Consider the following 55602-nt stretch of genomic DNA (forward strand, 5'->3'; position numbering starts at 1 on the left):
GCGCTGAGAAATGGCGGCCGCAATCCCTATGCCTCCCGCCCGCTCGACGGCTCGCAGACGGCCTCCATCCAGTCACAGGATCCGCAAGCGTCGGACGCCGACGAACAGCGCGAGGCAGACCGCCGGCTCTCCGACGATCCGCAGCCGCAGCGGCAACAAGCGGCTGAAGACCCGCAGGACGATCAGCAGCAGGCTGAACAGCAACAACCGGAACAGCGGCAAGCTTCCCTTCCTCCTGCCGCCGCAACGGATAGAAACAGTGTCCGCTTCCTGCCGATCATCGGTGCGCCGGTTCAGGCCGTGACGCCGCTGTCGCGTCAGCTCGGAGCAGAGGCCCGCGCACTCGGCCTGACGATCAAAAGCTCGAGCGATTCCAGCGCCGGCTATATTCTGAAAGGTTATCTCTCGGCCTTCGAGGATGGTCCGCAGATTTCCGTCACCTATGTCTGGGATGTTCTCGACAATAGCGGTGCCCGCCTGCACCGCATCCAGGGATCGGAAAGTGCGCCGCTGAAGCGGGGCGACCCGTGGGCCGCCATCCCGCCCTCCGTCATGCAGAAAATCGCCACTGAAACCATGTCGGAATTCAATTCCTGGCGCGACTCTCGCCGTGGATAGCCACAAGCTTTTCAGAAATATGAAAGCTATCGCACTCTAGCCCCTTGCATTCGAGAGCAAGGCGGTTAAAAGCGCGGCTATCAGGTTGGTAACAGGCGGGCCAAAATGAAGGTTTTCGCAGGGAATTCGAACAGGCATCTCGCCGAAGCGATCTGCAATTATCTCAACGTTCCCTTGGGAAAGGCCAGTGTCCGGCGTTTCGCGGACCAGGAAATCTTCGTTGAAATCCAGGAAAACGTGCGTGGCGAGGACGTATTCGTCGTCCAGCCGACCTCGTTTCCAACCAACGATCATCTGATGGAACTGCTGATCATGATCGATGCGATGCGCCGCTCATCGGCGCGGCGCATAACCGCAGTCATCCCGTATTTCGGCTATGCTCGCCAGGATCGCCGCGCTTCGGGGCGCACGCCGATCTCGGCCAAGCTGGTGGCCAATCTGATCACCGAGGCTGGCGCCGACCGTGTTCTCACGCTCGACCTGCACGCAGGCCAGATCCAGGGCTTCTTCGATATCCCGACCGACAATCTCTATGCGATTCCGGTGCTGACCCGTGACATCAAGGCCAATTACGACATCAGCAATGTCATGGTTGTCTCGCCTGACGTCGGCGGTGTCGTGCGCGCCCGTGCGCTCGCCAAACGCCTCGACTGTCTGCTGGCGATCGTGGACAAGCGCCGCGACCGCCCGGGCGAATCCGAAGTGATGAACATCATCGGCGAAGTGGCCGGCAAGGATTGCATCCTGATCGACGATATCGTCGATTCCGGCGGCACGCTCTGCAACGCAGCCGATGCCCTGCTCGCACAAGGCGCGGCAAGCGTCACCGCCTATATCACCCACGGTGTGCTCTCGGGTGGCGCCGTGACCCGCGTGGCAAACTCGAAACTGAAGGAACTGGTGATCACTGATTCCATTCAGCCGACGACCGCCGTGCAATCGGCGCCCAATATCCGCGTCATCACCACTGCAAGCCTCATTGGCGAAGCCATCAACCGCACCAGCCAGGAAGAGTCGGTTTCGAGCCTGTTCGACTAAAGGCTACCGGATTTTCTCATGCGGGCTTCGGATGGCTCTGCCTCCAGACGAGCAGTCCTATGCCAACAAGCCCGGCGACAAAGACCGCCGCACCGGCACCCATGATCGATGGGCCGATGCCGAACCAGGCGAATAGGCTGGGCGACATCAGATAGGCCAGGAAAAGGCCGAGGAAGATCGCACACATCAGCAAACGGTACATCTGCGCCAGCCGATGGGGTTCGCTGCGCGTCTGCATCAGGTGCAGCATGGCGAGGTTCTCGAACGGGCCGTTGATGGCGGCGAAAGATGCGACGATCATCAGCCATATCCGGTCATGCATCAGCGGCAGCAGAAAGACGCCGGCGCCGAAAATAAGTTTCGCGGCGATGATCCAAACGACCGGCCGGCGCGGTTTGACGCTGCTGAGGACCAAATTGGTCGTCAGATTGCCAACGCCGTAAGCCGTCATCATTAGGCTGTAATCCGTCAAGGGATCGGCACTGGTCTCGCGCAGGTGCAGCAGCATTCCGAGCAGAATACCCATCGCCCAGGCGATATTTCCCATCAGGTTCGTAAACAGGCCATAGAGTATGGCCGCATGGCCGCGCGCCATCCGCCAGCCGCCCAACACGCCGTCGATGACAGCCGCCGTCCCCGAGAATTCGCGGCGCCGCGGCGCGGACGGCAATTTGGCGACGGCCATCCACACGGCGAGAGCAGAGAGCAGGAAAGTCGCCGCCGTCACCGTGAAGAACTGCGATTTAGGCAGAAAGCCGTTGACCAGCGCAATCATGCTCGGCCCCAGGATACGGGCCATGCGCCTGGTGGCATCGAACAATCCGTTGGTCGCATGACGAATATCGGGATCGATCGCGATGGTGGGTAGTGTTGCCTGTAATGACGGATCGAAAGCGGCCGTCAGCAACGCAATGCATCCGGCGAGCACCATCAACAACGGCAGGCTCATGAAATGCATGAGGCCGGCGATGGACAGCACCAACAATAAAACCGCGCGCAGGACGTCGGCCGAGATCATCGTCGTGCTGTGCCGCCAGCGATCCGTCAGAATACCGCCGAACAGGCTGCCGAAGAGAAGCGCGCCCGACTGCAAGGCGGAAACGTAACCCGCGTCACGGCCGATGAAATCCGCCGCAATCCAGACGACGGCGACCATATAGAATTCGGATCCGGTCGCCGCCAAAACCTGACCGGCCCACAAAAGCGAAATCGAGCGTTGGGCCAGCGGCTTTAAGACAAACATAGTGGCATTCTGAAATTTGGGCGGCTTATTTGATGGCTTGCCCGTTGATCGTCACGGACTCGTCGTCGGCGATGCTGACGTCCCAACGCGCGCGTCCGTCGGGATCGGTCTTTGCAAATCCCTTGGCCATCATCAGGCCGAAGGACAATTGGCTGAGGTCCGGCTCCGTCTTCGCCGCGTCCTGAACGGCAGCGATCGTCTTGTCGAGATCGCGTGCAAACACCGTCATCTTCATGGAGACACGATCCTTCTCGTTCAACCAGCCGCGCATGCTGCCGGAAGCCTCGATGTCGTAGAGGCCAGAGACGGCACTGATCTTCGGAAAGTTGATCGTCATCGTTCCGTCCGGGAACATGGCCTGCTGCAACTTGTCATCCATGGATGCCGTTCCCGCGGGATTATTGAAATCCGACTGCTGCAGAACATCCAACAGGGCGGAAAAGTTCAGGTTGGGAAATGCATCTGCAGTTCGGCGGCGTCGGGAATGAAGGCGACATAATCCTGAGGCACCAAGCCGGAGGCTAAAGTTAGCTTTTCAGCGCGCATACCGAAATCGGCATTCATCGCATTGGCCGGCCCGGCAATCTTGAACGAGTAACCAATCTGCTGCAGGCCGCCGTTGCCAAGCGGAGTCGTCACGGCAATATCCTTGGCGGAAACGGACTCTTCGAGCGAACCGACGAGCGGCATCGCATTTCGCAGCAACGCCTTCAGCGCCGCGCTTTCGCTGTCGGACAGGGTTTTCGTATCCTTATGGTCGGAGACGAAACGCAAAATCTCGTTCAGCGCCTTCAGCGGCAGCTTGGTCGCATTGGCTCTGAAATCGATCGCTCCGATTTTGAATTCGCCCAAGGTTGCGTCATCGGAAGAAACCTTATCGTTGAAGGATTGCAGTCCGCCGATCATCTGGAGGTCGAGCTTATCCGGCTCGCCGCTGCTGGATGAGGAAAGCGCGTAATTGATACTATCGATCGTGATATCGTTTTTCTGTACGCCGTTGTCGGTGGTCCTGGTGGCGAGCGTGATGCCGCTGCCCTTCACATCCATCGAGCGAACATAGTGGATGGCAGGGTCGAAGACGCCCGTGAAACTGGACGATGCCACCGCATAACGGAATTCGGCATCCGGACTGCTGCCAGGCTTCGAACGCGCCGTCACGTCGATCGCATTGTTCCCCTCGACGTTCCAAAGGCCGCTGTTCTGCGGCGTGGCAAGGGCCATCAGCGGCTTGAGTCCGGTAACGTCGAAACCGCTGACGTTCAGTTTGTCGAAGAGCTTCTGCAGGTCATAGGTGATTTCATAATGACCGCTCGCGGGCTTCACAACAACAAAGCCGGTTTTAACGAGACCGTCGGGCAGGAAATGCGTCAGGTTGCCGAGCAGGTCCTTGGCTCCCTGCTCATTGACGTCAGCCGCCTGCGAGGCGCCGGCCAAGCCGGCGGCAAAAGCCGCGGCGACGGCAACTGTTTTAAAGCGCATAATTCACCCCCGTGATGCTAGGAAAAACAATTTGAAAGCGGGAAAATCCTAAACGTGATTCTCAATTGAATGATGACGATGCATGCGCGCCGGCCTGCAAGTTGGACGAGGCCTCAAAGCCCCTTCATCACCTGTCCGTTGACCGTGACGGTCCGATTTTCGTCCATCGTGACATCCCAGCGCAGGCGGCCGTCCGGATCGGTCTTGGCAAAGCCCTTGGCGGCCATCAGGCTGAAGGAGACGCTGTTCAGTCGCTGGTCGGTCTTGGCAGCACCCTGAATGGCGGCAACCGTCCTATCGAAATTGCGGGCAAGGATCGTCGCCTGCAGCGAATAGCTTGGATGGTGCTTGGTGGAGCCCTTCAAAGCACCGGAAACCTCGACGTCATAAACACCGGAAGCCGCGCTGATCCTAGGGAATTCGAGGGTTCCGTAGCCGCTCGGGAACATGGTGCGCTTCAATGCTTCGCCGGAGACCGGCGTTGCGCGTGTCGACACTGCTTCCAGAACCGTGTCGATGATACCTTCGAAGTTGACGTCGGGAATTCCGAGCTGCACATCGACCGTCTCCGGCAGGAAAGCCGCATAGGCTGGCGGAATAAGGCCGGCGTCCGGCGTGAAGTGCTCCGCCCGCAGGCCGAAATTGATGCTGGAGGCCTTTGTCAGACCATCCATCTTGAAATTGTAGTCCAAGGTCTTGAGGCCGACCTTCCCTTTATCGGTCGATACCAGCGCGTTGTTCAGCGTTACCGACTCGTTCAGCGAACCGAAACCCGGCAAGGCGCGGCGCACCAGTTCCTCGAACTTTTCGCTGCCGCTCTCCGACAACTGTTTTGCTTTCACGTGCTGCACGAAGAAGCGGATGAGTTCACGCAGTTCCTTCGCCGGTAAGCTCGTCGCGGTCACTTTGACATCGACGCTGTCAGCGCTGAGGTCGACGGATGGAGTTCCGGGTGTCGCGATTTGTTCGCTGAGATGCTGCAGCGTGCCCTGCGATTGCAGGTCCACTTTGCCGGCTTCGCTGCTGTCGGTCACGGTATGGGTCAAGGATGCGCTGTCGATGGTGGCATCCACCTTGCGTCCGGTATTTCTGCCGTTGCCGATGCTGGAGAACTTGGCGCCGTTGCTCTTCACCTGCATTGAGCGCATCATCTCGATCGTCGGATCGAAAATACCTTCAAGGGCGCTGGATGCGACCGAATAGGTCATGTCCGACGCGGGCGAATGAACGGAAGCATCCAGGCTATTGTCGCCCTTTAGATGCCACCTGCCCTGATCAAGCGGCTGCGCGAATAGCGACAGCGGCTTCAAGCCGGTAACCGAAAACGCACTTGAGTTGATCTTGTCGAAGAATTTCGCAAGATCATAGGTAATCTCGTATTGATCGCCCGCCGGTTTGACGACGACAAAACCGCTGCGGGCAAGATCGCGCGAGAGCGAATGCGTCAGGATACCGCGGAGCTCCCTCGCGCCCTGCTCATTGACGTCCGCCGCCTGCGAAACGCCAACTAGACCGATGGAAAAAACTGCGGCGGCGGCGATAGTCTTGGGGCGCATACCCGACCTCTCCCTTTGACGCTGATGAACTGAAATCGACTGTTGAAGAGGCCGAGCGTATATGTCAAGCCATTGATAGAAATAGCATCGTCGGCTCTTTATCCTGAGTTGCAATGTCGTCACAGATGCGCTTTCTCCGGAGATGCTTGCACCGTCGGCCTCTTTGTATTATACGCCACGCGTCCGCGTAGACACCCTTGGAGGCAACGCGGATGAGGCAGGGCTTGCCCTCCTCCAGTTCGACCAGTTCCGATGAACGGCTGAACTCTCCAAATAACCTCGAAAGGAATAGCCATGAGCCACGAAAGCTACGAGCTCAAGGCCGAGGCGCGCGAACGGGTTGGTAAGGGGTCCGCCCGTGAACTTCGCCGCAACGGTTTCATTCCCGCTGTCATCTATGGTGACAAGCAGGCCCCCATTTCGATCGCTCTCAACACCAATGAGGTGACGAAGCGCATCCATGCCGGTGGTTTCCTCACCACGATCGCGACGATCGACGTCGACGGCAAGAAGATCAAGGTTCTGCCGAAGGACTACCAGCTCGATCCGGTCCGCGACTTCACGGTCCACGTCGATTTCCTGCGCGTCTCCGGCAATACCCAGGTGACCGTTGAAATCCCGGTTCACTTCGTCAACCACGAAAAGTCTCCGGGCCTCAAGGCTGGCGGCGTGCTGAACATCGTTCGCCACGAAGTCGAAGTCCACTGCCCGGCCGATGCGATCCCGGAATTCTTCACTGTTGATCTGTCCGGTCACAAGGGCGGCGCCAGCATCCACATCTCGGATATCGCCGTGCCGAAGGGCGTGTCCCCGGTCATCACCGACCGCGACTTCACGATTGCAACGATCGTCGCTCCGGCTGCCGGCCTTGCAGAGGAAGAAGAAGGCGGCGAAGAAGAAGCCAACGCTTAATCGGCATCTTCATCGCGACGCATTCAGACCCGCCTCCCCTCTGGGGACGGCGGGTTTTTCATGTATAGATGCTAATAAAAGCAACTGAAAATCTAATTCTTTGTGAAATTAATACTCGATTTAAATCCATTAACTCCTCTGTTTTCAGCAACATTTAACAAATTCGTGAAAGTTTACGCGAAAGAGTTGTAGAGAACGGCCCAACCCGAAAATCAGCCGGTCTACGACTGGGGAGCAAGCGGAACTATGAGCCATTCCGTCGAAAACAGGTTTTTCGCGATCGTCTGCGGCGCGTTGCTGGTTTTCGTCGCGCCGCTCTTCGTGTTGTTCCTCTTCCTTTCGTCCGAACGCGCCGAAAAAGAAATCAAAGATCATATCTCCGTCCTGCTCGTCGCCAACGCCCAGGCGCTCGCCAAACCGTTATGGGACCTTGACGAAGACAGCGTCACCCAAATCAGCGCGACGACGGTCGCCGAGGGTGCGATCGTCAAGGTCAACGTCCGCGACGTCTCCGGCCAGCTCGATGTCACGCAATCGACCATCCCGAGATCCTACAAGGGTCTCTTGGAGTCCATCGCCCGCCCGATCATCTATAACGGCGTGGACGGCGCGAAAAATCTTGGCACCATCACTGTCTACTATCCGGCCCTCGGCCTCTTCGCCGGCTTGAAGAACGAGGAGATCGTCTTCATCTCGATCTTCATCTTCGCCGTGCTCACCGTCTTCGGCGCCGCCCTCATCGGCAACCGCATCTTCATCATCCAGCCGCTGATGCGGCTGACCCACGCCGTCGAAGCAACCCGGCGGCTCGGCTCGCGCCATCATGTGGACTGGCAGTCGAACGACGAAATGGGCCGCCTCGCCAGCAGCTTCAACGACATGCAGAGCAAGCTAGAGCGCGAGGAAACCGAACTAAAGCTCGCCCACCGCCGCGCCACCGACACCTACAACCTGACGCCGGCCATGCTCTTTTCGCTCGACAGGGACGATTTCATCGCAGCCGTCAGCGACTATTGGCTGGCCGCTACCGGCTATGCCCGCTCTGAAGTGCTGGGACGTAAATTCGCAAGTCTGGTGCTGCCGGAATCGCGCGAGAAATACACCGATCGCAAGCGCAGCCGTTCGGACAGCGCCGCCCGTCTCGATGTTACGGTCAAATTCCTGTGTCGGGACGACCGGATCATGGACGTGCTGATCCTCGAGACGACGGCAATCCAGGATGGTGTTTCGCTCTCGGTCATGACCGATGTGACCGACCTCAAGCAGTCCGAGGACCGCAACCTCCGCCAGGCGATCACCGACCACCTGACCGGTCTTTTGAACCGCCAGGGTTTCGAAACGGCGCTCGACGCCAAGATCAACGAGGCGGATCTGCGCAAGCGCGAGCTCGCCTGCCTTTTCGTCGATCTCGACCGCTTCAAATGGATCAACGACAATATGGGGCATGCCGCCGGCGACGCGGCGCTGCGCGAGCTGGTTTCGCGCATGCAGGCACGATTGGTCCCCGGCGACATCGCCGCTCGCCTCGGCGGCGACGAATTCGCCATCCTGCTGCTTGCCGAAGATGCCGAGAAAAGAGCATTTGACATGGCGGCGCGCATCGCCGAAGTCTTCGAGATGCCGTTCGGCGGTGATGCCCGCCTCAGCGCCAGCATCGGCATCGCCATCTATCCGCGCCATGCCGCCAACGCCGCAGAACTGCTGCTGAAATCCGACATAGCGATGTATGCGAAAAAGCGCGATGGCAAGAACGGCGCGCAAATGTTCGACAACAGCATGCTGGACGATTCCCGCCGCCGTGCCGAGCTGGAGAATCATATCGAAAGCGGACTGAGTGACGACTGGTTCGAGGCGTATTTGCAGCCGATCGTCAATATCGATGATCGCTCCATCGCCGGCTTCGAGGCGCTGATGCGGCTGCATCACCCGCAGAAGGGCATCCTGCCGCCGGCACGGATCATCGACGTTGCCGAGGAGACCGGCTCGATCGTGCGGATCGGCAATCGCATTATGGAAAAGGCGATCTCCCATTTCGCCCGCCTCTCACGCCTCGACGGCATGGAGAATACCTACCTCGCCATCAATTTCTCGCCGCTGCAGTTCGAGTCCGGGCTGCCGATGCGCATCGCGGCCCTGCTCTCCCGCCATGATATCCGCCCGGAACGCGTCGTAGTCGAAATTACCGAAGCCGTGCTGATGGACGACAATCCGGAGACGCGCACGGTCATCAACGAGATCTGCCGCTTTGGCTGCCGCATCGCGCTCGACGACTTCGGCACCGGCTACTCGTCGCTGAGCTATATCAACCGCTTCCCGGTCGACATCATCAAGATCGACCAATCCTTCGTCCGCGCCATCAACGACATTGCCTCCGATGTCAGCGCCAAGAGCCGCATGCTGGTCGAAAGCATCACGACACTGTCGCACAAGATGAACTGCACCGTTATCGCGGAAGGCATCGAGACCGAGGAAGAATGCGCAACACTGCGGGCCATGGGGCTCGATTACGGCCAGGGCTATTTGTTCCACCGACCGCAGCATCCGAACGATCTGATGAAGGCGCTTGCGGGACCGCGCGCTGATTACCTCACCCCTGTGGCGCAAGCATCATAGCAAGACGAGGAACGACATGCGAAAACTGCTGCTCCTGGTATTTTTCAGCCTGTCCTCCCTCACGCTCCTCCACGGGGCGCAAGCCGCAACTGTGAACTTTACCACGGAAGAATATCCGCCCTTCAACTATCGCGACGGCAAGACTCCCGTCGGCGCGACTGTCGAGCAGGTGGAAAAGATAATGACGGACATCGGCGTCGACTATTCGATCGAGGTGCTGCCCTGGGCGCGAGCCTATAATGAGGCACTGACGGCACCGATGACCTGCGTCTTTGTGGCCGCTCACAACAGTGAGCGCGACAAGCTGTTCAAATGGGTCGAGCCGCTGCTAGTCGATCGCAACGTCCTGATCAAGCATACCGGATCCAACGTCACCGCCACCACGCTTGACGAAGCCCGGAAGTATCTCGTCGGCACATGGCGGGGCGATTATACCGAGACCACGTTACGGCAAGCCGATTTTGCACGGATCGATATCGGCGCCGACTTCAAGGCGACGCTCAAAAAGCTGATGAGCGACCGTATCGACCTGATGCCGATATCCGAATTCTATTTTGACAAGTTGAAACTGGACGGAGACGCCGTTGAAAAGGTCACCATTCTCTCCGAACAGCCGATGAGCATCGCCTGCCACAAGGATTTCCCGAACGATCTTCTGAAGAAGATGCAGGCCGCGCTCGACAAGCTGATCGCCGACGGCACGCAGAAGCAGATATTCCTGAAGTACGGCCTGCACCTCGGCAACTGACGCGGTTGCTGCCTTGACTTTGCCGCCAATTCGCTGTCGTGAAGGGCATCGGCATTTTCCAAGGGGTGAAGCGCAATGCTTCTTATCGCGGGTCTCGGCAATCCCGGCGCCAAATATCAGGGCAACCGTCACAATATCGGCTTCATGGCCGTCGACGCGATCCATCGCCGCCACAGCTTTTCGCCCTGGTCGAAAAAATTCCGGGCGGAGATTGCGGAAGGCGAACTTGGCGGCCAGAAGGTTCTGCTGATCAAGCCGCAGACCTTCATGAATCTTTCCGGCGAATCCGTTGGCGAGGCCATGCGCTTCTACAAGCTGGAGCCTTCCGATCTCGTCGTGATCTATGACGAACTCGATCTCCCAGCCGGCAAGGCAAGGCTGAAGACCGGCGGCGGCCATGGCGGCCATAACGGCATCAAATCGATCGATGCCCATTGCGGCAGGGAATATCGGCGGCTGCGTCTCGGCATCGGTCATCCCGGCGTCAAGGAGTTGGTGCACAATCACGTGCTCGGCGATTTCGCCAAGGCGGACCGGACCTGGCTGGAACCGCTGTTCGACGCGCTCGCCGACAATGCCGACATGCTGGTGCGCGGCGAAGATTCGCAGCTCATGAACAAGATCGCCCTTGCTCTCGGTGGCAAGGCGGAAGAAGAGACGCCAAAGCCGGAAAAGAAGGCCGTGGCCAAATCGCACATTCACCAGGCCCGCAGCCACAACCAGTCGCGGATACCCGAGAGCGGCCCGATGGCCGAGATGCTGAAGAGAATGTTCGGCAAAAAGGACGATTGAAATGGCGCAGGCAGCACGAGACAGGGCTGCGGATATTGTGATCCGCCCAGCCTCCGCCGGCGACCTGCCGACGCTGCTGGCTCTCTACCGCCATCTCAACCATGACGATCCCGACATGGATTCGGGGTTTGCGGAGGACCGCTTCGCAGCGATTTTGGCCCATCCAGGCATGACGATCTTCATCGCCTTCGAAGGCGACATCGCCGTTTCATCGGTCACCCTGGTCGTTATCCCTAACCTGACACGGCGTGGCGCTTCCTATGCGCTGATCGAAAACGTCGTCACGCACACCGATTACCGCCAGCGCGGCCTTGCACGAGCACTGATCAAAACAGCCATAGCAAGGGCCTGGGAGAAGAATTGCTATAAAGTGATGCTGCTGACTGGCTCCAAGGATCCGGCGACGTTGCGCTTCTATGCCAATTGCGGCTTCACGCAGCACAAGACCGGCTTTCAGATCCGGCGCCCTGCGGCAGGCTGAATCCCTTCCCGAGCTTATTCCTCCGGTTCCGTGGTGAACATCAGCGGAAAACCGGCGCTTTTCGCCAGATCGATCGCTTCCTGTGCCTTGGTTTCGGCAATATCCCTGGCACAGACCATCACCACGCAGGTGCCGAGCTTATGCGCGGTCATCATGACACGATAGCCCGTCTCCTCGCTCATCCGGAAGACGGTCTTCAGCACCATGATGACGAATTCACGTGGCGTGTAATCGTCATTGACGAGAATGATCTTGTAAAGCTTCGGCCGATCGAGCTTCGGCTTCACTTTAGTCTTTGGTTTTAGGACGACATCATTGTCACTCATCGGGCTCACCGTTGATGACAGGAAAAAGGATTTGGGGCTGATAACCAATTTATACGGCACTGCAACCGGTCATTCAAGGAAAACAACGTTTTCAGGGCAACCGCCAGATCAATCGATCGTGAGGAACAGCTCCAATTGCTGGCTCGTCCGCCTTTCCTTCTCTATAGAAAAACGGCGCATCCGCCTTGCAAGGCTTGACCCGCAACGGCCCTTCGCCCATACGCACAGCAAAGTTTTTCAAGATATGGACAAGGTGCCATGGGTTTCAAATGCGGTATCGTCGGATTGCCGAATGTCGGCAAGTCCACTCTGTTCAATGCGCTGACCAAGACGGCGGCGGCGCAGGCGGCGAATTATCCCTTCTGCACGATCGAGCCGAACACGGGTGAAGTCGCGGTTCCCGATCCGCGCATGCGCAAGCTTGCTGACATTGCCAAGTCGAAGGAGCTGATCCCGACGCGCATCTCCTTCGTCGACATCGCCGGTCTCGTACGCGGCGCGTCGAAGGGCGAAGGCTTGGGCAACCAGTTCCTCGCCAATATCCGCGAAGTCGACGCCATCGTTCATGTGCTGCGCTGCTTCGAAGACAGCGACATCACCCATGTCGAAGGTCGCATCAATCCGGTGGCCGATGCCGAGACGATCGAGACCGAGCTGATGCTCGCCGACCTTGAGAGCCTGGAGCGCCGCACCGAACAGACACGCAAGCGCGCCGCCGGCAAGGACAAGGAGTCCATGGCGATGCTGCCGCTCATGGAAGCCTCTCTGAAGCTCCTGAATGAAGGCAAGCCAGTTCGCACCCTACTCTCGAAGCTCGACGCCGAGGAAACCCGCATCCTCAAGGGTCTGAATCTGCTAACCTCGCACCCCGTCCTCTATGTCTGCAATGTCGCAGAGGCCGATGCCGCGACCGGTAACGAGCACACGGCCGCCGTGGCCACCATGGCGAAGGAACAGAATTCCGAAGTGGTGATCATTTCCGCCGCCATCGAAGCGGAAGTTGCGCAGCTTCCCGAAGACGAATCCACGGAATTCCTCTCCGCTCTCGGCCTCGACGAAGCCGGTCTCGACCGGCTGATCCGTGCCGGCTACAAGCTGCTGCACCTCATCACCTATTTCACCGTCGGCCCGAAGGAAACGCGTGCCTGGACGATCGAAACCGGCACCAAGGCCCCCCAGGCCGCCGGCGTCATTCATTCGGATTTCGAACGCGGCTTCATTCGCGCCAATACCATCGCCTATGACGATTACATCGCCTACAACGGCGAAACAGGCGCCAAGGAAGCGGGCAAGGCACGCGACGAAGGCAAGGAATATGTCGTCCAGGACGGCGACGTCATCCATTTCCGCTTCAATACGTAAGACATGATTGCCGGCCTCATCGGAGCGCCGGCAACCTTCCCTGGACGGATGCCGGCAGCAGTTGCAGGACAGCGCGGCGCAGATGCGGCCAGCCGACGCCGATCACCAGCACGATCAAGCCGACGATCATCAGGACGATGAAGCTGACCTTGTCGAGCCCGGCATTGTTCTGCCGCAAAATGACACCGATCGCGACACCGAGTGACATCAGCCCTGCAGTGACGAAAGCACGTCTGTCGATGATCAGGCCTACCAGCATCATGATCACCACAATGGCGACGATCGTCAGCGCCTGCGCATAGCCGCCATGCTCGACGGTGGCGGACAAAAACGTGCCGCTGTTGCCGACCTCGAACTGAAATGCCAGCAGGATCGCGGTGTAAAGCAGCGCCGGCGCCGTCACCAGATGCAGCCAGAAAGCCACGTCCGAGCGACGTGTGCTGCGATTGCGATCGCTGAGATCAAACCGCATCGCCACAGCAAACGCCCCCAGCGCCGCAGCAAACATGATGCCGAGCGACGGCAGCGGATAATTCAGCACGACATTCGATACGCCGGTAGCAACGCCGATCAGATAGAAGACCGCGGCGAGCGATAACGTGAACAGTGAGCAGAGAAGCATCGCCAGCGACAGCGGCACGCGATAGCGCCAATAATACAGAGCAAGCAGTGGCGGGAACGGCAAGGCGATCGTGATCCAAGAGGTCATGAGGCCCGGATCGCCGGCATTCTGCGTGCCGAAATGCATCACAGCGACCCAAAAGATCCAATGGACCAACGCGATCGTCAGCACGACGGCGGGAAGTGCCAGGCGTTGGCGACGGACCAGGATTTCGGCGAGAATGATAATGGCCGGCAGCGGCCCGTAATAGCCGGTGAGCCCCCACAAGCCGACAAGCAGGACGATGATGCCGATGGTGATCAGCACGTCATGAAAGCCGCGGATGAAACGCGGCGCTTCGCTGTCCTCCAGCGGGTTCGCGGCATCGTCTTCGCGGGGCTGTGAAAGATCGTTCCTGACGGGAGCCGCTTTAATGCCAATATTTCGCTCGGCCAAATAAGGCAAAAGCCGGGCCGCCTGATCCGAGGAGATGATCCCCTCGCCGGCGGCGCCTTCCAGCGCGGTCTTGAGATCGCTCATGTCTATTCCTGCCTGATGATATCGTTGCCAAGCCTCATCATATCGCCGGTGCACAATCAAGGGCTGCGAAGCGCTGGCACCATTCGCCGCGCCTGTTTTCCCATCGCGGCCATGAAAATGCTTGCGCCATTGCCGCCTGACATGCGATTGCGCACGGGAATGAAGAAGTCGGTGACGGGTATGGCAAAACTGACATATGAGGATTTTCAGGTCGGACAAGTGTTTCGCCTCGGCCCGAAACATGTGACGGCGGAAGAGATCGTCGAGTTTGCGCGGGAGTTCGATCCGCAACCGATGCATCTCGACGAAGCTGCCGGCCGCGCCAGCATCCTGGGCGGGCTCGCCGCCTCCGGCTGGCATACCTCGGCGATGTTCATGCGCATGATGACCGACAGCTATCTGCTCAACACCGAGGCCGAAGGCGCGCCGGGCATCGATTTCATGGACTGGAAAAAGCCGGTACTGGCGGGAGATACCCTTTCGGGACGGTCGATCGTGCTCGAATCCCGCGCCATGCGCTCCCGCCCTGGCATCGGCATCGTCAGGTTCCGCCACGAAGTGGAAAACCAGCGCGGTGAGCTCGTTTGCCTCGGCGAAAACGCAACGATGATCCGCATGCGCCTGCCCTTGGAGGCTTCCGCATGAAAATGACGGAGCTCTATCCGATCGGTGCGCGCGCCGAGATCGGCAACCATACGTTCACAGCCGAAAATATCGTCCGTTTCGCGTCGCGCTTCGATCCGCAAATTTTCCATATGGATGCGGAAGCAGCCAAAGACACATTATTCGGCGGCCTCTGCGCGTCCGGTTGGCACACCTGCGCCGTCTGGATGCGCACTTTCGTCGACTACTGGAAGGGCGAAGCCGCCCGTCTCCAGGCCGAAGGCAGAAAACCGCCAAATCTCGGCCCTTCCCCTGGGTTTCAGAAGCTGCAATGGCTGCGCCCGGTCTTTGCTGGCGACACGGTCACCTATGGAGTGACCTTGCTTGCCAGCCGCCCGCTGGCATCACGGCCGGGCTGGACGCTCAACACCATCCTCTGCGACGGAACCAACCAGCACGGCACGGCAGTATTGCGGTTCGAAAGCACCGTGCTGGAATTCGAGTAGACATCTTCGCCCCAGCGGGGGGACGGTCGCGCGGCCCCTTCGACAGGCTCAGGACGCGGGTTGAGGGGGCGTTGCGGGGAAATTGGCTTTCGCTTACCGCTCAGGCCCTCCTGACTTCGCTCCTCGTCCCCTCTCCTCCGCCCGTGCGCGATCTCGTTTCACTCAATCGTTTGCGTCCACCTTCTCTCCGTCGGAGAGAAGGCATGTTGTCCTTCAATGCCCAGCGAATTCCACCAGGGTGTGAACCGGCACATCGAGCGCTTCCAGCTTCTTGCGGCCACCGAGATCCGGCAGGTCGATGACGAAGCAGGCGGCGACGACCTGGGCGCCGATCTGGCGCAGCAATTGGGTAGCGCCCACGGCGGTGCCGCCGGTGGCGATGAGGTCGTCGACCAGGATCACCTTCTCGCCGGGATTCACCGCATCCCGATGCATCTCCATCTCGTCGACGCCATATTCGAGGCTATAGGCGATGCGCACGATGTCGTGCGGCAGCTTGCCCTTCTTGCGGATCGGCACGAAGCCGGCCGACAGCTGATGCGCCACCGCGCCGCCCAGAATGAAACCGCGCGCCTCCATGCCGGCAACCTTGTCGATCTTGGTACCGGCATAGGGCTGCACCAGAGCATCGACGGCGCGGCGGAATGCCTTGGCATTGCCAAGCATCGTCGTGATGTCGCGGAAGATGATGCCGGGTTTTGGATAATCCGGAATGGAGCGGATGCTGGCGGCAAGCTCCGAAGCGATAGGGTCCATGAAATATATACTCTCAGGCTATGATTGGCGCGGCGCACCCTATCAAGACGTCGTGCCCGACACCAACAAAAAAGGCGGCCTCTGATGACCGCCTTTCTTTAACTATATGTCAGAGCCGCCGCTCAGTGGGCGCCGGCGCCCGCCTTGGCGTAGACCGACCGCTTGGTGAGATAGATCAGCGCCGAGAAGATCAGCAGGAATACGATGACCATGAAGCCCAATTGCTTGCGGTCTTCGAGATGCGGCTCCGAAGCCCACATCAGGAAGGAAGCAACGTCGCGTGCATATTGGTCGACCGTCTGCGGCGAGCCGTCGTCATAGGTGACCTGGCCATCGGAGAGCGGCTTCGGCATGGCGAAGGTCGCGGCTGCATCGAAATACGGATTGTAGTGCGAGTTCTGCGGCACCTGGAAGCCGGCCGGCGGCTCTTCATAGCCGGTCAGCAGCGAGTAGATATAATCCGGGCCGCCTTCCTGATATTGCGTGAAGATATCGAAGATGAACTGCGGGAAACCGCGTTCGATCTCACGCGCCTTGGCAAGCAGCGACATGTCCGGCGGCACCGCGCCATTGTTCGACGCCGCAGCCGCTTCGTCATTCGGGAACGGCGACGGGAAGTGGTCGGATGGAAGCGCCTTGCGGGTAAACATCTCACCCTGGGCGTTCGGGCCGTCCTGCACTTCATAATTCGCTGCGAAGGTTTTGACCTGCGCTTCCGAATAGCCGAGTTCTTCCAGCGTGCGGAAAGGAACCAGCTTCATCGAATGACAGGCGGAGCAGACTTCCGTATAGACCTTCAGACCGCGCTGAAGCTGCGCCTTGTCGTAGTAGCCGAAGGGACCGGAGAAGGTCCAGTGCTGCTCTCTCGGCTCCTTGAGCGGATAATGCGGCGTCGCAGCTTCGGCGGCAGGTTTGGTCTCCGCGGCAACGGCGGCAACCGTCGCAAAGCCACCGATGAGGGCGATCGACAGAAGGCCGGCAACAAGCTTTTTCATTGTTCTCTTCCTCTATCGTCGCCGGTTATGCTTCAACCGGAGCGGCTGTCTTGCCGTTCTGCTTTTCAAGAACCGCTTCCGTGATCGAATTCGGAATGCGTCTTGGTGTTTCCACCAGGCCGAGAACCGGCATGGCGACGAGGAAGAACAGGAAGTAGAACAGCGTCGCAAACTGAGAGACCACGACGAAGTTACCTTCCGCCGGCTGTGAGCCGAGCCAGCCGAGCAGGATGGCGTCGGCGATGAACAGCCAGAAGAACAGCTTGTACCACGGACGGTAAACCGCGGAACGGATTTTGGAAGTGTCGAGCCAGGGCAGGAAGAACAGCACGATGATCGCGCCGAACATCGTCAGAACGCCGCCGAGCTTGGAGTCGATCGGGCCGATATTGAAGGTGATCGAGCGCAGCATCGCATAGAAAGGCAGGAAGTACCATTCCGGAACGATGTGAGCCGGCGTCTTCAGCGGGTTGGCGGGAATGTAGTTGTCGGCATGGCCGAGGAAGTTCGGCAGATAGAAGACGAAATAGGCGAACACCAGCAGGAAGATGGAAACGCCGAGCGCATCCTTCAGCGTCGCATAGGGCGTGAAGGCCACAGTATCGGTCTTCGACTTGACTTCGACGCCGGTCGGGTTCGTCTGGCCGGTCACATGCAGCGCCCAGATGTGCAGGACAACGACGCCCGCGATCATGAAGGGCAGCAGGTAATGCAGCGAGAAGAAGCGGTTGAGCGTCGGATCGTCGACGGCAAAGCCGCCGAGCAGGAAGGTTTGAATCCAATCGCCGACCCAGGGGAAGGCCGAGAAGAAGCCGGTGATGACGGTCGCGCCCCAGAAGGACATCTGGCCCCAGGGCAGAACGTAGCCCATGAAAGCCGTCGCCATCATCAGGAGATAGATGATCACACCGAGAATCCAGAGGATTTCGCGCGGCGCCTTGTATGAGCCATAATAAAGACCGCGGGCAATGTGGAGATAGACCGCCACGAAGAAGAAAGATGCGCCGTTGGCATGCATGTAGCGCAACAGCCAACCATGGTTGACATCGCGGACGATCTTTTCGACCGAGTTGAAGGCGATCGTCGTATCGGCTGCATAATGCATGGCGAGAACAACGCCGGTCAGGATCTGCAGAACGAGCATCACGGTCAGCATGGCGCCGAACGTATAGGCATAGTTCAGATTGCGCGGGACCGGATAGGCGACGAAACTGTCATAGACCATACGCGGCAGCGGCAGCCGCGCGTCGATCCATTTTTCGAGCCCCGTCGATGGCTCGTAAGACGAATGACCACTCATGATTCAGTTCCCCCTCAACCGACCTTGATCTTTTTTTCTGCGGTGAACGCATATACCGGAATGGCGAGGTTCTGCGGCGCCGGCCCATGGCGGATGCGGCCGGCGGTATCATAGACCGAACCGTGGCAGGGACAGAACCAACCGCCGTATTCCCCCGCCTGACCGAGCGGTATGCAACCGAGATGCGTGCAGACGCCGATCATGACAAGCCAGTTCTCTTTCCCATCACCGGCCGAACGCGCCACATCCGTGGCTTGCGCATCCGCCGGGAGATTGGCATTGCGGGCGACCGGGTCCTTCAGATCGGAGATCTGCGCACCCTTCGCATCGTCGATTTCCTTCTGCGTCCGGTTGCGGATGAAAACCGGTTTGCCACGCCATTTCACCGTCATCGACATGCCGGGTTCGAGGCTCGATACATCGACTTCGATGGAAGCAAGAGCGAGTGCCGAGGCATCCGGCCGCATCTGGTCGATAAACGGCCAGGCGACCGCGACGGCGCCTACTGCGCCAGCCATGCCCGTCGTCAGATAAAGGAAATCTCGGCGAGTTGGCTCGCCTATGGTTTCACCTGTCGTAGTATGCTCGCTCAAAGCCGGACCATCCTCTTCCGCAAAACCCGCAGCTAGGCGCTGCGGTACCCCCTCACTAACGGCGAATCAACGCGACCATAATTCCGCCATAGATTCCTCCGTAACCCGCCGCGTTCTAAGCTTGATCGCAAATTATGTCCAGCCTTGGCAAGGGGTGGGGGCACAATGTCGCGGGAAAACTGCACTATTTGGCCGAAAGCGCCGGGCCAATAATCGAGGCCGTCGATCAAGTAGGCGTAAGCACATGAAATATCGCAGGATTCGCATGATAGAATTTTGCATTGCAAAGCAAAATCAACAGCAATTTCAATGCCGCATAGCAGCATAACCGACCGCATGCCGACCGCCGATCGATACTAAGTATCCCTTCCTACTCCTAAAATCCGAGTGGATTTAAAGAGCGACTTATGCGCCTTTATACGCCGCCGCTCTCGGAGCCATGGAAATATGGCTGAGGACACGATCATGAGACACACGATTTACTGCGTTCTATGCGTCCTTGCCACATTGGCGCTGGCCATCCTTGCGGCGCGTTATGTCACCGATCTCTGGCTGCTCGCTTTCTTCGAAAGCCTGCAGACCCACATCAGCCTTGTCGGCGTCGCGCTTGCCCTGCTCGCCCTTCTCTTCAAGCGGCATTGGTATGCGGTTTTTCTGCTGGCGGTCGGTGTCGGGCTTGCCGTGCATTCGGTCGTAATGCTGCGCGAATATGCCGCCTCCCCGCCGCTGAACCCGCCGGCAGTGGCCAATGCGAGCAAGAGCTTCACCCTGCTCTCCTTCAACATCGAAGACAGTAATTTCGAAAACGGGCCGCGTATCGCCGATCTCATCGTGAATTCGAAGGCCGATGTCGTGGAAATCTTCGAAGCCGGCGCGATCCAATCGGAGCTGAAGCGAATAACCAAAGTCTATCCCAACTATATCGGCTGCGGCATCCTGACCACCGATTGCGATTCCCTGCTGCTGTCGAAACGGCCGTTCCAGACGCAGGTGATGCGTAGTCTAGGCAGCCTTTGGGACAATCGTTTCATTCTCGCGACCATAGACATGGATGGTCAGCCGGTTAACTTTGCCTCGGCTCACCTCAGCAAACCCTATTTCGACGAATTTCATACGGTAGAGTTGGATATACTCAGCCCGATCCTGAAGGATGTTCAGGGACCGCTGATCCTTGCCGGCGATTTCAACGCTTCGGTTATCGCCCCCGATATGCGCGACTTCCTCGGCGACACCGGACTGCACCACGCCTTTCCGGAGCCCGCCACCTGGCCGATCATGGCCGGCGCCTATGGCATCGCCATCGACCATGTCTTCGCACGCGCCCCGCTGCGGCTGCAATCGGTCCAGCAAATACCGGATGCCATGGGATCAAACCATTTCGGCCTGATAACGGAATTCAGCGTTTCAAATTAAATCACGGATTTTCAGCATGTTTTTCGGAAAATCCAAAACCTCCGCTGAAAAAGCTATTCGGTTTCGGCCGCTATGAAGCCACCGGACTGTCGCGCCCACAGCTCGGAATAGAGCCCGCCTCGGGCGATCAGCTCGTCATGGGTACCGTCTTCGATAATCCTGCCCTTGTCGACAACGATCAGCCGGTCGAGCTTGGCGATGGTCGACAGGCGATGGGCGATCGCGAGCACCGTCTTGCCTGCCATCAGGGTTTCCAGATTGGATTGCAGCGCCGCTTCGACTTCGGAATCCAGCGCCGAGGTCGCCTCGTCCAGCACCAGGATCGGCGCGTCCTTCAGCATGACGCGGGCAATCGCGATGCGCTGGCGCTGGCCGCCTGATAATTTGACACCACGCTCGCCGACATGGGCGGCATATCCTTTGCGCCCCTTCTGGTCCTCCAGCGTTGCGATGAACTTATCCGCCTCCGCCCGCCGCGTCGCCTGTGCCATTTGCTCTTCGCTCGCCTCCGGACGGCCAAAGAGAATATTGTCGCGGATGGAGCGATTGAGCAGCGCGGTATCCTGCGTCACCATACCGATCTCGCCGCGCAAGGACTCCTGCCGGACCGCGGCGATATCCTGTCCATCGATCAGGATGCGCCCGCCTTCAAGGTCGTAGAAGCGCAGCAGCAGATTGACGAGCGTCGTCTTGCCAGCACCGGAGCGACCGACGATGCCGACCTTTTCGCCGGCGCGGATGGTCAAGGAAAAATCATCTATGACGCCGCTGCCACGGCCATAATGGAAGGTGACGTGCTCGAAGCGGATTTCCGGACTGACGATCTGCAGGTCTCTGGCGCCGGGACGATCGACCAGGCCGATCGGCTCCGAGATCATCTCGGCGGAATTCTGGATCGTACCGAGATTGCGCATGATCGCATTGAACTGCGCCATCATCCGCCCGAAGAGCATGTTGAGCCGCAGCACCATACTGAGCGTAAAGGCGACGCCGCCGGTGGAAATCTCGCCGGAGAGCCAAAGATGAATGGCAAGCGCCGCAATCGTGGTAATCATCACGCCGGACAGGAGCGCCAGCGATGAGCGCACGCCGGTCAGAAGCCGCGTGAACGGCATGACGGCCGCCTGGAAGCGATCGAAACCATTGCGGATATAATCATCATTCTGCTCTTCGCGGCCGAAGAGCTTCAGCGTCTGAATATTGGCATAAGCGTCGACCATGCGGCCATTCAGCATCGACGACGCCTCGGCGGCATTGCGCGCGTTGCGCCGGATGCGCGGCACGAAATAGCGGGCGAGCAGCGAAAAGACACCGATCCAGACCGCGACCACCAGCGCAAGGCGCCAATCGAGCCCGCCGACCAGCGCTATGGTCGAGGCGGCGTAGATGATGATGAACCAGACCACCTGCAGCAGCGACACGACGAGATCGCCCGTCGACTGACCCGCCGACCAGACCTTGGTGACGATGCGGCCGGAAAAATCATTCTGGAAGAAGCTCGCCGACTGGCGCGCGACATGTACATAGGCCTGCCAGCGAACGAGGTTGAGAAAGCCAGGGACAACCACCTGCTCCTCGACCAGCGCGCCAAGGCTGACCACGATGAAACGCACGACCAGCACGACGAAAACCATGCCAAGCAGCGCACCACCATGGCCGGAAAGCAACCCTGCCCAGCCCGCCCCCGGCTGCACCTTGTCCAGGATGTCGACGAGATGCCCGACAAACCAAAACAGCGCCGCCTCCAGCACCGCCACCGCGCCACCGAGCGCGGCCATCGCCAGAAATGGCCCCTTCGCTTGGCCGACGTAATACCAGATGAAAGCCCAAAGCGACCGCGGCGGACGCAGATCGCCAGTGCGGTAATAAGGATCAATCCAGGTTTCGAACAGGCGATAGATGGAGCGGATCAGCATCCCTGCGATATAGGAGGTTTCGCCAGGGGTGCAAAGGAAAGCGAGAGGTTGTGGAGTCTTATATTTTTGTCATGTTTGACGTTGAAGAAGGCGCTCTGCACCTCACATTGCTCCATCATCCGAATCCAGAAGAGTGTGCAAGTCACGCCGCCCATGCAAGACGCGTATGACAACGACAGTTTCATCTCGAAGAAGATAGTAAACGCGTATCGTATCGAAGCCTGATACTGTGCGTGATCTCAGACCATCGAGAGCTGGGTTGTCGAAATGGCGCGGCGATCCGCTGAACGGCGATTGTGCGATAGCTGACAGGGATTGACGGACCGCTATCAAAAAGCGATCTCCGACATCATCGTCACTGGCATCAGCATAATATCGCACTTGCTCAAGAATATCGGAGCGGGCCGCCGGCTTGACGATCAATTTCACTGAGATTTTTTCCCAGCCTTCGCTTTGGCAAGAAGCTCAACAGCTTCAGCCTTGAGTTCATTCCAGAACTCCTCGGTTACTTCGTGACCTTCACCGGAGGCCAATCCTTCAAGCAGCAGCGACTGCAGGCGCGCTTCATTTTCCTTGGCTTGCGCCTCGCGAAGCAGGCTGCGAACATACTCGCTGACATTTCCAAAACCTTTGTTGGCAATTTGACCTTCCATGAAGGCCTTGAGGTTTTCCGGCAAAGATATCGTTACGGTGGCCATCAGATGGGCGATCCTATCTTCATTCGAAATGAGACTAGCACAACCTCTTAATTGTTCTCAATAGATAAGAAGATAGCGCTCACGGCGAGGTAGGTTGTTCAAAACAAAAAGGGCGAGCCCGAAGCCCGCCCCTCTCCTCATTCCGCCGCCGCCTCGGTCTCTTCGTGATCGGCCAGGAAACCGCCGGATTGGCGGTTCCAGAGGTCGGCGTAGATGCCGGCGTTGTGGACAAGATCGAGATGGGTGCCCGTCTCGATGATCCGGCCCTTGTCGAGGACGATGAGACGGTCCATCTCGGTCAAAGTCGACAACCGGTGGGCGATGGCGATCACTGTCTTGCCCTGCATCAGCGCGAATAGGTTTTCCTGGATCGCCGCTTCCACTTCGGAATCGAGCGCCGAAGTCGCCTCGTCCAGCACAAGGATCGGCGCGTCCTTCAGGAAGACGCGGGCAATCGCGATGCGCTGCCGCTGGCCGCCAGAGAGCTTGACGCCCCGCTCACCGACCTGAGCATCCAGCCCTTTGCGGCCTTGCATGTCGGAGAGCCCTTCGATGAACTCCCAGGCATTGGCGCGCTTGGCCGCCTGAATCACCTCCGCATCGGTCGCCTCCGGACGTCCATAGGCGATGTTGTCGCGGATCGAGCGATGCAGCAGCGACGTATCCTGCGTCACCACGCCGATCAGCGAACGCAGGCTGTCCTGCGTCACCTCAGCGATATCCTGGCCGTCGATGCTGATGCGCCCCTTTTCGAGATCGTAGAAGCGAAGCAGCAGGTTCATCAGCGTGGTCTTACCGGCGCCGGAGCGGCCGACGAGACCAACCTTCTCACCCGCATGGATATCGAAGGTCAGGTTGTCGATCACACCCTTTTCCTTGCCGTAGTGGAAACGGATCTGATCGAAGTGGATCGCGCCCTGCTTGGTCTTGATCGCCGGCGCTGCCGGCATGTCGACGATGTCATGCGGCTTCGTCAGCATCTCGATGCCGTCATAGATCGTGCCGATGTTCTCGAATAGCGCCGAGACTTCCCACATGATCCATTGCGACATGCCGTTGACGCGCATGGCGAGCCCGATGGCGATGGCGATGGCGCCGATCGAGATCGAGCCGCTCAGCCAAAACCAGATCGACAGTGCCGAGATGACGAACAGCGCCACGCAGTTGTTGACGTAGACCGCGATGTAGAACAGCGTCACCTTGCGCATTTGCCCGTAGACGGTCTGCAGGAACTCGCTCATGCCGGCCTTGGCATAGCCCTCTTCCCGGCCTGCATGCGAAAACAACTTCACCGTCGCGATGTTCGTATAGCTGTCCACTACCCGCCCCGTCATCGTCGAGCGTGCGTCGGCCTGAGCGGCTGCAATCTTGCGCAGCCGCGGCACGAAATAGCTGACGATACCGATATAGATCATGAGCCACGCCAGGATCGGCAGCATCAGCCGCCAGTCCGCAGCAGCGATGACCAGGATCATCGACAGGAAATAGGTGACGACATAGACGAAGACATCGAGGATCTTCATCACCGCTTCGCGCACGGCAAGCGAGGTCTGCATCACCTTCGTGGCGACGCGGCCGGCGAACTCGTTGGCAAAGAAGGTCATGCTGTGGCGCAGCAGGAAGCGATGCATCTGCCAGCGGGCAATCATCGGATAGTTGCCGAGCAGCACCTGGTGCATGATGATGGAATCGAGCACGGCCGCCAGCGGCAGGCCGACCAGCACCATCGCGCCCATCCAGAAGAGCTTCTTCCATTCCGTTTGCAGGAATGTCGCCTTGTCCGCATGCGACAGCCAGTCGACGATATCACCGAGGAACTGAAACAAAGCCACTTCGCCGACGGCGATCAGCATGGTGAGGACCGCCATGGCGATCAGCCAGGGCGCGGCCGGCTTGGTATAGTGCCAGCAGAAGGCAAAGAGACCCTTCGGCGGAACGTCCGGTACTTCACTCGGAAAAGGGTTTAGTCGCTGTTCGAACCAGCCAAACATGAAATGCTCCAAAGACTCGACCCTTCGGCCACGACTTCCGCGTCTAAGGTAATCGCGGACTGATATGGTGGCCGGGTGATGAAAGAACGAGGCCCAATCGGCCGCGCAATGAATCAAAAGGGGGAAACTTGCAAAACGCGCTTTAAAGCGCCTGAATCACAGCCATCGGATCACGGCCCGGAGGCGCATCATCACAAACAAATTAGTCATCTGAGCCTCCTCTGTCGCAAGTTGTAGAGCGGTTGTGTTGTACCGTGCATTGGTCGCGTTGAAAAGCGAAATGTGGCTAAAAACGCCTCGAAATCTTCAATTCTGCTGATGAAGACACCACAGAAACAAAGGCATTCGACAAAAAGCGAAGACAACTCCCGCCAATTTCGCTAGTTGCAGATTATGACTTCGCTTCGCATCGCCCTTTATCAGCCTGACATTCCCGGTAACACTGGCACGATCCTCCGTCTCGCCGCTTGCCTCGGTCTTGCCGTCGATATCATCGAGCCCGCGGGTTTCGACATATCGGATCGCAATCTCAGGCGCGCCGGCATGGATTACCTCGCTGCCGTCACACTGACTCGACATGTCAATTGGGAGCAATTCGAAATCTCGCGGGCGGAAAGCGGGCGGCGGCTGGTGCTTGCCTCCACCAAGGCGGCTCAGCGCTATACCGATTTCACCTTTCGGAAGGACGACATCCTGCTCTTTGGCCGCGAGAGCGCCGGCGTGCCTGATCATGTGCATGAAAAGGCCGGGGGCCGCATCCTGATCCCGATGGTTGATGGACAACGCTCCATCAATGTTGCCATGTCGGTCGCGATGATTTCGGGGGAGGCGCTGCGGCAGACGAACTGGTCGTAGATGTCGCGGCAAATCTGAACGCCTCATGGGCCAATTGCCGTTGGCACGTTGGGTAAAGTGTGAGAAGCTTTCCCTTGGAAAGGCTTTACCTGACGGCAGCTCTGGCGAGGTGACCCATGTTCCAGACGGCATTCACCCTCACTCTCACTCAATTCGCGCGCACTCTCAGCCTTCCAGAACGGCTGCAGCGCTCGCCGCTGCGCAATCTTACTTTGGAGGCACTTCGCCAGCGCAACACTGCGCTCGATGCCCTGTTTTACGATGTCAAGGTCATCACCCCGGAAGAGGCTTTCTACCTCAGCGGCTCGCTTGCGGCCGAAGGCTCGATCATGATCGTGCCGCCGAGCGGCGGCGGTGCCATCATTCTGTGTGAAACGCTGGAGGAGTTCGCGCTTCGCGGCGGCGGCGATGCCCAGGCACTGGCTGTCGCCGGCATCGGCGGCTCAGCCCTTGGTGCGGCCGCCTTCGCCCGCAATGTTGCCGATGCGATCGGCACGCCGGTAGCCGTCGTCGTCTCCGGATATGGTCTGGCTGACATTGTCACCGAGGCCGTTGGCGGCCATTTCTTCTTTGGCCATCTGAAAGGTCTGCGGCCCGTCTTCCAAATGCTGGACGATTTTGCCGGACGGCCCAAGTTTGGAGCCTCCGATAAGAATGACAGCGAAACGGCGTCGCGCACCAGCCTCGATACCAGGACTGTGCGCGCCCTTCTTGCCGATCCTCGCTTCTCCTTCCGCCTGCTGGCCGGGCACTCGAAAGGCAATTTGGTCATTTCGGCCGCGCTTCACGAGCTCTGCAAGCAGGATGAGATCCGGGCCGAGACATTGGCGAAGAGATTGAAAATCGTCACCATCGGCGCCCGCATTGCCATGCCGCCTGACTTTTCCGATATCGTCGATGTCATCGGGGAATGGGATTGGTTCGGCGAGATGAACTCCAGGCCGTTCATTTCAGCCGATCAGCGCATCCCGCATGCCTGGCACCACACCAATACCGATTTGGCCGGCCATCTGCCTGTCACCGCTGTGCTCAAAGAGATTTTGGCCAAGACCACGATTTCGGAGGAGACTGAAGCGGCGCCAGCCTTGCATGTCGTGGCCGAGCCGCAGGCATCGGATGCGCCGACAAAAGCCGCCGCCGCCTTAGCCTCTTCGAAGCGCCCGATGCGAGGGCCCGCAACGATCGATAAGGTGAAAGAAGCCTTCTCCGAGAAAACGTCGCGCGACCTCCCGCCGGTGCAGACCGACTGGTCCGGTGAAATGCAGCCGCCGAAGCCGCACTAAAATCAGGGACTCCGCAATTATTGTCCAGATATGTCGTTCGCGGTGTTGAAGCGCGGGCAATAAGAGGCATATAATCCTTAGCCGGCAAGCAATTGCTCGCCCGTTCGCTGAACAGGTTTAAGCACTGAAATCCATGCCTTTTCAGTGGCTTACGTTCGACTTCCAATAATCGCTGAAAACATGGCATGAGAAAGACATAAAAAGACGAAATGGAATCCACCATCGTAATGATCAATTTGTTCGGCGCCGTTGCTTTGCTGCTCTTCGGCCTCGCACAGGTGAAGGATGGTGTCTCGCGCGCCTTCGGTGCCAAACTCAGAACCGGCCTTGCCAGCGGCACCCGTGGCGGGCTGCGCTCCTTCACCTCCGGTTTCTTGGCAACGGTCGCGCTGCAGAGCTCGACCGCAACGGCGCTGATGATTGCCGCTTTCGTCGAGCGCGATCTCGTCTTTCCGAGCATGGCGCAGATCGTGCTGCTCGGCGCCAATGTCGGCACCGCAGTGACAGCCTGGATCGTCGCGACCGGCATTGAATGGCTGTCGCCGTTGATCATTCTCGTCGGCATCGTCCTCTATCGCCGCTCATCCACCACCAAACAGGGCGCAGGTGCAGCGCTGATCGGCATCGGCCTGATGCTGCTGTCCCTGCAATTGCTGAGCCTCGCCACCACGCCAATGCGGCAATCGCCGGCGCTTGCCGCATTCATTGGCCTCCTCGACGGCGCCCTGCCCGTGGCATTGATCTTTTCGGCCGTGCTCGCCTTCGTCTCCTCGTCCAGTCTTGCCGTGGTCGTGCTGATCCTCTCGCTCGCTTCCACCGGCATTCTCTCTCCGGCCCTGACGGTCGCGCTCGTTCTCGGCGCCAATCTCGGCGGCGCGATCCCGCCCGTTATGGCCACCCTCTCCGGCCCGGCCACTGCCCGGCGGGTGACGCTCGGCAATCTGATCATACGCACCATCGGCTGCCTCATCGTTCTGCCCTTTGCGGGCTATATCGGCGCCTGGATGCAATCCCTGCATTTTTCACCGGCCAAGCTGCCGGTCGACATCCACCTGCTCTTCAATATTATCCTCGCCATCTGCGCCTGGCCCTTCTCGTCCCTTTTGTCGAAAACGATGCAGCGGATCGTGGCCGACGATCCGCAGACCGACGACGGGCCGAAATATCTCGATCACAACGCCCTCAACACGCCGGTCGTCGCACTTGCCAGCGCAACGCGCGAGGTTCTGGGCGTCGGCGATCTCATCGAGCGCATGCTGATCCGCACGGAAAACGCCTTCAACAACAATGATCTGGCGCCGCTCAAAGAAATCCCCATCCTGGAAAAGCGCGTCGATCGGATCCAGCAGGAGGTGAAGATATATCTCTCCAAGCTCGGGCGCGAAGGCTTGGACGTCGAAAACGGCCGCCGTTCGATCGTCATCATCGACTATGCCATCAATCTCGAGCATATCGGCGACATCATCGAAAAAGGCCTGGCCGAACAGGTGGCAAAGAAGATCGGCAAAGGTCTGGCTTTCTCGGACGATGGCTATCAGGAGCTGGAGAGCCTGTTCAAGCTGACGATCGACAATCTGCGCGTCGCCCAGACCATCTTCGTCACCCGCGATTTCAACCTCGCCCGCCAGCTCATGGAGGTGAAAGTCAACGTTCGCCGCCTGGAAAAACAATCCTCGGAGCGCCACCTCGAACGCCTGCGCGACGGCCGCGTCGACAGCCTGCAGACCAGCTCGCTCCACCTCGACATGTTGCGCGACCTGAAGCGCATCAACGCTCACATCGTCTCAGTGGCGCATCCGATTCTGGATGAGAGCGGGCTGCTGATCGAGAGCCGGCTGCGAAACACGCAATAGCCGGCTCAATCCCCCTCGTCTCTTATGCTTTGATTTTATTCAGCAATACGGGAGATTTGCTCGCCATAACATTATCGCCACTTTAGAAGCCTATGTTGTGGGGCATTCTCAGATGACAGATGGAGGAAACGTCATGCGTCTGGACGCCTATCTGATCTTCGACGGCGATTGCAGGCAGGCCCTCGAATTCTACCAGCAATGCCTCGGCGGTGAACTCACGATCATGGACTACAGCCATCCGAATGTGGCGAGCCAAACGCCGGAGCACTGGCGCGAGAAAGTCATGCATGCGCGTCTGACGATCGGTGACGCTGTCTTGATGGCTTCGGACGGCAGGCCAGGTGAAACCGGCAAGAAATACGGCTTCTCGATCTCCGTTCAAATCGACAAAGCGGAAGAAGCAGAGAAACTGTTTGCGGCTTTGCAAGAGGGCGGCACGGTTACCATGCCGATCGATGAGACCTTCTGGGCAGAGCGTTTCGGCATGCTGGTCGACAAGTTCGGCGTGCCGTGGATGATCAATTGCCAGCGTTCGACTGCCTGAATTCAATCGGCCGACGGGAGGCGTCGCATGGTGAATTCGATACGGTCGCCTTCCACCTGCCGCCAACTTTCGACTTCGGTCCAATAGGCGGCTTTCGGAAATTCATCGAACCACTCGCGCGCCTTGGCGCGCGCTTCCGGGCGACTGAGACAAAAAGTCTCGCGGACAAAATCACTTTTTCCGCCGGCAGGTTTTTCCTGCCGGTACCGTGAAATTCTGCGTCTCAACCCGTCAAGGGGCGGCGGTCCGGGTATTTTCATCATGAAACCTCGCCTTTGAGAGGGAAGATAATACCGCATTTGCCAATTTGCGAGTCGATTCTCCGGTGGGCCCGGTGCGCTGGTGACGATGCGATGATGCTGATATTCAGACCGGGAATCGACATCACGTGAATCGCGGCCCTGGTGGCGCGCCTCGCCGGAGAGCAGCATGGAACGACCCGAACTTCCCAAGGGACTACCCGACGATATTGAAGAGAAGAAAGAAGCGGCCAAGGGCTGGTTTGAAAGCCTGCGGGACGCGATCTGCGCCCAGTTCGAACAGTTGGAGAACGAGCTTGCCGGCCCCCTCTCCGACCAGGAACCGGGGCGTTTCGTCGCCAAGGATTGGCTGAGGGAGAACGGTGAAGGCGGCGGCGGACGCATGTCGATCATGGAAGGCCGCGTCTTTGAAAAGGTCGGTGTTCATACGTCCACCGTTCATGGCGAATTCTCGCCGGATTTCCGCAGCCAGATTCCGGGCGCCGAGGAAGATCCGCGTTTCTGGGCTTCCGGCCTGTCGCTGATCGCTCACCCCGTCAATCCGAATGTACCGACAGTGCATATGAATACGCGCATGGTGGTGACGACCAGCCATTGGTTCGGCGGTGGCGCCGACCTGACGCCGGTGCTCAACCGGCGGCGCACGCAGGAAGATCCAGACAGCGTCCTCTTCCACCGCGCCATGCAGATTGTTTGCGACCGTCATACGGTTGCGGACTATCAGCGCTATAAAACATGGTGCGACGATTACTTTTATTTGAAGCATCGCAACGAACCGCGCGGTATCGGCGGCATTTTCTTCGACTGGCTGCATTCTGGGGAGGAGGCAGGCGGTTGGGACGCGGATTTCGCGTTTACCCGCGATGTGGGGCGTGCATTTTCCATGGTCTACCCCCGGATCGTGCGCTCGAACTTCAATGAAGTATGGTCCGAGGAGGATCGTGACGAACAATTAATTCGTCGCGGGCGCTATGTGGAGTTCAATTTGCTTTACGATAGGGGTACAATATTCGGGTTGAAGACAGGCGGCAACGTAGAGTCGATATTATCGTCCTTGCCACCCGTCGTGCGTTGGCCATAGAATGCCAATTGCTAATAAAGAGAAACCCTAAAATAAGTTCGGAGGAGTACCGAGGTTTACGTAATGCTCGTTTCAATCGGAGGAGGTTGTAATGGCAGTACAGAATCAAGTGGCAGAAGCTGCGAATGAACGAAAACTTTCGCGCACAGTCGATACGCCGGAATTCGTAGTCCGGCTGGCTGAAGACATGAGGATTAGAAGCGGGTCGGATCTGCCACTCTCCTGCTTCATCGAGCAGGTCAGAATGCAATTGGCCGGCAAGTCGCCAAGCGACGTCGCCCGCTTCGTATCCGACCGCCCGGCAAAACAAGCGCCCGTTCCGAAGTATCAGTCTTCGGATTGCTTCAAATCCTGGGCCATGCCGGATTGATATCCGGAAAGCATTGTCCGGCAGGGTGGAAGCCCTGCCGGACGTCCGAAACCTTTCCCCACCTTTCGCGTTTTGACCTTCAGGCCATTCGGCGTGAAGTTTTTCATGGCGTCAACATATCAGGAGGCAGATATGCGACTATTCGAATGTGGTACGCTGGTGCCCGGTTGCGATTGGCACACTCGGGCCAATGACGATTCCGAAGTAGTCCGCCGCGCTGTCGAGCACATGCGCAACACCCATGGCGAGACCATCATCCGCGAAAATATGGTCGACAATATCAAGGCCCGCATTCGCGACGAAGCAAGCGTCGCCTGATCAGCCGATAGCCATCAGGATCAGATCAATTCCTTGAGCCGGGCGAGAAGAGCCGCCCGGTTCATGGTGAAATTGCCGTCGAGCCATTGCTGCTCGAGTTTACTCAGGATATCTCCGACCTCAGGCCCCGCGCTGAGCCCCGCCGCAAGCGCATCCGCTCCATTGACCGGAAAGACCGGCTTCTTCCAGCGTACCGTCCGCTCCAGTAACTTGCTGAGCCGTGCAACGCGTGCCATTTCCTCGAAATCGCCTTCCGCCTTGCCCCGCGCGACCGCAAGCGCCAGCTTCAGCCGGGTAGCAATGCCGGATGCATCATGGCGGTAAAGCAAGCGATCCAAGGCCGCGTCAGACACATCGTCCTTGACGCCGGGCGCATTCGCCCAGTCCTGCAAATAGGCGGCTTCGGCCTTCGACAGCCGCAGTCTTTCGCCAAGCTTTGCCAATCTTGCGGCATCCGGCGGCACGATGGCCGCCAACCGCAGCAGCGGATCGGACGTCCAGCCGAGGGCCCGTTCCGTCGCCACAAGCGCGGGAATGGCGTCTATGCCCCATTTCTCCGTTTCCGGCAGGACCTCGGTCAAAATCCCGACCTGCCGCATCCAGAGCAGAGCCCGGCCCGGATCTTTGGCGGCAAGCAGCTTTTTCATCTCCGACCAGACACGCTCTGCCGAAAGCGTCGCGATCTTCGACCTCGCGGCCGCACAGGCGCGCAATCCGTCCGCATCCGGTCTTCCACTGCCATAATAAGCGAAAAAGCGGAAGAAGCGCAGGATCCGTAGATAATCCTCGGCAATCCGGGTGGCCGCGTCACCGATGAAGCGGATATTGCGGCGCTCCAGATCCGCAAGTCCGCCGACCATATCGACGACCGCGCCATCGGCAGAGGCATAGAGCGCGTTGATCGTCAGATCCCGCCGCTCGGCATCCGCCTGCCAATCATCGCTGAAAGCCACTCGGGCACGCCGGCCATCCGTTTCAACATCGCGCCGCAAGGTGGTGATTTCGAAAGGCTTTCCATCGACCACCAACGTCACCGTCCCATGGGCGATACCCGTCGGCACTGCTTTGATGCCGGCGGCACCAGCCCTCTCGACGACGGCTTCGGGCAGCAACGTCGTGGCGATATCGACATCGGCGACCGGCAGCGCGAGCAGGCTGTTGCGCACCGCTCCGCCGACAATCCGCCCCTCGCCGCCATCGGTGTTCAGCAACGCCAGCACCCGCTGCAGCGCAGCGTCCTGGAACCAGGCCTCACCGGCAATGGAGGTCATGTATAGAGCCTTTCGTAAAGCGTTCGGACAATGCCGGCGGTAATGCCCCAGATCATGCGAGGACCATAAGGCATGCGGTAGAAATGCCGCTCCATCCCCTGCCAGACCATGCTGTCGGTCACATGATGACTGGCATCCATAAGGAAGGAGAGCGGCACTTCGAAAGCATCCTCCACTTCGGTGGGATTGAGAGCCAGTTTGAAGCCAGGCTTGACCACGGCGAGGATCGGCGTGATGCGGAAGCCGGTCGCAGCCAGATAATACGGCAATCGGGCAACGGGCTCGATGAAAACATCCGCCAATCCGATCTCTTCACCGGCCTCTCGCACCGCTGCCATTTCCGGCGAAACGTCCTCCGGATCGATCGCGCCGCCGGGAAAGGCGATCTGGCCGGAATGCTTGCGCAAGGTCGAGGTGCGCAGCGTGAAGATGACATTGGCGTCGTCGCCGTCGTCCACCACGGGCACCAGTACCGCGGCGTCGCGCAGTTTCAGGCCTTCGACCTGCAAAATGGTGTCCGGATTGAGCGCATGGTCGCCATGGTCGCGCCAGGCAAGCTCGATCGGGCCGCCGCTCTGATCGAGCGCACGGCGCCGGAATTCGGCGGCGGAATAAAGCGGAAATTCGCTCATCGCGTCAAAGCATCCAATTCGGCGACCGGCATGACCGGAAAGATCGTGCCGCCGGAGCACACGCAGAACATCTCGCGACCGGCGATCACCACGGTCTCGCCCAGTTCGACGAGGTCATACATCACCGCGCGCGTCACCAGCGCCTCCAGGCGCCCACGGACATGCAGATAGGGTTTCAGCTCGTCGTTCTCGCCGCGGATGACGAAACGGATCGGATGTTCCCTGCCCGCCTCGACGACGTCGCCGACATTGGTGCGGAACGTCAGCACCTGCTTGCCTTCGCGCTCTGTCGCGCTCATTTCGACGGCTATGAAGGGCGCATCGACGACGCGGATGCCGACCTTTTCCACAGGCGTGACGAGATAGGTCTTTTCATCCGTATCCTTGCGCAGCACCGTTGAAAACAGCCGGACCAGCGGCGCGCGGCCGATCGGCGTTCCCATATAGAACCAGGTGCCATCAGCACGGATTTCCATATCGATATCGCCGCAGAACGGAGGATTCCAGCGATCGACAGGCGGCAAGCTCTTCTTGCGTCCGCCGGCATCGCCGGCCGCGCGCGAAATCAGCGCAGCCAGACTTGCCGCATCGCTCGCCTCTCTGATTTCCTCGGTTGCCATTCTTCCGTCCCGGTTTGTGCTTAGTTACGAATACGGCTCTCTCTCACGAGATAGTCATTCGAAACGTGCTTGTCAGCCATCTTCATGGCGATAGGTTCTATTGATTATGGGGCAAATGTGTAAGGTCTGCGAATCGCGCGTACCGTTTTTTGCCGTTGGAGACGCAAATGGGCATGATCAAATCGACCGAAACGAGTCTCGACGACCAGGCGATCATCGCATCCGCCGAACAGGCGTTGAAGGATATCGCCTCCATCCGCGCCGAAGTCTCCAAGGTCATCTTCGGCCAGGAAAGCGTCGTGGAGAACACGCTTCTTGCCGTGCTGGCCGGCGGCCATGCGCTGCTCGTCGGTGTACCGGGCCTTGCCAAAACCAAACTGGTGACCACGCTCGGCGCCGTTCTCGGCCTTGCCGCCAACCGCGTCCAGTTTACGCCGGATCTCATGCCCTCGGACATTCTCGGCTCGGAAGTCATGGACCAGGATGAGACCGGCCGCCGCTCCTTCCGCTTCGTCAAGGGGCCGGTCTTCGCGCAATTGCTGATGGCCGACGAGATCAACCGCGCTTCGCCGCGCACGCAATCGGCGCTGCTGCAGTCGATGCAGGAATATCACGTCACCATCGCCGGGCAGCGCTACGATCTGCCTGCACCGTTCCACGTTCTCGCAACCCAAAATCCGCTGGAACAGGAAGGCACCTATCCTCTGCCGGAGGCGCAGCTCGACCGGTTCCTACTGCAGGTCGACGTCGGTTATCCGGAGCTTGCCGACGAGCGTAAGATTCTGCTTGAAACCACAGGCCTCGGCGAAGCAACGCCGCATGCCGTGATCGATGCCGCGCGACTGATGGAAATTCAGAAGTTGATCCGCCAGATGCCGGTCAGCGATGGTGTCGTCGACGCCATCCTGTCGCTGGTGCGTTCGGCGCGTCCCGGCCAAGGCAATGAGGCGACCGACAAGCATGTCGCCTGGGGCCCCGGCCCCCGCGCCGGCCAGGCGATGATGCTCTGCGCCCGCGCCCGTGCGCTTTATGAAGGCCGCCTTGCGCCCTCGCTCGACGACGTGCATGCCCTGGCCGAACCGGTGCTGGAACATCGCATGGCGCTCACCTTTGCGGCCCGTGCGGAAGGCATGTCGGTGCGAGACGTGATTGCAGGGCTGATCAAGCGGTCGAGATCGTAACCCAGGGTGTCGAGGAGAGTATAGCGCGTGGCATCCATCGGACAGATCGTCAGCCCGACCCCAGGCAATGATGCCCTCTCCCGAGCCCGCAGCCGTGCTGCCCTCGTGCCGGATTGCCTTGTCGAAGCCAAGCGCATCGCCAACACCGTGATTGCCGGCTGGCATGGGCGGCGCAAGCGCGGCATCGGCGAAAATTTCTGGCAGTTCCGCCCCTATGCCGAGGGTGAGAGCCTGTCTCGCATCGACTGGCGCCGCTCGGCCCGCGACGATCATACCTATATCCGCGATCACGAGTGGGAAGCAGCCCATACCATCTGGCTCTGGGCCGACATGTCGCCGTCGATGATGTACAAATCGACCTACGGCCACGTCTCCAAGGAGGGCCGTGCGTTGGTGCTGATGCTGGCGCTCGCCGAAATCCTCGCCCGTTCCGGCGAACGGATCGGCTGCCCCGGCATCATGGAACCGATCTCCGCCCGCAACGCCGCCGAGCGGCTGGCGGCCGCCCTGATGCACACGCCGCTCGAAGGCGGCCTGCCGCAGACCAGCATGATCCGTGGCTGGAGCGATATCGTGCTGATCGGCGATTTTCTGGACGACGCAGACAGCGTCATGAGCCGGATCGGACCGTTGGCCCGCCGCGGATTGCGCGGTCACGTGGTCGAGGTCGCAGACCCGGCTGAAGAGATCTTCCCCTATGCCGGCCGCACCGAATTCACCGATCCGGAAAACGGCGCGAAGCTGGTGGCGGGCCGCGCGGAAAACCTGCGGGAAGATTACCAGCGCGCCTATCTCGCCCGCCGCGAAAATCTCGGCCAGTCGCTGCGCCATCTCGGCTGGACCTTTGTCAGCCACCGCACCGACCGGCTGACATCGGAAGCGCTGGTCGCCGTGCATATGTATCTCTCCGGCATGCCGGCCAAAGCGACGCTTGGGGGGCAGCCATGAGCGCGCTCTCCTTCGCTTTCGCCTCTCCGGCCATCCTCGGCGCGTTGATCCTGCTTCCGGCGATCTGGTGGCTGCTGCGCCTGACGCCGCCGCATCCGAGAGCGGAAGTGTTTCCGCCGCTCCGCATCCTGGCAACGATCCTGAAGCGTGAGGAAACGCCAGCGCGCAGTCCGTGGTGGTTGACGCTGCTGCGTATGGTGCTTGCCACGCTGGTCATCCTTGCCATTGCCAATCCGATGTTCAATCCGCGCACCAATACGCTGGCGAGCAGCGGGCCGTTGGTGCTGCTCATCGACAATAGCTGGGCGAGCGCCGCCGATTGGGATCGCCGTGTGCAGACGGCCGATGCGTTGATCGATGACGCCGATGCCAAAGGCATTCCCGTCTCCATCGCCTTCACCGCAGATCGGAGCAACGACACCACGCCGGGCGCCGCTGCCGCCGCCCGTGACAAGCTGCATGCGGCGACTGCAAGGCCGCTGGTGCCGGATCGTCAGCGCGCCTCCCAGGCCATCAAGGCTGCTTTGAACGGCACCAAGCCGGGCACGATCGCCTTCCTGTCCGACGGCGCCGAAAGCAGGGACAAAGACGATATTGTCAACCAGCTTGCCGCCCTTGCGCCCAGCGAATTGCGACTGATCGAAAGTGATGGCAGCGACGTGCTTGCAATCACCGGCGCCACCAACGCCGCCGACAACATGACCGTGACGGCGACGCGACTGAACGGCAGCAGCCCGCTCCGGCTGGGGCTCAGCGCACTGGACAATCAGGGACGGCCGATCGCGGCTGGCTCGTTGAATTTCGCTGGCGGCCAGACGGTCGCGACCGGCACCATCGCCGCCCCCTTCGAAATGCGCAATGATTTCGCCCGCATCAGCATCGACCGCCATGCGAGCGCCGGTGCCGTGCATCTGCTCGACGACGGTTTCAAGCGTCGTCGCGTGGCGCTGCTGTCCGGACAGGCGGCCGACGAATTCCAGCCGATCCTGTCGCCGCTCTATTACATCCAGCGCGCGCTGCAGCCCTATGCCGATCTGATCCAGCCGAACAGCGCCGATCTGGCAAAATCGATCCCCGAGCTGCTCGCCGGCAATCCTTCGGTCATCATCATGGCCGATGTCGGCCGCCTGCCGCAGGAAAGCTACGCGCCGCTGCAGCGATGGATCCAGAACGGCGGCACGCTGGTGCGCTTCGCCGGACCACGCCTCGCAGCCGCTCCCGCCGACGATCCGCTGGTGCCGGTGACCTTGCGCCAGGGCGCGCGCACCTTCGGCGGCGCCCTTTCCTGGGCCGAGCCACAACCGCTTGCCGACTTCCCCTCCTTCGGCCCCTTTGCCGGCATGCCGAAGCCAACCAATGTCCTCATCAAGCGGCAGGTCCTGGCCGAGCCGACGCCCGATCTTGCCGAACGCACCTGGGCAAGCCTTGCCGACGGAACGCCGCTGGTGACCGAAAAGCAGATGCAGGCAGGTCGCATCGTCCTCTTCCATGTCAGTGCCGAACCCGAATGGTCCGATCTGCCGATCTCCGGCGATTTCGTCGAGATGCTGCGCCGTATCGTGCAGCTTTCGCGCTCCGGCGGCGTCACCTCGACCGACAGCGCCCCGAAGACCAGCGAAGCGCTGCCGCCATTCCGTCTGCTCACTGCCAAGGGTGTGCTGACCAGCGAGACCGGCAATGCCCGCCCCCTGGATCCGAACAACAAAGGTGCAATCGCGGCCAATTTCGACAACCCGCCAGGCCTCTACGGCTCGGAGGATGGCTTTACCGCACTCAACGTGCTGCCCAATGACGCGGAACTCAAGCCGCTGGATATCTCCGGCTCCAGCGTATCGGTGGCGCGTGAGGGTCTGATCGGTGGTGAGGCCTGGTCGGCCAAGCCGATCCTCTTCACCATCGCCTTCCTAGTACTTCTGGCAGATAGCCTCATCGTGCTCATCATGAACGGCGCCTTCCCGCGTCTTCGCAGATCGACGAAGACGATCGCCGGCGGAGCCGCCGTGCTGCTGCTCGCAATATCGGTTGCCGCGTTCCTGCATCCGACAAGCACTTGGGCCGACGATTCCAAACCCGGCGACGACACCATTTACTCGCGGCTCGATAAAACGCACCTTGCCTACGTCGTCACCGGCGAATCCGAAGTCGATCATACTTCCGAGCGTGGACTTGCCGGACTCTCCGATTTTCTTACCTATCGCACGACTTTGGAGCCGGGACCGCCTGTGGGCGTCGACCTCGCCAAGGACGAGCTTGCCTTCTATCCCATCATCTATTGGCCGATTTCCGCCACCGCGCCGATGCCGTCCAACGATGCCATCAACCGTATCGACGCCTATATGCGCAATGGCGGTACCGTGCTTTTCGACACGCGCGATGCCATAGACACGATGGGCGACAACACCACGCCCAGCCCGAACGGCCAGCGGCTGCAAACGATCCTCGCCAACCTCGACATCCCGGCGCTGGAACCGGTGCCCGCCGGCCATGTGCTCACCAAATCCTTCTACCTGCTATCCAGCTTTCCTGGCCGCTATGCCGACAGTCCGCTCTGGATCGAGGCGCGGCAGGATACGCGCGCAGACGGTCATGCCGTCTCCTCCTCGGATGGGGTGACGCCAATCATGATCACCGGCAACGACTTCGCCGGCGCCTGGGCAACGGACGACAACGGCTCTCCGCTGCTGCCGACCGTGCCGCCGGATGAGACACAGCGCGAATATGCCTACCGCACCGGGGTCAACATCATGATGTACATGCTGACCGGCAACTATAAGTCCGATCAGGTTCACATCCCGGACATTCTGGAACGGTTGGGGCAGTAAGATGAATATTGGTTTCGCCCCTTTCCTGCCCTGGCCCGTTCTGGCCGCGCTTGCGGTGCTGACGCTTGGCATTGCCGCGCTCGGGATCTACCGAGGCATGCGCGGCAGTTGGATCCGCACGCTGGCGGCATTCGCCCTGCTGGCTGCCCTTGCCAATCCCATGCTCATGCAGGAGGACCGTGACCAGCTCTCCACCATCGTGCCCCTCATCGTGGACCGCAGTCCGAGCCAGGAGACGCCGGAGCGCGTCAAGATGACCGATGAGGCTCTGGCGGCACTGAAGGACCGGCTGGCGCAATTCCCGCGGATCGAACCTCGTATCGTCGAAGTGCGCGAGCCCGCTGAATCCGAGTCGCCTTCGACACGACTCTTCGCAGCGCTGTCCTCGGCGACCGCCGACGTACCACCCGCTCGTGTCGGCGGTGCGATCTTCCTGACCGACGGTCAGATCCACGATATTCCGAGCGTCAATCAGGCCCTCGGCTTCGATGCGCCGATCCACGGGCTGATCACCGGCAAGCCGGACGAGTTCGATCGGCGCATCGAGGTGGTGCGCGCGCCTCGCTTCGGCATCGTCAATGACGAGCAGCAGCTCGTGCTGCGTGTCGTCGACGACGGCAAGAGCCCCGGCAGCACTGCGGCCGTTACCGTCAGGATGAACGGCGACGAGATCGCCACGCTGCAGGCGACGCCCGGCCAGGACACGCCCTTCAGCTTCAAGGTGCCGCGCGCCGGTAACAACGTGCTTGAATTCGCCGTCGCCGAAGTGCCCGGCGAAGTGACGCCCATCAACAACCGCACTGTCCAACTGATCGAGGGCATCCGCCAGAACATGCGTGTGCTGCTCGTCTCCGGCGAACCGCATGCCGGCGAGCGCGCCTGGCGCAATCTCTTGAAGTCGGACGCCTCCGTCGACCTCGTCCATTTCACAATCCTGCGCCCGCCGGATAAGCAGGATGGTACGCCGATCAACGAGTTGTCGCTGATTGCTTTCCCGACGCGTGAACTTTTCGTCGACAAGATCACTTCTTTCGACCTGATCATTTTCGACCGTTACCAGGACCGCCCCAATGTCCTGCCGACGATCTATTATGATTACATGGCCCAATATGTCGAAAACGGCGGCGCTTTGCTGGTGGCTGCCGGTCCCGAACATGCGGCCGGCAATTCGATCGCCCTGACGCCGCTGTCCTCCGTGCTCCCGGCCGAGCCGACCGGCCAGATGATCGAGAAGCCCTTTTATCCGCGCTTGTCTGAACAGGGCCGCAAGCACCCGGTTACGCGCGGCCTCGATGGGTCGGACACCGAGCCGCCGCATTGGGGGCGCTGGTTCCGCAGCGTCGACGTCGAGAAGCCGCAGGGCCAGACTGTGATGGTTGGCGCCGATAACCACCCGCTGCTGGTTCTGAACCGCGTCGGCCAGGGCCGCGTCGCCATGCTGCTCTCCGATGAAGGGTGGCTCTGGGCGCGCGGCTACGAAGGCGGCGGACCGCATGTGTCGCTCTATCGCCGCATCGCCCATTGGCTCTTGAAAGAACCGGCTCTGGAAGAAGAGGCTCTGACGGCACGCGCCGCCGGGCGTACGCTGGAAGTCACTCGCCAGACGATCGGCGACGATCCCGGCCCTGCCACCGTAAAAGCACCCTCCGGCAGGACTGAGTCGATGCAGTTGAAACAGACGCAGCCCGGTCTCTATCAGGCCCAGAAGCACATGAACGAAATCGGCCTCTACCAGATCACCAGCGGCAATCTCTCGACGCTGGTGCATGTCGGCGCCGTCGATGCACCGGAATTCAAGGCGATGATCTCGACCACGGAAACGCTGAAGCCCTTGGCAGACAAGACCAAGGGCCTTGTCATCCGTGTTGCCAGCTCCGGCGGCGGCGTCACCGTCCCCCCGATTTTGCCGGTACGCGGCGCGGTTCGCATCGCCGACAACCAACGCCTGACCATCCGCATGACCGACGAAACCGTCCTGAAGGGCGTCAACACCCTGCCCCTCTTTGCGGGCTTTGCCGGTCTTGCAGCCCTCCTCTTCGCCTTCTCCGCTATGTGGTGGCGCGAAGGACGGTAAAATATGATGCCGCAACTTGAAGTGACCGATGCCCCGTCAGAAAGCGAACTCGCGGCGATCGGCGAAGGATTGACGACCTTCAATGCGGCCGATGTCGGCCCTTCGAGGCGCCGCTCGCTGGCCGTTCTGATCCGCGACGAAAGCGGCAAGACCATAGGCGGCATATCGGGCTACACGGCCTGGGGCTGGCTATTCACGGCATGGCTGTTCGTACCGGAAACGCTGCGCGGCCAAGGCATGGCGGGAAAGCTTTTGGAAGCGGCAGAGAAGGAAGCGATCGCGCGTGGCTGCCAAGGCGCCTGGATCGACACCTTCAATCCGCAGGCGCTGCGCGCCTATCAACGGCAGGGCTATGTCGTCTTCGGCGAGCTGCCGGACTTTCCCATCGGCCGCAGCCGCTATTTTCTGCAGAAAAGACTATCGCCCCGCTGACGGAAACGGGCGATAGGCTTCATTTACAGAAGCCCGCGCGCAATGGAGCCGGCAAGCGACAGTTGGCTTGTGGAAATCGCGGCGTTAGCCCGCGATTGCCCTCAGCGGCAGATCGTCGTCGTCATTCTCCTCATCGGCGACAGCAGCCGGAATATCCGCGTCACGCCAGACGATCGTGCCCTTCAGCCGCGCATGCGTATCGGTGGCGATCGGGACAACGAGCACCCTGTTGGGGTCGACAGGCCCGGGAAAGGCGAGCGCGTTATGGGCGACCTTCTCGAAACCGAGCGGGCCATAATAGGGCGGATCGCCCACCAGGATCACCGCTTCCGAACCTCTGCGCTTGGCGGCTTCGACGGCGATCCGCACGAGCTCGCGGCCGATACCTTGGTTCTTGTGCGAAGGCCGGACGGCGAGCGGTCCCAGCAGATGCCCCTTGACGGAACCCGCCAGCACCGGCGTCATCCGGACTGAGGCGATCGTCTCGCCGTCATCGGCGCAGATGAAGGAGAGCAAGCGGTCATGCGGCCCCTGCTCGCGAATCCGCGCTGCGGCGCGGGTGAACCGGCCGGGACCGAATGCTTCTTCGTTGATGAGTTCGATGACGGCGTCATGCGACGCGTCCTCAGTGAGGTAGACCAGTTCGTGCTTGTGCATTAGACCAAAGAAACCAGATAGACATACGGGGATGGTTCTCGAAAACGCTTGTCGAGCGTTCGGGATCATCGGCGTCGTCGCAGGCTTCTGATTGCTTCCATGGCAAGTGGTCCTCAAAGTGTGACAAGCCCGATAGCAGGAAATGCCCAGCCCGTCCAATGCAAAATGCGAGTGGCCGGTTATCTTGTCCGAAAACCGCCTCGCACTTTTTCGCGATCATGCCTGTAACGCACTGTTCATCGTTTGCCGTCTCGAAATTCCACGGGCATGCCGTATTTTCCCGATCAAGTTCTTCGACAGAATCTCCGAGAGGAAAGAGCAATGGGCATGTTGGTCGATGGCGCCTGGCACGACATCTGGTACGACACCAAGGACACCAAGGGTCATTTCAAGCGCGCAGCGTCGCAGTTTCGCAACTGGGTCACCGCCGATGGCGCGCCCGGGCCGAGCGGTGCGGGCGGTTTCAAGGCCGAAGGGGGTCGCTATCATCTCTATGTCTCGCTTGCCTGCCCATGGGCGCATCGCACCCTGATCTTCCGCAAGCTGAAGAAGCTCGAAAGCCTGATCTCCGTTTCGGTCGTCGATCCGCTGATGCTGGAAAACGGCTGGGAGTTCAAAGGCAGAGACGGCGGTACTGTCGATCACCTCTTCGGCGCGAAGGCGCTCTGGGAAGTCTACGTCAAGGCCGATCTGCATTATTCCGGCCGCGTCACCGTTCCCGTCCTCTGGGACAAGCAGACCGGCACGATCGTCAACAACGAATCCGCTGAGATCATCCGGATGTTCAACAGCGCCTTCGACGGCCTGACGGGCTCGAAGGACGATTTTTATCCGATGGACCTGCGCGGCGACATCGATGCGCTGAACGAGATCGTCTATGACACGGTCAACAATGGTGTCTATAAATCGGGCTTCGCCACCACGCAGCAAGCTTACGAGCAAAATGTCCGCCGCCTCTTCGAAACCCTCGACATGCTGGACAAGCGCCTGGAAGGAAGCCGCTATCTCTTCGGTGACCGGCTGACCGAGGCCGACTGGCGGCTGTTCACCACGCTGGCCCGCTTCGACGCCGTCTATGTCGGCCATTTCAAATGCAACGTCCGCCGCATCGAAGATTACCGCAATCTGCCCGGATATTTCCGAGACCTCTACCAGGTCCCGGGCGTCGCCGAGACGACCAATCTCGTGCACATCAAAAATCACTATTATCGCAGCCACAAGACGATCAATCCCACCGGCATCGTCCCCGTGGGTCCCGACCTTGATTTCGGCCGCCCGCATGGCCGGGAGCGGCTGGCGAAGGCGGCTTAAGGCGGCAGGCCTACCAGTAATTCGAGGGCGGCATGTCGCCCTCCAGCTCCTTCAGCCGCCGGTAGGTTGCCTTGGTCGTTCCGGGCGGCAGGGCGTCGAGCGGAAAGAAGCCGCTTTCCACAATTTCGAGATCCGGCTTGCGTGGCGCCATCTGTTCGACCTCTACACGGTAGAAGACGACGTGATCGCGCTTGCTGGTGCGGTTGTTGAAGTAGACGTGGAAGATCTGCGGCCGGCCGGATATCACCAGATTTCCCTCCTCCCGCAATTCCTTGGCCAGCGCCTGCTCCACAGTCTCGTGACGCTCGACACCGCCGCCCGGCATATGCCAGCCGGCGACATAGGAATGCCGTACCAGGAAAATCCGCCCTTCCTTATCGAAACAGGCCGCCCTGACGCCCATTGTCATGCTGCGGGTGAGCACGAAATAGCTGTGCAGCATCCGGCCGAACAGCTTTGCCCGCCAGCCGCGGGCTTCGTCGGGAGCAGTGCTGTCGTTCATGCGGCCGCTCCGCCGTTACGATCCATCATTGAAAAACCGATGTATTTGTTTTGACAATAGACTGAGCTATGTCTCATCTCATGTTCAAGCTCGCGCATATTTCCGACGTTCACCTAGGCCCCTTGCCACGGCTTTCGATCAGAGAACTCGCCTCCAAACGCATTACCGGATTTGTGAACTGGCACCGAAACCGGCGCAAGCATCTTTTTGGCGGGACGCTCGATCTTCTGCTCGACGACATCAAGTCGAAACAAGCCGATCATCTTGCCGTGACCGGCGATCTCGTCAATCTCGCCAGCGGCATCGAAATCCGCACCGCCGCGGAATGGCTGAAGACGCTCGGCGACCCTGCCTTCACCTCCGTCGTGCCCGGCAACCATGATGCCTATGTGCCCGGCTCCTACGAGAAGGCCATGCGCGCCTGGTATCCCTATGTCCAGGGCGACCATGCGCCGGCTGAATGGCCGGAAGACCGGCGCATTTTCCCCTATCTGCGCATTCGCGACCGCGTCGCGCTGATCGGCTGCTCGACGGCGGTGGCAACGCCTCCCTTTGCAGCCAGCGGCTTCTATTCGGCCCGGCAGGCGCGCGAGACGGTGAATATGCTGCGTGCCGCCGGCGCGGCCGGGCTCTTTCGCGTGGTGATGATCCACCACCCGCCGATCCGCGGCGCTACCAGCTTCTATAAGCGCATGATCGGCATCCGCCGCTTCGCCGCCGTCGTCTCGACAGGCGGTGCCGAACTGGTCCTGCACGGCCATACACATCTCAACACGCTGCATTGGCTGAGGGGGCAGACCGGCCCGGTGCCCGTCATCGGCATTGCATCGGCCTCGCAAGGTCCCGGCGGCCTGAAGCCACCCGCCGCCTACAATCTGTTTACCATTGACGGCAATCCCGGCGCCTGGGAGCTCAAGGCCGAGCGCTTCAGCGTAAACGCACGGGGTGACGATGTAGAGGACCAAGGCGTCGATATCCTGGTTTGATAATCTCCGGCATTTTATGAAAGCGGCCCGTCGTTTCGGTGGCGTTTTCCAATATCCGGGGCTACAATTCTCCTATCGGATTTCGGGAGGATGGAATGGGTTTTGGTGTAGTGATGAAGAGTTCGGCCGTGACCGCGCTTGCGGTCGGATTTCTATTTGGCGCCAGCCTGCAGGCTCTCGCCGCCGGCTCCGAGAACGACGAGACGGCACCACCGCCGAAGACCAAAACCATAACCAAATGCACCGACGGCAAGGTCTGGGACAAGGATAAAAAAGAATGCGTAAAACCGCAGAAAAGCGGTTTCAACGACGATCAGCTTTTCCAGGCGGCGCGCGAGTTCGCCTATGCCGGCCAATATGACAATGCCATCACCGTCTTGAAGCTTGCCAAGAACCAGGACGATCCCCGCATTCTCAACTATCTCGGCTATTCCAACCGCAAAGCCGGACGCATGCAGCTTGGCATGACTTATTATCGCAAAGCCCTCCAGCGCGACGAGAACTATATCCTCGCGCGCTCCTACATGGGCCAGGCGCTGCTCGAACAGGGCGATGTCCAGGCGGCGCGTGTACAGCTCGTTGAAATCCGTGATCGCGGCGGCGAAAATACTTGGGCCTATCGCTCGCTGCTGCAATCGCTGAATGGTCAAATCAGGTATTGAAAGAGGCGCGTAGACCCCATTCCTCAAGATCGTGTGAGAAGTGGAGATGAAGCGCACAACCGCTTTTTGATGACTTGCGAAACGGCACAAAAATGGTTCATACCAGGACAGAAAGATCCTTCGGCCCAGTTAGCTTTTTCCGAAAGGAAAGCCGCCTTTTGCCGGAGGGCGACCGCAGCTCGACAACCCTCAACACTCCTGTGGAAAGACAATGCCTACGCCGGTAGCAGCCATCGACATCAGACGAGATCTGGTCGGCCTTCTTCCGAAGCTCCGGCGTTTCGCCTTGACACTGGCGGGCGATTCGACTGACGCGGACGAGCTTGTGCAGAGCGTTTGCCAGCGCGGCATTGCGAAATTTCATCTGTGGAACAATGACGGTCGCCTCGAAAGCTGGCTCTACACCATGGCCCGCCATCACTGGGTGGATGAGGCCCGGCGCCATCGGCTGCGGCCTGCTGCCAAAGGCAGCGCGCTGGAACAGGGCGAACTGACAACGCCCGGCATGCGCGGCAATCCGGTCGAAGCCAGCGAAGCGCATCAAATGGTCACATCTTTGCCCGAAGGACTTGCCAGTGTCTTCCTGCTCGTCGATGTCGAAGGGCACAGCTACAAGCAGACGGCCGATATTCTTGGCATTTCCTTGGCGACGGTCGCGTCCCGGCTTTCCGGCGCCCGCCTTCGCCTCGCCACCCAAGGTCACAACCGCTCGCCGCGAAGGTTTTAGCATTGCAGGATATGAAGAAAATGCCGCTCGAAACTCGTTTGTCCGCCTTTATGGACGGCGAGACGAGCCGCGAAGAGAAAGAGGAGCTGGAGCGGCTCATCGCCTCCGATCCCGAAGCGCGGCGAATTTTCAATGAGCTGAAGCATGGCTCCGATGTCGGCCGCAAAGCTTTCGACGATGTGCTGAAGGAGCCGGTGCCGCTGGCGCTGGTGCGCTCCATCAAAAGTGCGCAGGCTCCGAAGGCGCGCGAGCCTGCCCCTCGCCTTTCCCGACCATCCCTGAAGCTTGCTCCGACGGGCCGCCAGGCACTCGCGGCCGCCCTCATTCTCTTCGTGGTAGGCGGCGGCATCGGTTATCTCTTCGGCATGCAGCCATCCAGCGCGCCGGCTGCCACCCCGGCTTCGCCGGCACCGAGCCGTACATGGCTGGACGATATCGCTGCCTATCACCGCATCTATGCGCATCAGCCCCGCCATGTCGTCGAAGTACAGGCGACTGAGGCCGACGAGATCATCAACTGGTTGAAGGGGACCGTCGGTGTGAAATTCAACGTTCCGGATCTCGCCGTCGATGGATTGGTCTTACAGGGCGCACGCATGCTCATCGCCAATGGCAAACCGGTCGGCCAACTAATCTACAAAGACATCGACGGCGATGTCGTCGCCATCTGTTTCATGAAGGATGAAGGCGTTGCCGACGACGGCAATTTCGACGAGACCATCAGGGATGATGTGAGCATCGTCTCCTGGCACCGCAACGGCACGGCCTATGCCGTCGTCGGCCCCTCCTCCGACGCGATGCTCGACGAGATCGCCAACAGGGTATCGTCGGAAATTTGAGTTGGCCTGCCGGCCCTGCTTGCGGCTTTCAATCAGCCGAGGGTACTATTGGTCTGCCAATCCAATCGTACCCGGTGGCATCAAGCGACGGGGGCCATTTCCTGGAGATTGACCATGTCCGACATTCTGCTGACCATTCCGGAAATTGACGAGCGCATTGCGGGAATAAGAGAAAATCTTCGCGAGTTGATCGAACAGGCGGCCGCATACTCCGGCGCTGCAGACGAGGAGCTCGCATCGGAGCGCATCGCCGAACAGGAAGAAGAGCTCGAACGCCTATTGAAACGGCGCGAGGAACTTTCCGCGCAGAAATCCTGACGGCAGGAGATGGCGGTATTGATGTCCCCGCCGTCTCTTGTGCCGGATCAGCGAGACGGCGCCGGCGAAATCGTTGCGGTGGCCTGCTCACTTGAAAAGATGATGAAGGCGAACAGCAGAACGCCGATGAAAGTCACGATCGATGCTGCCGCAACGATCGGTTCCATTGCCATATTGCCGAGAAGCATCAGATATAATGCCGGCACCAGGACTGCGACGCCGGCAGTGTAGATGTAATACTGGATCATCGCCAGCCGCCTTTCCGCCTTTTGCGGGTTCAGCGCATGGTAACCGCCGAAAAGCGCCATAGTCACCCAACCGAGGAGATTGGCATGCGCATGGGCGCCGATGACACTGTGATCCTCGGTGATCGCCATTTTCAGGCCTATTCCAATTCCGACGATCAGAAAGATGATTGCTGTCTTGAAATACAGATTGGCGATGCGTGGCATGACAGTCCCCCAATAGGATTGCGGTCATTTAAAATATCACGTCGATCAGCCGCCGGGAAATTCAACTTATTGGACAATAGCGGGTCGAATGGCGTCACGAGTTTCGCGCTTATCCGTAAACGCGCGCCGTTCGATGGTTTTGGTCTGATCGCTGCCTCGCGGTACTCATGGCGATCTGCTCGCGCAAACGGCATCTACGCCGCATTGTGGGTGCGCCAATCCGGCGGTTTCATCGGCGACGATGTCTAATCGGCGACCGTGCCGGACAGCCGTTCGACATGCCGCGGCGTCCGACCGGCACCCCAAAATACGAAGGCGACCATCATAATGGTCGCCTCACGCTACGGCAAAATAAGGCAGCATCGGGTCTCCGTGGTTACCCGATATCACTTCACGGGCATGACAACCGGCGCATCCTTGCTCTTCAGAAGCACAACGATAAATTTGGCCGGTTTGGTCTTGCTTGCATTGCGGCTGACCACGTGAATGTCGGAAGGACCTTCGTAGAATGTCTCTCCTGGCGACAAGGTGACTTCTTTTTGTCCCTTGACTTGCATGACGATGGAGCCTTCCAGAACATAGACGAATGCATTTGCATCATGTTTGTGAATGGGATCGGAACCTCCTGGCCCATACTCGACCGATATCATCACCCCCTCCTTACCAGGATAATTTGGCAGATCTTTTTGCATGAGCGATGTGACGTGTGCAGTGTTTTCCGCGGCAACCGCCAAAGTGCCAGTGAGGCAAACGGCAGCCGCCACGAATAGCCTTAGAAAAATTGAATTCATTGTCGTAATCCCCTTGGTTGTTGAACCGTAGATGCGTTGGCAGAATTTCGTTTCGATACCGAATGCTTCGGGCAAAAGCCTTCGCGAAGTGGGGTATCGTTTCATACACCCAGCAATGCATCGTCGTGCGCAGGTTGCGCTAAAGGTTGCGAAATCGAGTCGACGAACGTGACGGTCTCATTGAGCGACGCCCGGCCCGTGTGGATGTAAGGCTCCTTGACGTCCTCGTGCCCGATCGACATGCCGCAGAACAGGATGAGCCCTTCGCGCGGTGACAGGATCTCCGCGACGGTCTTGCGGTACACTGACCACGCCATTTGGGTGCAACTGTGCAACCCCTCGCCGCGCAGCAGCAGCATAATGGTCTGAAGATACATGCCGACGTCGGCCCATTGGGGCAAACCCAGGTCGCGGTCGATGTAGCAGAACAAGGCGGCGGGTGCGCCGAAGCAATCCCAATTCGCGGAAGCTGCTCTCTGAGCTGCCTCCCAGTCACCGTCGGCAATGCCGAGTGCGCTGTAGCGCTCATGGCCGAAGGCGGATCGGCGCTCGCGGTAGGGGGTCTTCAGTTCGCGCGGATACATTTCATACTCCCGCTCGTCCCAGGGGCCGTGTGCGACCACACGTTTGCCCGCGCGCCTCTTTAGCTCCGCCAGCGGAGCGCCGGTCACGACGTAGGTGTTCCACGGCTGGATGTTTGATCCGGACGGCGACCAGGCCGCGGCGGACAGCACGCGCTCCAGCACTTCCTTCGGGATAGCCTGATCGGTAAACTTGCGCACCGCCCGTCGACTCTTGACCGCCTCATACACGTCCATGATCGTTCACCTTTTAGTTGCTAGGTCTCCAGCAACCAACAGGTACCAATTCGAGAGAAGCCGGCCTATTCTGCGCTGTGTTTATCTGCGCACTACATTGGGTTTGACGACGTCATACTGATGGATAGACGAAGTCATACCGACGCGGTGGCTATTTCGTATTCACTGGCCAGTTTCGGGCGTGCGGGGTTGGAGCGGGCCACCCGGCACTTGCGACAACCAGTTCGCTGAACCATAAAGCAAAAAATCCCCCCGACGGTATCGAGGGGATTTTGTCTTCACTCGGCCATAACGGCTGAAATTCAGCCCTTTTGGGCTTGGATATCGAGCACCCGGTTCGCCGCCGAAACGATCGCCTCGAGAGAGGCAGCGACGATGTTGGTGTTGATCCCAGCGCCGAAGAGCTTGCCCCCGGGATAGGAGGTCTCGACATAGGAGATCGCCGAGGCATTCGAGCCGTGCTGAAGCGAATGCTCGGAGTAGTCCTCGACGGACATCGGAATGTCGAGATAGATCGAGAGAGCGTTGATGAAGCCGTCGATCGGGCCGTTGCCGCGGCCTTCGATACGCTTCACCTCACCATTGTCGGTAATCTCGGCTGCGACGATCCGCTGCCCCTTGTTCTCAGGATCGGCGAAGGTGTGGTGATCGACGAAGCGGATGCGCGCGTCGGACTGCGTTACGTAACGCTCAATGAAGTGCTCGTAGATGCGCTTCGACGGCAGCTCCTTGCCCTCTTCGTCGGTGATGCGCTGGATCTCCTCGCGATACTCCACCTGGAGATTGCGTGGCAGGTTGAGCCCGTAATCCTGCTGCATGATATAGGCGATGCCGCCTTTGCCCGACTGCGAGTTGATCCGGATGATCGCCTCGTAGGTGCGGCCGACATCCTGCGGATCGATCGGCAGATATGGCACTTCCCAAACCGGATGGTTGGCGACCTTCGCTGCCTTCATGCCCTTGTTGATCGCATCCTGATGCGAACCGGAAAAGGCGGTGTAGACCAATTCGCCGACATAGGGGTGACGCTCGCCGATCGCCATCTGGTTGGAATATTCGAAGACTTCCTTCATGCGCTCGATATTGGAGCAATCCAGCTCGGGATCGACGCCCTGCGTGAACATGTTCAGCGCCATAGTGACGACATCGACATTGCCGGTGCGCTCGCCATTGCCGAACAGCGTGCCTTCGACACGGTCGGCGCCGGCCATCAAAGCCAGTTCGGCAGCGGCGATACCGGTGCCGCGGTCATTGTGCGGATGCAGCGAGATGATGAGGTTTTCGCGGTTGTCGAGATTGCGGCACATCCATTCGATCTGGTCGGCATAGATGTTCGGCGTCGCCATTTCGACGGTAGAGGGCAGGTTGATGATCAGCTTGTTGTCCGGCGTCGGCTTTACCACCTCGATGACGGCGTTGCAGATTTCCAGCGCCACGTCTAGCTCGGTGCCGGTGAAGCTTTCCGGCGAATATTCGAAGCGATAGCCACCACCTGCCTTGGCCGCCATGTCGGTGATCATCTTGGCCGCATCGACGGCAATCTCCTTGATCCCCTTCACATCCTTGGCAAACACCACGCGGCGCTGCAATTCGCTGGTGGAATTGTAGAAATGCACGATCGGCCTGTTGGCGCCTTCCAATGCCTCGAAGGTACGGGTGATCAGCTCGGGGCGGCACTGCACCAGAACCTGCAGCGAGACATCGGCAGGCACATTGCCGTGCTCGATGCACCAGCGGGCGAAATCAAAATCGGTCTGCGATGCCGACGGGAAACCGATCTCGATTTCCTTGAAACCCATTTCCAGCAGCAAATGAAACATACGGGCCTTGCGGTCGTGGCCCATGGGATCGACTAGCGCCTGGTTGCCATCGCGCAGATCGACGGAACACCAGATCGGCGCCTTGGTGATGGTTTTCGAAGGCCAGGTTCGGTCGGGAATATTGATCTGCGGGTAAGCGCGGTATTTCACCGCTGCCTCGGGCATGCCTTTGGGGGAATGGCTGTTCGCGTCCATGTTTCGTCTCTTCCTTTCCCGTCATTTGCCCCGCGTCTTAACCGATCGTGTGCGGCTTGGCGATGACAAATACGGACCCGCTACGGGGTATCCTGTCGATTTTGGGGATATGTCGCGAGGAGCGATGGCCGGGCGGGCTCTACGGCCGCCGAGCGCTCCTCAAAGGACCCGGCAACCGCGCGTAAGGCCGAGAAGAAGAAGCGAAGTCAGGGCGCGCGTATTGTCACGCAGGGCAACGCGCCCACGTGCAATCTGTTCGGAAATCTTCGCGCCAGTCGTCTTCATGGCCGCGCTTATAGCCGGGCGGCAAAAAAGAAGCAACCCCCAGCTCAGTTCTTCAGCAGTTGCACCATGCGCGACAGCGCCATCATCAATCCGCCGGCGATCAGTCCCCAGAAGGCGCCTGAAATCCCGCCGAAGGAGACGCCCGATGCCGTAACGAGGAAGGTGATCGCAGCCGCCTCACGCGATTCCGCCTTTTGAAAAGCGTTCATGGCCGAGTTGGACAGTGCGCCGACCAGCGCCAGGCCGGCGACGGCCTCGATCAGGATCGGCGGCGCCAGCGCCACGAAGGCAGTGACCGCGCCGGCGAGCAGCCCAAGGATGATGTAAACGACCCCGGCAATGATCGCCGCCCAATAGCGCCGCTTCGGGTCGGCATGGGCGTCCTGTCCCGCGCACATGGCGGCGGTGATCGCCGCAAGATTGACGGCATGGCCGCCGAAGGGCGCACTGAACAGCGAAAACACGGCGGTGACCGCAAAGAGCGGACCAGGCTTCGGATCATAGTGATGAACCTTCAGCACCGCGATGCCCGGAATATTCTGCGATGCCATGGTGACGATGAAGAGCGGCAGCGCGATGGAGACGAAGCCGGCGACGGTGAAGACCGGTTTGATCAGTTCGACGCTCGGCAGCAACGAATGCTGCAGCGATGCCAGCGCCCCATCGGGCACCTTCACGCCAAGCGCTAGCACCAGCGCAAAAGCGGCAAGCGCCGCCGGCACGGCCCAGAGCCGCTTGAACGCGCCGACGACGATCCAGGCGATGATGATCGGCAGGCCGAGCCACGGGTTGAAGCCGATCGCCTTGACCGGCGCAAAGCAAAGCCCGAGCAGCACGCCGGCAAGCATGGCATTCGCCAGCGCCGACGGGATAGCGGCGACGGCTCGCCCGAGCGGCCGGAACAGGCCGGCAATCACGATCAGCACCGCACAGACGAGAAACGCACCGACCGCCACCGGAAAGCCGCCTTCGATGGCGCCGGCACTGGCCAGAAGTGCCGCTCCTGGCGTCGACCAGGCAATGCTGATGGGCAGCTTCGTCGCTGCGCTGAGGATGATGGCGCAGAGCCCCATTGCAATCGACAACGCCGTCAACCCGGATGCAGCCTGCGCGTCGGTAGCACCGACCGCCTGGAGCCCATGCAGCACGACCGCGAAGGAACTGGCAAAGCCGACAAAGGCGGTAAGGCAGCCCATGAAGAGGCTTTGAACGGAGAAATCTTTGAGCATGGCGGCGGCTTGGAGACTCGTGGATGCGATGGAAAGCGCATGGAGCATCACAAGCGGTGGTCGTGCAAGTGCAGTTTCGCCAAGATCAGACAATCCGAGTCGGCGAGCGTTACTCGATTGGCAAAAGAGCCCGGACGGGGATTGCGCACCAAACATCAAACCTGTGTAGTCAAATGCAACTAAGACGTCTCTACGCGCCAGTCGATAAGCTCGATTGGTTGAAATCGATAGATGCATAAAGGAGGAACGATATATGTATTATGCCATCTTGGCCTATCACGAAGAGGGAGTGGTTGAATCCTGGACCAAGGAGGAGGACGCGGCGTTGATGACCGAACTCCTCCAGATCAATGACCGCCTCGTTCAAGAGAAGTCTTTGGGACCGGCCGCACGTCTCGGCTCAACGCAAAGTGCCGTGACACTGCGAGGCAAAGGTGCCGGCATCGTCACGGACGGGCCCTTTGCCGAAACCAAGGAGCAATTGCTGGGCTTCTATGTGGTGGATTTTCCAACGTTTGAGGCAGCAGTTGAAGCAGCCCGCGACCTCCGCCGTGTCAATCCGACGGCAGTCTACGAAATCAGGCCGATCTCGCTTTACATTCCCGGAGCGCCATTGGAATCCCGGGACGAAGAATAGCGAGTTCGGCTCAGCGGCCCGTCGCCGCGCTCGCGGCTGCGTTAACAATGCAAAACGCCCTCGCCTGCCTTTCGGCAAACGAGGGCGCTTCAGCTCAGCAAAAGCCGCTAGCTTAAATCTCGCCCTGCGACGTCACGATCCGCGAAACCAGGCCATAAGCCTTGGCTTCCTCGGCCGACAGCCAGTAGTCGCGGTCCGTATCCTTGGCGATACGCTCGACGGGCTGGCCGGTGGCTTCCGAGAAGATCTTGTTCAGGCGCTCGTTCATCTTGATGATTTCGCGAGCCTGAATTTCGATGTCGGAGGCCATGCCACGCGTACCGCCGGACGGTTGGTGCAGCAGGAAGCGGGTATTCGGCAGGCAGATGCGGCGTTCCTTGGGGGCTGCCACGTAGATCAGCGCGCCCGCGGATGCGACCCAGCCGGAACCGATCATCCAGACCTTCGGTTTGATGAACTTGATCATATCGTGAATGGAATCGCCGGATTCGACGTGGCCGCCGGGCGAATTCACATAGATGCGGATGTCCTCATCGCTGGCCGCGGCGAGCGCCACAAGCTGCGAGCAGACCTTCTGCGCCAGTTCCTGCGTAATGCCGCCATAGATGAAGATCGAGCGCGATTTGAAAAGATTCGCCTCCGCGTCCTTGCCCAAGGGCAGCTCTTTCGTCTTTTCTTCCTGTTCGTCTTCGTCGTTCATTCGCAAGTCTCCAGCAGATGTGTCCTACCGCACATAGTGCGACTCAATGCGTAAAACAATGCCGGAAAAAGGCAAGGCGCGAATAGCCAGGGAAAGCATGGCGTTATGGTTGCGGATTACCGAATTGTAACTTGAACAGGCTTTGAAAAGCCGGAATTCCATCCTACGTCAGGTGAGCGCGAGAATCGCGCCCCGAATTTGCAGCAACAGATAGCCAAGGAGGCCATCATGTCGCCTGAAGAACGTCAAATGCTCGCGTCCCTCTTCGATCGCGTCCGCGCTACCGCCAGCACCCAGCGCGATGCCGATGCGGAAGCCTTGATCAATCAATCGGTTCGCGATCAGCCCTATGCGCCTTATTTCCTCGCCCAAGCCGTGCTCATACAGGAACAGGGCATGAAGGCTGCGGCCGACCGCATCCAGCAGCTCGAAGCGCGGGTGCACGAGCTGGAACAGCAAGGGGCAGACAATCATCCGCAGCCCCAGAGCGGCGGCTTCCTCGGCGGTCTCGGCTCGCTGTTCGGCGGCGGCCAACAGCAGCCGCAGCGTGGCCCGGGACCGCAAGCCGGTAATTCGCAGCAGCAGGGCCATCTTTATGATGATTATGCCCGCAACGCCCCGCAGCCCGGCCCCTGGGGCGGTCAACAGCAACCGAGCGGCCCCTGGAACCCGCAGGCTGCAGCTCCCTCGGCAGGCGGTAGCTTCCTGCGCGGCGCCCTCGGCACCGCGGCCGGCGTCGCCGGCGGCGTCATGCTGGCGGAATCGCTGTCCAGCCTGTTCAGCCCCCATCTCGGCGGCACCAGCGCCGGTGGCGGTCTCGGTGGCCTCTTCGGCGGCACAGCCGCCAATGCAGCCGAACAGCCGGTTCAGGAAACGATCATCAACAACAATTATTTCGGCAACGACGGCAATGACCAGAACGATAATGGTCAGACCAATGTCGACTACGCATCGAATGATCAGGACGACGACAATGATTATGACGACTCGTCCGACAATGGCGGCGACGACAGTTCGTTTGCCTGAAGCCAACCGTCTCTGATTGCAAA

The 55602-nt window shown here is 59.7% G+C and carries 57 protein-coding genes (1 of these 57 cut by a window edge); 31 read left to right on the plus strand and 26 right to left on the minus strand.

Features of this window, described 5'->3' with window-relative positions:
- Both K290_RS0109270 and K290_RS0109275 read left to right on the plus strand, forming a co-directional pair.
- Positions 1-618: the 3' portion of a hypothetical protein gene (locus tag K290_RS0109270; protein WP_028751658.1), read on the plus strand. The gene continues 279 nt to the left of window position 1, outside the view; 618 of the gene's 897 nt are visible here — the last part of the coding sequence; its start codon lies off the left edge, out of view; its stop codon occupies positions 616-618.
- A gap of 105 nt (positions 619-723) precedes the next feature.
- The gene (locus K290_RS0109275; protein WP_028751659.1) at positions 724-1656 is read left to right on the plus strand and encodes a ribose-phosphate pyrophosphokinase; all 933 of its coding nucleotides are present in this window, start codon (positions 724-726) and stop codon (positions 1654-1656) included.
- A 16-nt stretch (positions 1657-1672) separates the two neighbouring features.
- On the opposite strand, the gene K290_RS0109280 is transcribed toward K290_RS0109275, so the two are convergent.
- The 4 genes from K290_RS0109280 to K290_RS0109290 all read right to left on the minus strand — a co-directional run bounded on the left by K290_RS0109280 (position 1673) and on the right by K290_RS0109290 (position 5934).
- Positions 1673-2899 carry an MFS transporter gene (locus K290_RS0109280; protein WP_028751660.1) on the minus strand — a complete coding sequence of 409 codons (1227 nt, stop codon included), beginning with the start codon at positions 2897-2899 and terminating at the stop codon, positions 1673-1675.
- A gap of 25 nt (positions 2900-2924) precedes the next feature.
- A complete protein-coding gene (locus K290_RS38270) occupies positions 2925-3278 on the minus strand; it encodes a hypothetical protein (protein ID WP_245276507.1) in 354 nt (117 codons plus the stop codon).
- 65 nt (positions 3279-3343) lie between these two features.
- Positions 3344-4378 carry a hypothetical protein gene (locus K290_RS33935; protein WP_245276508.1) on the minus strand — a complete coding sequence of 345 codons (1035 nt, stop codon included), beginning with the start codon at positions 4376-4378 and terminating at the stop codon, positions 3344-3346.
- A gap of 113 nt (positions 4379-4491) precedes the next feature.
- Positions 4492-5934, minus strand: coding sequence for a hypothetical protein (locus tag K290_RS0109290; protein WP_028751661.1), 1443 nt, complete (start codon positions 5932-5934; stop codon positions 4492-4494).
- Positions 5935-6228: 294 nt separating this feature from the next.
- On the opposite strand from K290_RS0109290, the gene K290_RS0109295 reads away from it, so the two are divergent.
- The 5 genes from K290_RS0109295 to K290_RS0109315 all read left to right on the plus strand — a co-directional run bounded on the left by K290_RS0109295 (position 6229) and on the right by K290_RS0109315 (position 11480).
- Positions 6229-6846 carry a 50S ribosomal protein L25/general stress protein Ctc gene (locus tag K290_RS0109295; RefSeq protein ID WP_028751662.1) on the plus strand — a complete coding sequence of 206 codons (618 nt, stop codon included), beginning with the start codon at positions 6229-6231 and terminating at the stop codon, positions 6844-6846.
- 246 nt (positions 6847-7092) lie between these two features.
- Positions 7093-9459 carry an EAL domain-containing protein gene (locus K290_RS0109300; RefSeq protein ID WP_028751663.1) on the plus strand — a complete coding sequence of 789 codons (2367 nt, stop codon included), beginning with the start codon at positions 7093-7095 and terminating at the stop codon, positions 9457-9459.
- A 16-nt stretch (positions 9460-9475) separates the two neighbouring features.
- Complete coding sequence (locus K290_RS0109305) at positions 9476-10207, plus strand: substrate-binding periplasmic protein (RefSeq protein WP_028751664.1); 732 nt, start codon at positions 9476-9478, stop codon at positions 10205-10207.
- Between the two features lie 75 nt (positions 10208-10282).
- Complete coding sequence (gene pth, locus K290_RS0109310; RefSeq protein WP_028751665.1) at positions 10283-10999, plus strand: aminoacyl-tRNA hydrolase; 717 nt, start codon at positions 10283-10285, stop codon at positions 10997-10999.
- 1 nt (position 11000) lies between these two features.
- On the plus strand, positions 11001-11480 hold the full coding sequence (locus K290_RS0109315) for a GNAT family N-acetyltransferase (protein WP_028751666.1): 480 nt from the start codon (positions 11001-11003) through the stop codon (positions 11478-11480).
- 14 nt (positions 11481-11494) lie between these two features.
- On the opposite strand, the gene clpS is transcribed toward K290_RS0109315, so the two are convergent.
- On the minus strand, positions 11495-11806 hold the full coding sequence (gene clpS, locus K290_RS0109320) for an ATP-dependent Clp protease adapter ClpS (RefSeq protein WP_028751667.1): 312 nt from the start codon (positions 11804-11806) through the stop codon (positions 11495-11497).
- A gap of 258 nt (positions 11807-12064) precedes the next feature.
- On the opposite strand from clpS, the gene ychF reads away from it, so the two are divergent.
- Positions 12065-13168, plus strand: coding sequence for a redox-regulated ATPase YchF (ychF, locus tag K290_RS0109325; protein ID WP_028751668.1), 1104 nt, complete (start codon positions 12065-12067; stop codon positions 13166-13168).
- 16 nt (positions 13169-13184) lie between these two features.
- Here the strand turns inward: ychF and K290_RS0109330 are convergent, their stop codons facing one another.
- Entirely contained in the window at positions 13185-14309 is a 1125-nt protein-coding gene (locus K290_RS0109330) for a hypothetical protein (RefSeq protein WP_028751669.1), read from the minus strand.
- 180 nt (positions 14310-14489) lie between these two features.
- Between K290_RS0109330 and K290_RS0109335 the strand changes: the two genes are divergently transcribed.
- Both K290_RS0109335 and K290_RS0109340 read left to right on the plus strand, forming a co-directional pair.
- Positions 14490-14954, plus strand: coding sequence for a MaoC family dehydratase (locus K290_RS0109335; RefSeq protein ID WP_028751670.1), 465 nt, complete (start codon positions 14490-14492; stop codon positions 14952-14954).
- Positions 14951-15418, plus strand: a complete 468-nt coding sequence (locus K290_RS0109340; RefSeq protein WP_028751671.1) for a MaoC family dehydratase — start codon at positions 14951-14953, stop codon at positions 15416-15418. Before K290_RS0109335 ends, K290_RS0109340 begins: the two co-directional genes overlap by 4 nt.
- A 213-nt stretch (positions 15419-15631) precedes the next feature.
- On the opposite strand, the gene K290_RS0109345 is transcribed toward K290_RS0109340, so the two are convergent.
- The 4 genes from K290_RS0109345 to petA all read right to left on the minus strand — a co-directional run bounded on the left by K290_RS0109345 (position 15632) and on the right by petA (position 19062).
- Positions 15632-16174, minus strand: coding sequence for an adenine phosphoribosyltransferase (locus K290_RS0109345; protein WP_028751672.1), 543 nt, complete (start codon positions 16172-16174; stop codon positions 15632-15634).
- Between the two features lie 122 nt (positions 16175-16296).
- Positions 16297-17169: a cytochrome c1 gene (locus tag K290_RS0109355; RefSeq protein ID WP_028751673.1), complete on the minus strand. Its 873-nt coding sequence runs from the start codon at positions 17167-17169 to the stop codon at positions 16297-16299.
- A gap of 25 nt (positions 17170-17194) precedes the next feature.
- On the minus strand, positions 17195-18469 hold the full coding sequence (locus K290_RS0109360; protein ID WP_028751674.1) for a cytochrome b: 1275 nt from the start codon (positions 18467-18469) through the stop codon (positions 17195-17197).
- A 14-nt stretch (positions 18470-18483) separates the two neighbouring features.
- Positions 18484-19062 (minus strand): ubiquinol-cytochrome c reductase iron-sulfur subunit, encoded by a 579-nt coding sequence (gene petA, locus K290_RS0109365; protein ID WP_028751675.1) that lies wholly within the window; start codon positions 19060-19062, stop codon positions 18484-18486.
- 465 nt (positions 19063-19527) lie between these two features.
- Here petA and K290_RS0109370 point away from each other — a divergent pair, with 465 nt between their 5' ends.
- Entirely contained in the window at positions 19528-20475 is a 948-nt protein-coding gene (locus K290_RS0109370; RefSeq protein WP_028751676.1) for an endonuclease/exonuclease/phosphatase family protein, read from the plus strand.
- A 53-nt stretch (positions 20476-20528) separates the two neighbouring features.
- On the opposite strand, the gene K290_RS0109375 is transcribed toward K290_RS0109370, so the two are convergent.
- The 4 genes from K290_RS0109375 to K290_RS0109390 all read right to left on the minus strand — a co-directional run bounded on the left by K290_RS0109375 (position 20529) and on the right by K290_RS0109390 (position 25080).
- Positions 20529-22391, minus strand: a complete 1863-nt coding sequence (locus K290_RS0109375; RefSeq protein ID WP_037135179.1) for an ABC transporter ATP-binding protein — start codon at positions 22389-22391, stop codon at positions 20529-20531.
- 102 nt (positions 22392-22493) lie between these two features.
- Positions 22494-22820: a type II toxin-antitoxin system RelE/ParE family toxin gene (locus K290_RS35840; protein ID WP_051263975.1), complete on the minus strand. Its 327-nt coding sequence runs from the start codon at positions 22818-22820 to the stop codon at positions 22494-22496.
- Positions 22817-23089 (minus strand): type II toxin-antitoxin system ParD family antitoxin, encoded by a 273-nt coding sequence (locus tag K290_RS0109385; protein WP_028751678.1) that lies wholly within the window; start codon positions 23087-23089, stop codon positions 22817-22819. The genes K290_RS35840 and K290_RS0109385 overlap by 4 nt, the downstream gene beginning before the upstream one ends.
- 137 nt (positions 23090-23226) lie before the next feature.
- Entirely contained in the window at positions 23227-25080 is a 1854-nt protein-coding gene (locus K290_RS0109390; protein ID WP_028751679.1) for an ABC transporter ATP-binding protein, read from the minus strand.
- Between the two features lie 393 nt (positions 25081-25473).
- On the opposite strand from K290_RS0109390, the gene K290_RS0109395 reads away from it, so the two are divergent.
- The 4 genes from K290_RS0109395 (at position 25474) to K290_RS0109410 (ending at position 29615) form a co-directional block, all read left to right on the plus strand.
- Positions 25474-25935 carry a tRNA (cytidine(34)-2'-O)-methyltransferase gene (locus K290_RS0109395; protein ID WP_028751680.1) on the plus strand — a complete coding sequence of 154 codons (462 nt, stop codon included), beginning with the start codon at positions 25474-25476 and terminating at the stop codon, positions 25933-25935.
- A 116-nt stretch (positions 25936-26051) separates the two neighbouring features.
- Positions 26052-27218: a hypothetical protein gene (locus K290_RS0109400; protein WP_028751681.1), complete on the plus strand. Its 1167-nt coding sequence runs from the start codon at positions 26052-26054 to the stop codon at positions 27216-27218.
- Positions 27219-27427: 209 nt separating this feature from the next.
- On the plus strand, positions 27428-29071 hold the full coding sequence (locus K290_RS0109405) for a Na/Pi cotransporter family protein (RefSeq protein ID WP_028751682.1): 1644 nt from the start codon (positions 27428-27430) through the stop codon (positions 29069-29071).
- Positions 29072-29204: 133 nt separating this feature from the next.
- Positions 29205-29615, plus strand: coding sequence for a VOC family protein (locus tag K290_RS0109410; RefSeq protein ID WP_028751683.1), 411 nt, complete (start codon positions 29205-29207; stop codon positions 29613-29615).
- 2 nt (positions 29616-29617) lie between these two features.
- On the opposite strand, the gene K290_RS0109415 is transcribed toward K290_RS0109410, so the two are convergent.
- Positions 29618-29878, minus strand: a complete 261-nt coding sequence (locus K290_RS0109415; RefSeq protein WP_028751684.1) for a hypothetical protein — start codon at positions 29876-29878, stop codon at positions 29618-29620.
- Positions 29879-30044: 166 nt separating this feature from the next.
- Here K290_RS0109415 and hemF point away from each other — a divergent pair, with 166 nt between their 5' ends.
- From hemF to K290_RS0109430, 3 genes are all read left to right on the plus strand, one after another.
- On the plus strand, positions 30045-30956 hold the full coding sequence (gene hemF / locus K290_RS0109420) for an oxygen-dependent coproporphyrinogen oxidase (RefSeq protein ID WP_028751685.1): 912 nt from the start codon (positions 30045-30047) through the stop codon (positions 30954-30956).
- A 91-nt stretch (positions 30957-31047) separates the two neighbouring features.
- Positions 31048-31326 (plus strand): hypothetical protein, encoded by a 279-nt coding sequence (locus K290_RS0109425; RefSeq protein WP_028751686.1) that lies wholly within the window; start codon positions 31048-31050, stop codon positions 31324-31326.
- Positions 31327-31458: 132 nt separating this feature from the next.
- The gene (locus K290_RS0109430) at positions 31459-31644 is read left to right on the plus strand and encodes a DUF1059 domain-containing protein (RefSeq protein WP_028751687.1); all 186 of its coding nucleotides are present in this window, start codon (positions 31459-31461) and stop codon (positions 31642-31644) included.
- A 20-nt stretch (positions 31645-31664) separates the two neighbouring features.
- Here K290_RS0109430 and K290_RS0109435 read toward each other — a convergent pair whose 3' ends face one another.
- Genes K290_RS0109435 through K290_RS0109445 form a run of 3 tightly spaced genes read right to left on the minus strand, consistent with a single transcriptional unit; the run spans position 31665 to position 34167 of the window.
- Positions 31665-32915, minus strand: a complete 1251-nt coding sequence (locus K290_RS0109435) for a CCA tRNA nucleotidyltransferase (RefSeq protein ID WP_028751688.1) — start codon at positions 32913-32915, stop codon at positions 31665-31667.
- On the minus strand, positions 32912-33547 hold the full coding sequence (locus K290_RS0109440) for an NUDIX hydrolase (protein WP_028751689.1): 636 nt from the start codon (positions 33545-33547) through the stop codon (positions 32912-32914). The genes K290_RS0109435 and K290_RS0109440 overlap by 4 nt, the downstream gene beginning before the upstream one ends.
- On the minus strand, positions 33544-34167 hold the full coding sequence (locus tag K290_RS0109445; protein ID WP_028751690.1) for a DUF1285 domain-containing protein: 624 nt from the start codon (positions 34165-34167) through the stop codon (positions 33544-33546). The genes K290_RS0109440 and K290_RS0109445 overlap by 4 nt, the downstream gene beginning before the upstream one ends.
- Positions 34168-34334: 167 nt before the next feature.
- Between K290_RS0109445 and K290_RS0109450 the strand changes: the two genes are divergently transcribed.
- Genes K290_RS0109450 through K290_RS0109470 form a run of 5 tightly spaced genes read left to right on the plus strand, consistent with a single transcriptional unit; the run spans position 34335 to position 41624 of the window.
- Complete coding sequence (locus tag K290_RS0109450; protein ID WP_028751691.1) at positions 34335-35348, plus strand: AAA family ATPase; 1014 nt, start codon at positions 34335-34337, stop codon at positions 35346-35348.
- A 27-nt stretch (positions 35349-35375) separates the two neighbouring features.
- Positions 35376-36296, plus strand: a complete 921-nt coding sequence (locus tag K290_RS0109455) for a DUF58 domain-containing protein (protein ID WP_028751692.1) — start codon at positions 35376-35378, stop codon at positions 36294-36296.
- The gene (locus tag K290_RS0109460; protein WP_028751693.1) at positions 36293-39118 is read left to right on the plus strand and encodes a DUF4159 domain-containing protein; all 2826 of its coding nucleotides are present in this window, start codon (positions 36293-36295) and stop codon (positions 39116-39118) included. Before K290_RS0109455 ends, K290_RS0109460 begins: the two co-directional genes overlap by 4 nt.
- A 1-nt stretch (position 39119) precedes the next feature.
- A complete protein-coding gene (locus K290_RS0109465; protein WP_028751694.1) occupies positions 39120-41192 on the plus strand; it encodes a membrane protein in 2073 nt (690 codons plus the stop codon).
- Between the two features lie 6 nt (positions 41193-41198).
- Positions 41199-41624, plus strand: coding sequence for a GNAT family N-acetyltransferase (locus tag K290_RS0109470; RefSeq protein ID WP_028751695.1), 426 nt, complete (start codon positions 41199-41201; stop codon positions 41622-41624).
- Between the two features lie 84 nt (positions 41625-41708).
- On the opposite strand, the gene K290_RS0109475 is transcribed toward K290_RS0109470, so the two are convergent.
- Positions 41709-42281, minus strand: a complete 573-nt coding sequence (locus K290_RS0109475) for a GNAT family N-acetyltransferase (protein ID WP_028751696.1) — start codon at positions 42279-42281, stop codon at positions 41709-41711.
- Between the two features lie 321 nt (positions 42282-42602).
- Here K290_RS0109475 and K290_RS0109480 point away from each other — a divergent pair, with 321 nt between their 5' ends.
- Positions 42603-43592: a glutathione S-transferase family protein gene (locus K290_RS0109480; RefSeq protein WP_028751697.1), complete on the plus strand. Its 990-nt coding sequence runs from the start codon at positions 42603-42605 to the stop codon at positions 43590-43592.
- 10 nt (positions 43593-43602) lie between these two features.
- Here K290_RS0109480 and K290_RS0109485 read toward each other — a convergent pair whose 3' ends face one another.
- The gene (locus K290_RS0109485) at positions 43603-44094 is read right to left on the minus strand and encodes an NUDIX domain-containing protein (protein ID WP_028751698.1); all 492 of its coding nucleotides are present in this window, start codon (positions 44092-44094) and stop codon (positions 43603-43605) included.
- Positions 44095-44174: 80 nt separating this feature from the next.
- Between K290_RS0109485 and K290_RS0109490 the strand changes: the two genes are divergently transcribed.
- From K290_RS0109490 to K290_RS0109510, 5 genes are all read left to right on the plus strand, one after another.
- On the plus strand, positions 44175-45080 hold the full coding sequence (locus tag K290_RS0109490; protein WP_028751699.1) for a metallophosphoesterase family protein: 906 nt from the start codon (positions 44175-44177) through the stop codon (positions 45078-45080).
- A 95-nt stretch (positions 45081-45175) separates the two neighbouring features.
- Positions 45176-45742 (plus strand): tetratricopeptide repeat protein, encoded by a 567-nt coding sequence (locus K290_RS0109495; protein ID WP_081670252.1) that lies wholly within the window; start codon positions 45176-45178, stop codon positions 45740-45742.
- A gap of 211 nt (positions 45743-45953) precedes the next feature.
- Positions 45954-46469: an RNA polymerase sigma factor gene (locus tag K290_RS0109500; protein WP_028751701.1), complete on the plus strand. Its 516-nt coding sequence runs from the start codon at positions 45954-45956 to the stop codon at positions 46467-46469.
- A 20-nt stretch (positions 46470-46489) separates the two neighbouring features.
- Entirely contained in the window at positions 46490-47308 is an 819-nt protein-coding gene (locus K290_RS0109505; protein WP_081670267.1) for an anti-sigma factor family protein, read from the plus strand.
- A gap of 114 nt (positions 47309-47422) precedes the next feature.
- Positions 47423-47626 (plus strand): hypothetical protein, encoded by a 204-nt coding sequence (locus K290_RS0109510; RefSeq protein WP_028751703.1) that lies wholly within the window; start codon positions 47423-47425, stop codon positions 47624-47626.
- 47 nt (positions 47627-47673) lie between these two features.
- Here the strand turns inward: K290_RS0109510 and K290_RS0109515 are convergent, their stop codons facing one another.
- The 5 genes from K290_RS0109515 to K290_RS0109550 form a co-directional block, all read right to left on the minus strand.
- Positions 47674-48078, minus strand: a complete 405-nt coding sequence (locus K290_RS0109515; protein ID WP_028751704.1) for a hypothetical protein — start codon at positions 48076-48078, stop codon at positions 47674-47676.
- A gap of 386 nt (positions 48079-48464) precedes the next feature.
- On the minus strand, positions 48465-48869 hold the full coding sequence (locus tag K290_RS0109530) for a cupin domain-containing protein (protein WP_028751706.1): 405 nt from the start codon (positions 48867-48869) through the stop codon (positions 48465-48467).
- A 101-nt stretch (positions 48870-48970) separates the two neighbouring features.
- Complete coding sequence (locus K290_RS33945; RefSeq protein WP_051263977.1) at positions 48971-49687, minus strand: nitroreductase; 717 nt, start codon at positions 49685-49687, stop codon at positions 48971-48973.
- Positions 49688-49989: 302 nt separating this feature from the next.
- Positions 49990-51702 carry a 2-isopropylmalate synthase gene (gene leuA / locus K290_RS0109540; protein WP_028751707.1) on the minus strand — a complete coding sequence of 571 codons (1713 nt, stop codon included), beginning with the start codon at positions 51700-51702 and terminating at the stop codon, positions 49990-49992.
- 329 nt (positions 51703-52031) lie between these two features.
- The gene (locus K290_RS0109550; RefSeq protein WP_028751708.1) at positions 52032-53216 is read right to left on the minus strand and encodes a benzoate/H(+) symporter BenE family transporter; all 1185 of its coding nucleotides are present in this window, start codon (positions 53214-53216) and stop codon (positions 52032-52034) included.
- Between the two features lie 253 nt (positions 53217-53469).
- Between K290_RS0109550 and K290_RS0109555 the strand changes: the two genes are divergently transcribed.
- Entirely contained in the window at positions 53470-53853 is a 384-nt protein-coding gene (locus K290_RS0109555; RefSeq protein WP_028751709.1) for a YciI family protein, read from the plus strand.
- Positions 53854-53965: 112 nt separating this feature from the next.
- Here K290_RS0109555 and K290_RS0109560 read toward each other — a convergent pair whose 3' ends face one another.
- A complete protein-coding gene (locus tag K290_RS0109560; RefSeq protein WP_028751710.1) occupies positions 53966-54553 on the minus strand; it encodes an ATP-dependent Clp protease proteolytic subunit in 588 nt (195 codons plus the stop codon).
- Between the two features lie 228 nt (positions 54554-54781).
- Here K290_RS0109560 and K290_RS0109570 point away from each other — a divergent pair, with 228 nt between their 5' ends.
- Positions 54782-55579 (plus strand): DUF2076 domain-containing protein, encoded by a 798-nt coding sequence (locus K290_RS0109570; RefSeq protein ID WP_028751963.1) that lies wholly within the window; start codon positions 54782-54784, stop codon positions 55577-55579.
- Positions 55580-55602 lie beyond the last annotated feature (23 nt).

It is taken from the genome of Rhizobium leucaenae USDA 9039 (assembly GCF_000426285.1).
Taxonomy (GTDB): domain Bacteria; phylum Pseudomonadota; class Alphaproteobacteria; order Rhizobiales; family Rhizobiaceae; genus Rhizobium; species Rhizobium leucaenae.

What these genes read in the sequence shown, in the direction of transcription:
- K290_RS0109505 (WP_081670267.1), top strand. Translation starts at nt 46,490, where the DNA reads ATGCCGCTCGAAACTCGTTTGTCCGCCTTTATGGACGGCGAGACGAGC.
- K290_RS0109530 (WP_028751706.1), bottom strand. Translation starts at nt 48,869, where the DNA reads ATGAATTCAATTTTTCTAAGGCTATTCGTGGCGGCTGCCGTTTGCCTC.
- clpS (WP_028751667.1), bottom strand. Translation starts at nt 11,806, where the DNA reads ATGAGTGACAATGATGTCGTCCTAAAACCAAAGACTAAAGTGAAGCCG.
- K290_RS0109410 (WP_028751683.1), top strand. Translation starts at nt 29,205, where the DNA reads ATGCGTCTGGACGCCTATCTGATCTTCGACGGCGATTGCAGGCAGGCC.
- K290_RS33945 (WP_051263977.1), bottom strand. Translation starts at nt 49,687, where the DNA reads ATGGACGTGTATGAGGCGGTCAAGAGTCGACGGGCGGTGCGCAAGTTT.
- K290_RS0109360 (WP_028751674.1), bottom strand. Translation starts at nt 18,469, where the DNA reads ATGAGTGGTCATTCGTCTTACGAGCCATCGACGGGGCTCGAAAAATGG.
- K290_RS0109415 (WP_028751684.1), bottom strand. Translation starts at nt 29,878, where the DNA reads ATGATGAAAATACCCGGACCGCCGCCCCTTGACGGGTTGAGACGCAGA.
- K290_RS0109480 (WP_028751697.1), top strand. Translation starts at nt 42,603, where the DNA reads ATGGGCATGTTGGTCGATGGCGCCTGGCACGACATCTGGTACGACACC.
- K290_RS0109435 (WP_028751688.1), bottom strand. Translation starts at nt 32,915, where the DNA reads ATGACCTCCATTGCCGGTGAGGCCTGGTTCCAGGACGCTGCGCTGCAG.
- K290_RS0109375 (WP_037135179.1), bottom strand. Translation starts at nt 22,391, where the DNA reads ATGCTGATCCGCTCCATCTATCGCCTGTTCGAAACCTGGATTGATCCT.
- ychF (WP_028751668.1), top strand. Translation starts at nt 12,065, where the DNA reads ATGGGTTTCAAATGCGGTATCGTCGGATTGCCGAATGTCGGCAAGTCC.
- K290_RS0109500 (WP_028751701.1), top strand. Translation starts at nt 45,954, where the DNA reads ATGCCTACGCCGGTAGCAGCCATCGACATCAGACGAGATCTGGTCGGC.
- K290_RS0109510 (WP_028751703.1), top strand. Translation starts at nt 47,423, where the DNA reads ATGTCCGACATTCTGCTGACCATTCCGGAAATTGACGAGCGCATTGCG.
- K290_RS0109370 (WP_028751676.1), top strand. Translation starts at nt 19,528, where the DNA reads ATGAGACACACGATTTACTGCGTTCTATGCGTCCTTGCCACATTGGCG.
- K290_RS0109315 (WP_028751666.1), top strand. Translation starts at nt 11,001, where the DNA reads ATGGCGCAGGCAGCACGAGACAGGGCTGCGGATATTGTGATCCGCCCA.
- hemF (WP_028751685.1), top strand. Translation starts at nt 30,045, where the DNA reads ATGGAACGACCCGAACTTCCCAAGGGACTACCCGACGATATTGAAGAG.
- K290_RS0109440 (WP_028751689.1), bottom strand. Translation starts at nt 33,547, where the DNA reads ATGAGCGAATTTCCGCTTTATTCCGCCGCCGAATTCCGGCGCCGTGCG.
- K290_RS0109405 (WP_028751682.1), top strand. Translation starts at nt 27,428, where the DNA reads ATGGAATCCACCATCGTAATGATCAATTTGTTCGGCGCCGTTGCTTTG.
- K290_RS0109485 (WP_028751698.1), bottom strand. Translation starts at nt 44,094, where the DNA reads ATGAACGACAGCACTGCTCCCGACGAAGCCCGCGGCTGGCGGGCAAAG.
- K290_RS0109385 (WP_028751678.1), bottom strand. Translation starts at nt 23,089, where the DNA reads ATGGCCACCGTAACGATATCTTTGCCGGAAAACCTCAAGGCCTTCATG.
- K290_RS0109330 (WP_028751669.1), bottom strand. Translation starts at nt 14,309, where the DNA reads ATGAGCGATCTCAAGACCGCGCTGGAAGGCGCCGCCGGCGAGGGGATC.
- K290_RS0109305 (WP_028751664.1), top strand. Translation starts at nt 9,476, where the DNA reads ATGCGAAAACTGCTGCTCCTGGTATTTTTCAGCCTGTCCTCCCTCACG.
- K290_RS0109460 (WP_028751693.1), top strand. Translation starts at nt 36,293, where the DNA reads ATGAGCGCGCTCTCCTTCGCTTTCGCCTCTCCGGCCATCCTCGGCGCG.
- K290_RS0109555 (WP_028751709.1), top strand. Translation starts at nt 53,470, where the DNA reads ATGTATTATGCCATCTTGGCCTATCACGAAGAGGGAGTGGTTGAATCC.
- K290_RS0109550 (WP_028751708.1), bottom strand. Translation starts at nt 53,216, where the DNA reads ATGCTCAAAGATTTCTCCGTTCAAAGCCTCTTCATGGGCTGCCTTACC.
- K290_RS0109340 (WP_028751671.1), top strand. Translation starts at nt 14,951, where the DNA reads ATGAAAATGACGGAGCTCTATCCGATCGGTGCGCGCGCCGAGATCGGC.
- K290_RS0109355 (WP_028751673.1), bottom strand. Translation starts at nt 17,169, where the DNA reads ATGAAAAAGCTTGTTGCCGGCCTTCTGTCGATCGCCCTCATCGGTGGC.
- K290_RS0109275 (WP_028751659.1), top strand. Translation starts at nt 724, where the DNA reads ATGAAGGTTTTCGCAGGGAATTCGAACAGGCATCTCGCCGAAGCGATC.
- K290_RS0109495 (WP_081670252.1), top strand. Translation starts at nt 45,176, where the DNA reads ATGGGTTTTGGTGTAGTGATGAAGAGTTCGGCCGTGACCGCGCTTGCG.
- K290_RS0109300 (WP_028751663.1), top strand. Translation starts at nt 7,093, where the DNA reads ATGAGCCATTCCGTCGAAAACAGGTTTTTCGCGATCGTCTGCGGCGCG.
- K290_RS33935 (WP_245276508.1), bottom strand. Translation starts at nt 4,378, where the DNA reads ATGCGCTTTAAAACAGTTGCCGTCGCCGCGGCTTTTGCCGCCGGCTTG.
- K290_RS0109295 (WP_028751662.1), top strand. Translation starts at nt 6,229, where the DNA reads ATGAGCCACGAAAGCTACGAGCTCAAGGCCGAGGCGCGCGAACGGGTT.
- K290_RS0109470 (WP_028751695.1), top strand. Translation starts at nt 41,199, where the DNA reads ATGCCGCAACTTGAAGTGACCGATGCCCCGTCAGAAAGCGAACTCGCG.
- leuA (WP_028751707.1), bottom strand. Translation starts at nt 51,702, where the DNA reads ATGGACGCGAACAGCCATTCCCCCAAAGGCATGCCCGAGGCAGCGGTG.
- K290_RS0109465 (WP_028751694.1), top strand. Translation starts at nt 39,120, where the DNA reads ATGAATATTGGTTTCGCCCCTTTCCTGCCCTGGCCCGTTCTGGCCGCG.
- K290_RS0109390 (WP_028751679.1), bottom strand. Translation starts at nt 25,080, where the DNA reads ATGTTTGGCTGGTTCGAACAGCGACTAAACCCTTTTCCGAGTGAAGTA.
- K290_RS0109560 (WP_028751710.1), bottom strand. Translation starts at nt 54,553, where the DNA reads ATGAACGACGAAGACGAACAGGAAGAAAAGACGAAAGAGCTGCCCTTG.
- K290_RS0109425 (WP_028751686.1), top strand. Translation starts at nt 31,048, where the DNA reads ATGGCAGTACAGAATCAAGTGGCAGAAGCTGCGAATGAACGAAAACTT.
- K290_RS38270 (WP_245276507.1), bottom strand. Translation starts at nt 3,278, where the DNA reads ATGGATGACAAGTTGCAGCAGGCCATGTTCCCGGACGGAACGATGACG.
- K290_RS0109280 (WP_028751660.1), bottom strand. Translation starts at nt 2,899, where the DNA reads ATGTTTGTCTTAAAGCCGCTGGCCCAACGCTCGATTTCGCTTTTGTGG.
- K290_RS0109290 (WP_028751661.1), bottom strand. Translation starts at nt 5,934, where the DNA reads ATGCGCCCCAAGACTATCGCCGCCGCCGCAGTTTTTTCCATCGGTCTA.
- K290_RS0109570 (WP_028751963.1), top strand. Translation starts at nt 54,782, where the DNA reads ATGTCGCCTGAAGAACGTCAAATGCTCGCGTCCCTCTTCGATCGCGTC.
- K290_RS0109450 (WP_028751691.1), top strand. Translation starts at nt 34,335, where the DNA reads ATGGGCATGATCAAATCGACCGAAACGAGTCTCGACGACCAGGCGATC.
- K290_RS0109395 (WP_028751680.1), top strand. Translation starts at nt 25,474, where the DNA reads ATGACTTCGCTTCGCATCGCCCTTTATCAGCCTGACATTCCCGGTAAC.
- K290_RS0109400 (WP_028751681.1), top strand. Translation starts at nt 26,052, where the DNA reads ATGTTCCAGACGGCATTCACCCTCACTCTCACTCAATTCGCGCGCACT.
- K290_RS0109515 (WP_028751704.1), bottom strand. Translation starts at nt 48,078, where the DNA reads ATGCCACGCATCGCCAATCTGTATTTCAAGACAGCAATCATCTTTCTG.
- K290_RS0109335 (WP_028751670.1), top strand. Translation starts at nt 14,490, where the DNA reads ATGGCAAAACTGACATATGAGGATTTTCAGGTCGGACAAGTGTTTCGC.
- K290_RS0109475 (WP_028751696.1), bottom strand. Translation starts at nt 42,281, where the DNA reads ATGCACAAGCACGAACTGGTCTACCTCACTGAGGACGCGTCGCATGAC.
- K290_RS0109490 (WP_028751699.1), top strand. Translation starts at nt 44,175, where the DNA reads ATGTTCAAGCTCGCGCATATTTCCGACGTTCACCTAGGCCCCTTGCCA.
- K290_RS0109345 (WP_028751672.1), bottom strand. Translation starts at nt 16,174, where the DNA reads ATGGACCCTATCGCTTCGGAGCTTGCCGCCAGCATCCGCTCCATTCCG.
- K290_RS0109445 (WP_028751690.1), bottom strand. Translation starts at nt 34,167, where the DNA reads ATGGCAACCGAGGAAATCAGAGAGGCGAGCGATGCGGCAAGTCTGGCT.
- pth (WP_028751665.1), top strand. Translation starts at nt 10,283, where the DNA reads ATGCTTCTTATCGCGGGTCTCGGCAATCCCGGCGCCAAATATCAGGGC.
- K290_RS0109430 (WP_028751687.1), top strand. Translation starts at nt 31,459, where the DNA reads ATGCGACTATTCGAATGTGGTACGCTGGTGCCCGGTTGCGATTGGCAC.